At 65.5% G+C, this 57,671-nt stretch carries 46 protein-coding genes (2 of these 46 only partly in view); 17 read left to right on the forward strand and 29 right to left on the reverse strand.

The window, feature by feature from the left end:
- Window positions 1-105: the end of a WhiB family transcriptional regulator gene (locus ACU4IU_RS01800; RefSeq protein WP_009374875.1), read on the forward strand. Its footprint begins 144 nt before the window's first position; 105 of the gene's 249 nt are visible here — the last part of the coding sequence; the start codon falls outside the window, past its left edge; the stop codon is at window positions 103-105.
- Window positions 106-318: 213 nt separating this feature from the next.
- On the opposite strand, the gene ACU4IU_RS01805 is transcribed toward ACU4IU_RS01800, so the two are convergent.
- Both ACU4IU_RS01805 and ACU4IU_RS01810 read right to left on the reverse strand, forming a co-directional pair.
- A complete protein-coding gene (locus tag ACU4IU_RS01805) occupies window positions 319-1,836 on the reverse strand; it encodes a sensor histidine kinase (RefSeq protein ID WP_216656708.1) in 1,518 nt (505 codons plus the stop codon).
- 252 nt (window positions 1,837-2,088) lie between these two features.
- Window positions 2,089-6,969: an NAD-glutamate dehydrogenase gene (locus tag ACU4IU_RS01810; RefSeq protein ID WP_446655737.1), complete on the reverse strand. Its 4,881-nt coding sequence runs from the start codon at window positions 6,967-6,969 to the stop codon at window positions 2,089-2,091.
- Between the two features lie 141 nt (window positions 6,970-7,110).
- Between ACU4IU_RS01810 and ACU4IU_RS01815 the strand changes: the two genes are divergently transcribed.
- Window positions 7,111-7,575, forward strand: coding sequence for a DUF2505 domain-containing protein (locus ACU4IU_RS01815; protein WP_139466790.1), 465 nt, complete (start codon window positions 7,111-7,113; stop codon window positions 7,573-7,575).
- A 19-nt stretch (window positions 7,576-7,594) separates the two neighbouring features.
- Here ACU4IU_RS01815 and ACU4IU_RS01820 read toward each other — a convergent pair whose 3' ends face one another.
- From ACU4IU_RS01820 to ACU4IU_RS01830, 3 genes are read right to left on the reverse strand one after another with little or no spacing between them, the layout of a single operon-like run.
- Window positions 7,595-8,071 (reverse strand): DUF6912 family protein, encoded by a 477-nt coding sequence (locus ACU4IU_RS01820; RefSeq protein WP_446655738.1) that lies wholly within the window; start codon window positions 8,069-8,071, stop codon window positions 7,595-7,597.
- A gap of 10 nt (window positions 8,072-8,081) precedes the next feature.
- On the reverse strand, window positions 8,082-9,359 hold the full coding sequence (locus ACU4IU_RS01825; protein WP_446655739.1) for an AAA family ATPase: 1,278 nt from the start codon (window positions 9,357-9,359) through the stop codon (window positions 8,082-8,084).
- Window positions 9,359-10,006: a flagella basal body P-ring formation protein FlgA gene (locus ACU4IU_RS01830; RefSeq protein ID WP_139466784.1), complete on the reverse strand. Its 648-nt coding sequence runs from the start codon at window positions 10,004-10,006 to the stop codon at window positions 9,359-9,361. The genes ACU4IU_RS01825 and ACU4IU_RS01830 overlap by 1 nt, the downstream gene beginning before the upstream one ends.
- A 159-nt stretch (window positions 10,007-10,165) precedes the next feature.
- On the opposite strand from ACU4IU_RS01830, the gene ACU4IU_RS01835 reads away from it, so the two are divergent.
- Entirely contained in the window at window positions 10,166-10,387 is a 222-nt protein-coding gene (locus tag ACU4IU_RS01835) for a helix-turn-helix domain-containing protein (protein ID WP_025780784.1), read from the forward strand.
- Between the two features lie 37 nt (window positions 10,388-10,424).
- On the opposite strand, the gene ACU4IU_RS01840 is transcribed toward ACU4IU_RS01835, so the two are convergent.
- The gene (locus ACU4IU_RS01840; RefSeq protein ID WP_139907483.1) at window positions 10,425-10,940 is read right to left on the reverse strand and encodes a hypothetical protein; all 516 of its coding nucleotides are present in this window, start codon (window positions 10,938-10,940) and stop codon (window positions 10,425-10,427) included.
- A 149-nt stretch (window positions 10,941-11,089) separates the two neighbouring features.
- On the opposite strand from ACU4IU_RS01840, the gene ACU4IU_RS01845 reads away from it, so the two are divergent.
- Together ACU4IU_RS01845 and ACU4IU_RS01850 are read left to right on the forward strand one after the other, a co-directional pair.
- Entirely contained in the window at window positions 11,090-11,992 is a 903-nt protein-coding gene (locus ACU4IU_RS01845; protein WP_446655740.1) for a LysM peptidoglycan-binding domain-containing protein, read from the forward strand.
- On the forward strand, window positions 11,989-12,459 hold the full coding sequence (locus tag ACU4IU_RS01850; RefSeq protein ID WP_446655741.1) for an Rv3235 family protein: 471 nt from the start codon (window positions 11,989-11,991) through the stop codon (window positions 12,457-12,459). The genes ACU4IU_RS01845 and ACU4IU_RS01850 overlap by 4 nt, the downstream gene beginning before the upstream one ends.
- Before the next feature lie 18 nt (window positions 12,460-12,477).
- On the opposite strand, the gene secA is transcribed toward ACU4IU_RS01850, so the two are convergent.
- The 7 genes from secA to mtrA all read right to left on the reverse strand — a co-directional run bounded on the left by secA (window position 12,478) and on the right by mtrA (window position 22,487).
- Window positions 12,478-15,168, reverse strand: a complete 2,691-nt coding sequence (gene secA, locus ACU4IU_RS01855; protein ID WP_446655742.1) for a preprotein translocase subunit SecA — start codon at window positions 15,166-15,168, stop codon at window positions 12,478-12,480.
- Between the two features lie 54 nt (window positions 15,169-15,222).
- Complete coding sequence (locus tag ACU4IU_RS01860) at window positions 15,223-16,464, reverse strand: winged helix-turn-helix domain-containing protein (RefSeq protein ID WP_446655743.1); 1,242 nt, start codon at window positions 16,462-16,464, stop codon at window positions 15,223-15,225.
- 86 nt (window positions 16,465-16,550) lie between these two features.
- Window positions 16,551-17,213 (reverse strand): ribosome hibernation-promoting factor, HPF/YfiA family, encoded by a 663-nt coding sequence (hpf, locus tag ACU4IU_RS01865; protein ID WP_139470306.1) that lies wholly within the window; start codon window positions 17,211-17,213, stop codon window positions 16,551-16,553.
- A gap of 66 nt (window positions 17,214-17,279) precedes the next feature.
- Window positions 17,280-18,002 (reverse strand): ComF family protein, encoded by a 723-nt coding sequence (locus ACU4IU_RS01870; RefSeq protein ID WP_139470303.1) that lies wholly within the window; start codon window positions 18,000-18,002, stop codon window positions 17,280-17,282.
- A gap of 137 nt (window positions 18,003-18,139) precedes the next feature.
- Complete coding sequence (locus tag ACU4IU_RS01875; protein WP_446655744.1) at window positions 18,140-19,867, reverse strand: LpqB family beta-propeller domain-containing protein; 1,728 nt, start codon at window positions 19,865-19,867, stop codon at window positions 18,140-18,142.
- Window positions 19,867-21,810, reverse strand: a complete 1,944-nt coding sequence (mtrB, locus tag ACU4IU_RS01880) for an MtrAB system histidine kinase MtrB (RefSeq protein WP_446655745.1) — start codon at window positions 21,808-21,810, stop codon at window positions 19,867-19,869. Before mtrB ends, ACU4IU_RS01875 begins: the two co-directional genes overlap by 1 nt.
- Complete coding sequence (gene mtrA, locus ACU4IU_RS01885; protein WP_062861422.1) at window positions 21,807-22,487, reverse strand: MtrAB system response regulator MtrA; 681 nt, start codon at window positions 22,485-22,487, stop codon at window positions 21,807-21,809. The genes mtrB and mtrA overlap by 4 nt, the downstream gene beginning before the upstream one ends.
- Before the next feature lie 343 nt (window positions 22,488-22,830).
- On the opposite strand from mtrA, the gene ACU4IU_RS01890 reads away from it, so the two are divergent.
- From ACU4IU_RS01890 to ACU4IU_RS01910, 5 genes are read left to right on the forward strand one after another with little or no spacing between them, the layout of a single operon-like run.
- Window positions 22,831-23,880: a hypothetical protein gene (locus ACU4IU_RS01890; protein ID WP_446655746.1), complete on the forward strand. Its 1,050-nt coding sequence runs from the start codon at window positions 22,831-22,833 to the stop codon at window positions 23,878-23,880.
- Window positions 23,877-24,605 (forward strand): DUF4129 domain-containing protein, encoded by a 729-nt coding sequence (locus tag ACU4IU_RS01895; RefSeq protein ID WP_259356629.1) that lies wholly within the window; start codon window positions 23,877-23,879, stop codon window positions 24,603-24,605. Before ACU4IU_RS01890 ends, ACU4IU_RS01895 begins: the two co-directional genes overlap by 4 nt.
- Window positions 24,602-25,861, forward strand: coding sequence for a DUF4350 domain-containing protein (locus tag ACU4IU_RS01900; RefSeq protein WP_376906819.1), 1,260 nt, complete (start codon window positions 24,602-24,604; stop codon window positions 25,859-25,861). Before ACU4IU_RS01895 ends, ACU4IU_RS01900 begins: the two co-directional genes overlap by 4 nt.
- Window positions 25,858-26,943, forward strand: coding sequence for an AAA family ATPase (locus ACU4IU_RS01905; protein ID WP_139907474.1), 1,086 nt, complete (start codon window positions 25,858-25,860; stop codon window positions 26,941-26,943). The genes ACU4IU_RS01900 and ACU4IU_RS01905 overlap by 4 nt, the downstream gene beginning before the upstream one ends.
- Entirely contained in the window at window positions 26,944-28,230 is a 1,287-nt protein-coding gene (locus ACU4IU_RS01910) for a DUF58 domain-containing protein (RefSeq protein WP_446655747.1), read from the forward strand.
- Between the two features lie 41 nt (window positions 28,231-28,271).
- Here the strand turns inward: ACU4IU_RS01910 and ACU4IU_RS01915 are convergent, their stop codons facing one another.
- Window positions 28,272-29,270: a stage II sporulation protein M gene (locus ACU4IU_RS01915; protein ID WP_139907472.1), complete on the reverse strand. Its 999-nt coding sequence runs from the start codon at window positions 29,268-29,270 to the stop codon at window positions 28,272-28,274.
- A gap of 113 nt (window positions 29,271-29,383) precedes the next feature.
- Between ACU4IU_RS01915 and ACU4IU_RS01920 the strand changes: the two genes are divergently transcribed.
- Entirely contained in the window at window positions 29,384-30,208 is an 825-nt protein-coding gene (locus tag ACU4IU_RS01920) for an RDD family protein (RefSeq protein WP_446655748.1), read from the forward strand.
- A gap of 120 nt (window positions 30,209-30,328) precedes the next feature.
- On the opposite strand, the gene ahcY is transcribed toward ACU4IU_RS01920, so the two are convergent.
- The 3 genes from ahcY to ACU4IU_RS01935 form a co-directional block, all read right to left on the reverse strand.
- A complete protein-coding gene (gene ahcY, locus ACU4IU_RS01925; protein ID WP_446655749.1) occupies window positions 30,329-31,789 on the reverse strand; it encodes an adenosylhomocysteinase in 1,461 nt (486 codons plus the stop codon).
- A gap of 171 nt (window positions 31,790-31,960) precedes the next feature.
- The gene (gene manB / locus ACU4IU_RS01930) at window positions 31,961-33,445 is read right to left on the reverse strand and encodes a phosphomannomutase/phosphoglucomutase (RefSeq protein ID WP_446655750.1); all 1,485 of its coding nucleotides are present in this window, start codon (window positions 33,443-33,445) and stop codon (window positions 31,961-31,963) included.
- Window positions 33,442-33,798: a DUF3499 domain-containing protein gene (locus ACU4IU_RS01935; RefSeq protein ID WP_446657570.1), complete on the reverse strand. Its 357-nt coding sequence runs from the start codon at window positions 33,796-33,798 to the stop codon at window positions 33,442-33,444. Before ACU4IU_RS01935 ends, manB begins: the two co-directional genes overlap by 4 nt.
- Window positions 33,799-33,886: 88 nt before the next feature.
- On the opposite strand from ACU4IU_RS01935, the gene ACU4IU_RS01940 reads away from it, so the two are divergent.
- The gene (locus ACU4IU_RS01940; RefSeq protein WP_262777655.1) at window positions 33,887-34,249 is read left to right on the forward strand and encodes a metallopeptidase family protein; all 363 of its coding nucleotides are present in this window, start codon (window positions 33,887-33,889) and stop codon (window positions 34,247-34,249) included.
- 37 nt (window positions 34,250-34,286) lie between these two features.
- Here ACU4IU_RS01940 and ACU4IU_RS01945 read toward each other — a convergent pair whose 3' ends face one another.
- The 3 genes from ACU4IU_RS01945 to ACU4IU_RS01955 are packed head-to-tail and all read right to left on the reverse strand — an operon-like array spanning window position 34,287 to window position 39,279.
- Entirely contained in the window at window positions 34,287-35,744 is a 1,458-nt protein-coding gene (locus tag ACU4IU_RS01945) for a DUF5719 family protein (RefSeq protein ID WP_446655751.1), read from the reverse strand.
- A complete protein-coding gene (locus ACU4IU_RS01950; RefSeq protein ID WP_446655752.1) occupies window positions 35,741-38,842 on the reverse strand; it encodes a glycosyl transferase in 3,102 nt (1,033 codons plus the stop codon). The genes ACU4IU_RS01945 and ACU4IU_RS01950 overlap by 4 nt, the downstream gene beginning before the upstream one ends.
- Window positions 38,839-39,279, reverse strand: coding sequence for a WhiB family transcriptional regulator (locus tag ACU4IU_RS01955; RefSeq protein WP_276330045.1), 441 nt, complete (start codon window positions 39,277-39,279; stop codon window positions 38,839-38,841). Before ACU4IU_RS01955 ends, ACU4IU_RS01950 begins: the two co-directional genes overlap by 4 nt.
- Before the next feature lie 349 nt (window positions 39,280-39,628).
- Between ACU4IU_RS01955 and ACU4IU_RS01960 the strand changes: the two genes are divergently transcribed.
- From ACU4IU_RS01960 to ACU4IU_RS01975, 4 genes are read left to right on the forward strand one after another with little or no spacing between them, the layout of a single operon-like run.
- Window positions 39,629-40,756: a coenzyme F420-0:L-glutamate ligase gene (locus ACU4IU_RS01960; RefSeq protein ID WP_446655753.1), complete on the forward strand. Its 1,128-nt coding sequence runs from the start codon at window positions 39,629-39,631 to the stop codon at window positions 40,754-40,756.
- A gap of 44 nt (window positions 40,757-40,800) precedes the next feature.
- On the forward strand, window positions 40,801-41,493 hold the full coding sequence (locus ACU4IU_RS01965; protein WP_446655754.1) for a hypothetical protein: 693 nt from the start codon (window positions 40,801-40,803) through the stop codon (window positions 41,491-41,493).
- Entirely contained in the window at window positions 41,481-42,251 is a 771-nt protein-coding gene (locus ACU4IU_RS01970) for a CoA transferase subunit A (protein ID WP_139907463.1), read from the forward strand. Before ACU4IU_RS01965 ends, ACU4IU_RS01970 begins: the two co-directional genes overlap by 13 nt.
- A gap of 12 nt (window positions 42,252-42,263) precedes the next feature.
- Window positions 42,264-42,926 carry a 3-oxoacid CoA-transferase subunit B gene (locus ACU4IU_RS01975; RefSeq protein ID WP_446655755.1) on the forward strand — a complete coding sequence of 221 codons (663 nt, stop codon included), beginning with the start codon at window positions 42,264-42,266 and terminating at the stop codon, window positions 42,924-42,926.
- A gap of 408 nt (window positions 42,927-43,334) precedes the next feature.
- Here ACU4IU_RS01975 and manA read toward each other — a convergent pair whose 3' ends face one another.
- The 9 genes from manA to ACU4IU_RS02020 all read right to left on the reverse strand — a co-directional run bounded on the left by manA (window position 43,335) and on the right by ACU4IU_RS02020 (window position 55,945).
- Entirely contained in the window at window positions 43,335-44,654 is a 1,320-nt protein-coding gene (gene manA / locus ACU4IU_RS01980; protein WP_139907462.1) for a mannose-6-phosphate isomerase, class I, read from the reverse strand.
- A 290-nt stretch (window positions 44,655-44,944) separates the two neighbouring features.
- The gene (locus tag ACU4IU_RS01985; protein WP_446655756.1) at window positions 44,945-47,674 is read right to left on the reverse strand and encodes an NlpC/P60 family protein; all 2,730 of its coding nucleotides are present in this window, start codon (window positions 47,672-47,674) and stop codon (window positions 44,945-44,947) included.
- Between the two features lie 265 nt (window positions 47,675-47,939).
- On the reverse strand, window positions 47,940-49,460 hold the full coding sequence (locus tag ACU4IU_RS01990; protein WP_139907461.1) for an LCP family protein: 1,521 nt from the start codon (window positions 49,458-49,460) through the stop codon (window positions 47,940-47,942).
- 344 nt (window positions 49,461-49,804) lie between these two features.
- A complete protein-coding gene (locus tag ACU4IU_RS01995; protein WP_139470308.1) occupies window positions 49,805-50,953 on the reverse strand; it encodes an acyl-CoA dehydrogenase family protein in 1,149 nt (382 codons plus the stop codon).
- A 38-nt stretch (window positions 50,954-50,991) separates the two neighbouring features.
- Window positions 50,992-51,519, reverse strand: a complete 528-nt coding sequence (gene purE, locus ACU4IU_RS02000; protein ID WP_139470269.1) for a 5-(carboxyamino)imidazole ribonucleotide mutase — start codon at window positions 51,517-51,519, stop codon at window positions 50,992-50,994.
- Between the two features lie 78 nt (window positions 51,520-51,597).
- Window positions 51,598-52,800 (reverse strand): 5-(carboxyamino)imidazole ribonucleotide synthase, encoded by a 1,203-nt coding sequence (locus ACU4IU_RS02005; protein WP_446655757.1) that lies wholly within the window; start codon window positions 52,798-52,800, stop codon window positions 51,598-51,600.
- A gap of 66 nt (window positions 52,801-52,866) precedes the next feature.
- Window positions 52,867-54,114, reverse strand: a complete 1,248-nt coding sequence (locus ACU4IU_RS02010; RefSeq protein WP_446655758.1) for a methyltransferase — start codon at window positions 54,112-54,114, stop codon at window positions 52,867-52,869.
- Window positions 54,115-54,167: 53 nt separating this feature from the next.
- Window positions 54,168-55,277 (reverse strand): alkaline phosphatase family protein, encoded by a 1,110-nt coding sequence (locus ACU4IU_RS02015; RefSeq protein ID WP_229663886.1) that lies wholly within the window; start codon window positions 55,275-55,277, stop codon window positions 54,168-54,170.
- 80 nt (window positions 55,278-55,357) lie between these two features.
- Complete coding sequence (locus ACU4IU_RS02020; protein WP_139907459.1) at window positions 55,358-55,945, reverse strand: DUF5998 family protein; 588 nt, start codon at window positions 55,943-55,945, stop codon at window positions 55,358-55,360.
- 80 nt (window positions 55,946-56,025) lie between these two features.
- Between ACU4IU_RS02020 and ACU4IU_RS02025 the strand changes: the two genes are divergently transcribed.
- On the forward strand, window positions 56,026-57,671 hold the 5' portion of the coding sequence (locus ACU4IU_RS02025) for a bifunctional acetate--CoA ligase family protein/GNAT family N-acetyltransferase (protein ID WP_139907458.1). 1,027 nt of this gene lie beyond the right edge of the window; the window shows 1,646 of its 2,673 coding nt (coding positions 1-1,646); it begins with the start codon at window positions 56,026-56,028; its stop codon lies beyond the right edge, outside the window.

The following is a 57,671-nucleotide window of genomic DNA, read 5'->3' on the forward strand; positions in this document are numbered from 1 at the left end:
TGGGCCCTCGAATCCGGTCAGGATGCCGGAGTCTGGGGCGGTCTGAGCGAGGACGAGCGCCGCGCTCTCAAGCGTCGTGCCGCTCGCGCCCGCCGCGCCGGCTGAGTCGCCGGGCATTGAGAAGGCGGTTCCCCCGGACTGCCGAAACGATAACTGAATCACCAGCCACACCTGCACCGAAGACTGAGTCCCTTGTCCCGACGGCGAAAGATCGTCGTCGGAACAAGGGACTCAGTCGTGTGCGCGCACTTGCGTCCGGCCGAATGTCGACCGACACCGGAGCGTGGCAGCTCTGCGGGTCGGTCCGACGGGCCTCGCTCAGTCGTAGGAGTCCGGGCGCAGCGGAACGTCGAGGACGGCAACTGTTCCGCCGCCTTCGCGCGCCTGCCATTGGATCGAACCTGCCAGGTCGGCCGAGACCAGCGTGCGCACGATCTGCGTGCCCAGACCATTGCCCGGATTCTGCGTCTCTCCCAACCCGATGCCGTCATCGGCGATCGTCACGCTCAGGTGATCGCCGTTGCGTTCCGGGGTCACCCACACATGGCCGTTGAGCGTCTCCCCCGGTTCCAGGCTCTCGAGGTTCTCGGTGGGGAATCCGTGTTCGATCGCGTTCGTGATCAGCTCCGTGATGGCCAGGGCCAGAGAGGTGGCATCGGCGGAGGAGATGGTTCCGAAGCTTCCGCACCGTTTGAGTTCGATATGCACCAGCGGGCTGGTCAGCTCGGGAGTCAGACGCAGTCCCTTGTCGACGACTTCGTCGAAGTCCACTTCGGATTCGACGCCTTGACTGAGCACATCGTGGACCACGGCGATGATCGAGACCCGGCGCATCGCCTCGGTCAGCGCCCCCTTGGCCTCGGGGCTGTCGATGCGGCGGGTCTGCAGCCGCAGCAGAGCGGACACGGTCTGCAGATTGTTCTTCACCCTGTGGTGCATCTCCTTGATCATCGCGTCGCGGGAGAGCAGCTCGCGCTTGCGGCGGCGGATCTCGGAGACGTCACGGGCGAGGACGATCGCACCGACCCTCTCGCCCTCGTCCGTCAGCGGAATCGCGCGCAGTGACACACTCGTGCGCCCGACTTCGAGTTCGGTCCGCCACGGGGCACGCCCGGTGAGCACCAGCGGGAGGGTCTCATCGACCTGACGCAGCTCTGCACTGAGGTTCGAGACCACCTCGGAGAGATAGCTGCCTTCGATCTCTCCTCCGTAGCCGAGCCGGTGCATGAGCGATACGGCGTTCGGGGAGGCATACTGCACATGCGAATCGCGGTCGAGGATGAAGATGCCGTCGCCGACTCGCGGTTCGCCGTGCCGAGCCCCGGACGGGGCATCGCGATCGGGGAACGTTCCCTGCACGATCATCCGCATCAAAGCCATCGCCGTTTCCCGGTAGTACTTCTCCAGGCGAGACGAACCTCTGCGTCGGACCTCCTCCGAATACCGGACGACGAGCGCGATGGCCTCGCCGCTGCGGATGATCGGCACCGCCTCGGCGAGGATGTCGACGTCAGAGGATCCGGCGCTGATTCCCATCTCTCGGGCCGCGGCAACGTGGGAGACAGAGCTGCGGGTGCTGCTGGCCCGGTCAAGCAGCTCTTTCTCCAGACCGGTCGCACGCGCTCCGATCAGATCCCGGTTGAACAATGTCGCCCCGGTCGTCGATCGGGCATGAGCCAGGACCGTGTAGGCACCGTTGGGCGACGGCACCCACAGCACGAGATCGGCGAAGGAGAGATCGGCCAACAGCTGCCAGTCGCCGACGAGCAGATGGATGTGTTCGACGTCTGACTCATCCGTGATGCCCTCGGCCGCCAGCAGTTCGTTGAGCACCATTCGTTCCTCCAAGGTGAGATCAGCAGACCCGCGTTGCGCGGATCTGCTGAGATGTCGATGTTCAGACGCTACCACTTAATCGGTCGGTGTTCGGACCCACCGAGGCGACTGTGTCCGCACGATCCCAACTGACCTGCCGATCGTGGTCGCCCTGCCGGTCACCGCTGTCGAACCGATCAGGAGTGTCCGGCCGGTCGCGGACGCACTGCCGATCGCGGCCGACCATGGTGTCGACCGCGACCGCAATCGGCCTCAGCCGTTGTGTTCGCTCTCCCAGGCCGAGGAGCGGACCATCGACCGCAGTGAGCGCAGCAGCACAGACAGCGGCGCCTGGGTGACGGAATCGAGACCGAGGATCGTCTCCGTCGTCTCCAGCACCCGCCCCACGACAGTCTCGTTGCGTTCGAGCCATTCGGCCAGGCGCTGCTTCGCCCGTTCGTCCGGGGTTCCGGAGATCGGCGAATCCGTGGCGGCCAGAACCGTGCCGGTCACCGACAGGATCGCGGCGTAGTAGTCGTCACGCATGGATCCGCGGGCCAGCGCAGACCACCGGTCGCTGCGATCGAGCTCTCCGATGAGGGTGAGGATCTGCGAACCGGAGAAGCGTTCGTTCACGGCGTAGTAGACCTCTGCGACATCCTCGGCGGATTCGTTCGCCCGAGCTGCCAGCTGGGTGATGTCGAGCAGCACGAACTCGTCGAGCAGGGCGGCGGAGCGCCACGCGAGTTCGCTCGGCACGCCTTCGTCGATGTAGCTCTGCGCCTTCGCCTGCATGGTCTCGGCATCGTAGCCGTCGACGAGGTCCGGGACCCGGGAGCGCAGTGCTTCGACGACCTTGCCGTACATCTCGATGCCGGAATCGACGTCGAGGCTGTCCGGCGCCTGCTGCACGAGCCAGCGCGAGGAACGATCGAGGACACGCACATAGTCGTGCTGGAGTTTCACCTGCACCTCGGTCGGCACCTGGTTGTCGAGTGCGCACACTGCGTCGAAGAAGTCATCGAGTCCGAAGATCTCCGAGACCACGACGAACACGCGTGCGATCTGCGGCACCGACGCCGGCGTCTCTTCCAACATCCGGTAGATGTAGGTCAGTCCGCCGCGGTCGACGAGCCGGTTGACGAGCTTCGCCGTCGCGATCTCCCGGTGCAGCGGGTGTTCGGGGATGAGTTCGCCGTATTTCTCCTGCAGAGCATCCGGGAAGTAGGACACGAGTTCGCGCCGCATCCACGTCTCATCCGGCACGGTGCTGGCAAGGACCTCATCGGCGGCGTGCATCTTCACATAGGCCAGCAGCACGGCCAGTTCAGGCGACACGTAGTAGCTGAACTCGCGTTTGGCGAGCTCATCGGCGTTGGGCAGGAATTCGACCGCCCGGTCGAGATCGGCGTTCTTCTCCAGATAGCCCAGCAGCCGGCCATAGGTGCCCGACATCGATTCGGTCTGGGCCCGAGCCTCGCCGAGGACGACGTTCTGCGAGTAGTTGTTCGCCAGCACCCGGTCGGCGACCTGGTCGGTGAACGAGTGCAGGACCGCCTCCCGTTCTTCCGCGGCGAAGGCTCCCTTGTGCAAGAGCGTACGCAGGAGCAGCTTGATGTTGACCTCGTGGTCGGAGCTGTCGACGCCGGCCGAGTTGTCGACGGCGTCGGTGTTGACCTCGACGCCGCCCAGGGCGGCCTCGACACGTCCCAGCTGTGTCACACCGAGATTGCCGCCCTCGCCGATCACCCGCGCCCGCACATCGGCGCCGTCGATGCGGATGGCATCGTTGGACTTATCGCCGACGTCGGCGTGGCTCTCGCTCGAGGCCTTGATATAGGTGCCGATACCGCCGTTGTAGACGAGGTCGACCGGTGCCTTGAGGATCTCCGACATGAGGTCGGCGGGGCTGCGCTTTCCGGGTTCGACTCCGAGCACCGAGGCGGCTTCGGGGCTGAGGTCGATCGACTTCGCCGACCGGGAGAAGACTCCGCCTCCTGAGGAGATGAGGTCCCTGTCGTAGTCCTGCCAGCTCGAACGCGGCAGGTCGAAGAGGCGTTGGCGTTCGACGAAGCTGCGGGCGGCGTCGGGGTTCGGATCGAGGAAGATGTCCCGGTGGTCGAATGCCGCGACGAGGCGGATGTGCTCGCTGCGCAGCATGCCGTTGCCGAAGACGTCACCGCTCATATCGCCGATGCCCACGACGGTGAAGTCCTCGGCGGCGGTGTTGAGTCCGAGTTCGCGGAAGTGGCGTTCGACGGATTTCCACGCGCCCCGGGAGGTGATGGCCATCGCCTTGTGGTCGTAGCCGACCGATCCGCCGGATGCGAAGGCGTCGCCGAGCCAGAATCCGCGGCGTTCGGCGATCGCGTTGGCCACATCGGAGAACCGTGCCGTGCCCTTGTCGGCGGCGACGACGAGATAGTAGTCGTCTCCATCGTGGCGGACGACACGGTCGGGGTGGACGACGACGCTGGAGTCGTCGCTGCCGTAGGTGAGGTTGTCCGCAACCTCGAGCATGCTTTCGATGAACACCTCGTAGGCGGCCTGACCGGCGGCCGTCCACGCGTCCCGATCGCTCATCGGCGGCAGCTGCTTGGGGAAGAAGCCGCCCTTCGCCCCGGTGGGCACGATGAGCGCGTTCTTGACCATCTGGGCCTTGACGAGACCGAGGACCTCGGTGCGGAAGTCATCGCGACGATCCGACCACCGTAGCCCTCCGCGGGCGACGGTGCCGAAACGCAGGTGCACGCCCTCGACCTGCGGGGAATACACCCACATCTCCAGAGCCGGCTTCGGCTTCGGCACGAAGCTGAGCTCGTCGGGCCGGATCTTGAGCACCAGGGCGGTGGGCAGAGCACCGGATTCGTCGATGTAGTAGTTCGTGCGCAGGGTCGCCCGCAGCAGTTCCAGCGAGGAGCGCAGCACACGGTCGGCGTCGAGGCTGGCCACTTCGCTGAGGGCGGCTTCGATCGCGTCGTCGATCTCGGTCATCGTCGCTTCGCGTCCGGCGTCGTCGACGTCGGGATCGAACTTGGCGGAGAAGTAGTCGACGAGCAGCTTCGAGATCTGCGGGTTGTCGCTGTAGACCTCACCGACATAGGCGTCGGAATAGGTGAATCCCGCCTGGCGCAGGTACTTGCCCAGTGCGCGGATGATCGTCACATGCTGCCAGGAGAGTCCGGCGACGACGAGGCGGTCGAAGACCCCAGCTTCCTTCTTGCCGTCCCAGCCGGCCATGAAGGCCTCGGCGATGCGGTCGTAGTCATCATCGGCCAGCTCTTCGGAGAAGCTGAGTCCGAAGTCGTAGATGTAACGATGGGAACCGTCGGCGAGGTCGAGTTCGTGGGGTCGTTCGTCGACGACGTCGGCGCCGAAGGCCGTGAGGAAGGGCAGGACCTCGGACAGGCTGACCCGGTCACGACGATAGAGGACGAGGCGCACAGAGGCGTCGGTGTTCTGTTCGGGACGGTAGAGGCGCACCGCCGGACCGTGACCGGCGTCGAGGGCTTCGAACCGACCGACATCGGCGACCGCCTCGGCGGGGGTGTGGTGCTCGCCGTAGCTGGGAGGGAACGCCTTCGACCACAGGTCGGCCCGGGCATGCGAGGCGCCGGAGTCGCCGGTCTCGGCGGGGACGAGGAACGCGTGTACGTCTTCGGACCAGGAGCGAACGGCCCCGACGATGCGTGCCTCGACCTCGTCGGCGCCGATCTGCGGCAGTTCGCAGTCACGGGCGACGCGGGCCACGAAGTGGATGCGGGCCAGCGCGGATTCACTCAGCAGCACATCGAAGTCGACGCTGTCGGCGTTGTAGAACTTGCGCAGCACTTCCTGCACGCGCACTCGAGCGTCGGTGTTGTAGAGGTCGCGCGGGAGGTAGAGGATGACGGAGACGAAGCGCTGGTAGGGGTCGGTGCGGACGAACACGCGGGACTCACGACGCTCCTGCATGTCGACGATCTCCATGACGACGTCATAGATCTCCTCGGTGCCCTCGTGGAGCAGGTCCTCGCGGGGATAGTTCTCAAGGACGCCGAGAAGTTCATTGGCCGAGTGGGATCCGGTGGGGAATCCGCTGGCCGAGAGGATCTTCGCGACCTTCCTGTCGATGACCGGGATGTTGAGGACGCTGTCGTTGTAGAACTCGGGTTTGAACACTCCGACGAAGCGCCGCTCGCCGACGATCTCACCGTCGGCATCGAAGGTCTTCACGCCGATGTAGTCCATGAACGAGGATCGGATGACGCGGGAGCGGGAGTTCGCCTTCGTCAGGACCAGCACATGCGGCTCGAGCGCTTTGTCGGCGACCGCCCGGCTGAGCGGTGACTTCACGAGGGGGCGCAGGGCGGAGATGCCCATCGAGGTGTCCTCGATCGGTTCGAGGCTGCTGTGTTCGGCGTCGTGGGTGTAGTCGTATTCGCGGTAGCCGAGGAAGGTGAAGTGTCCGTCGAGCCAGGTGAGCAGGGCGGCGGCGGATTCGGCTTCTGAGGCCAGCTCCGGGCGCGGCGCGTGTGCGCTCAGCTCGGCGGCGATGTCTTTGGCCTTCGCGGCCATCGCCTGGGCATCGCGCGCTGCCGCGGCCACGTAGTCGAGGACCCCGCGCAGCCGCTCTTCGAGTGCATCGAAGTCGCTCTCGGAGATGCGGTCGATCTCGAGGCGGATCCAGGACTGCTGCTGTGGGGCGCCGTCTTCGCTGTCGGCAGGATCTTCGGAGACCGTCGGAATGCTCGCCGTGTCCGCACTGAGCGCGGGGGCCTCTGCCGGGGAGAGGATCTTCTCGTCCGGGCCGTTGCCGGTGACTGTGATGATCGGGTGGTGCACGCGGCGGATCGCCCTGCCGTTGGCAGCGAGGTCGCTGACGATCGAGGACACGAGATGGGGCATATCGGCGAGCACGATGGCGATGACCGTGTGGTTGTCGCTGAATTCCGGCGAGTCGACGCTCGGATTGTAGATCGCGATCGCCGGACGCTCACCGTCGTATTCGGTGCCGAGCGCGAAGTGACGGGCCGCCGCGGCCGCGTAGGCCTCGGGATCGGTCGCCCCTGTTTCGAACCGCGGATAGTACGCATCGAGGAAGTTGTCGGGAGCCGATTGCCCCCTCTGCTTTCTCCACTCTTCTGCAACGTTCGAAATTGAGACCTGAGTCACTGTTTCACCTCTATGATCAACGAGCATTCGTCACGCGATTCGACGCCGAATCGTCATTCCCCACACTATGCCCAAATATCGAGAAAGGCACGCCGAGCGGCCTACGGTGAAGTACCGTTCATTCGCTGGCAAACTGGAGCTATGCGATCTCTGACTCTCAATCATGAATATTCGGTTGATCTGTCGACATTCTTGGCCAAACTCGCCGACCCCGGCGTGTGGGAGAAGCTCGGTTCCGAGGCCAGTGCCGAATACATCGACCCCGACACGGAGATGACCGTGCGGACCCCGATGCCCAAGGCCGAGCTTCCATCGGCTCTGGCCTCTCGGCTTCCCGACAACACCGTGCTGGTCGAGGTGTACATGATTCCCGGGGATGTCCTCGGTGATGATGCCGAGATCCGCATGTCCGCACGCGCCGCAGGCGTCCCCGTCGAGATCGATGCGGTCCTCGAACTGCGCGAGGCCGAGTCAGTGACGAAGCTGGCCGCTCATGCCGAGATCAGCTCGTCGATCCCGATGTTCGGCGCAATGATCGAACAGGCTGTGGTCCCGATCCTGGAGAAGCGCCTGAGCGACCGGCTGCGCCGCTTCGAATCCGCCTGATCCCGGGGTCAGCGTCGGTTCAGGCCTGGTCGCCGAGCAGCTGCTCCAGTTCGGAAGAGTCGTACCACATCAGATCGGAAGCGCCGAGGTGGTCCTCGGCTGCACTGGAGTCCGCGTCCTCGGCCAGCTGCACCGCCTCATCCCAGACGGCGTCCTCGTCGAGGTGGAAGCTCGCAATCCGGACCATCTCGACATCGGCAAGGGTGATGAGCTCGAAGCCTTCGGTCAGCGGCGCGGCCGGGCTGGACTCTGGGGCGTCATAGGCCACGATGACACGCCGCTCGGGAGCCGCCTCGGTGCCGGTCTCGGCTTCAGCAGGAGCGAACACTGCGTTCGCGGCCAGTGCCGCGGCAATGCACATGGCGTCGAATTCAGCGGATTCGAACTCCTCACCGCGCAGACGGCGCCCCTGAGCGTCGGGGGCGACGGCGCGGACGTCGGTCAGCGTCGAACGCAACGCGGTCAGGGTGGTGGGAATGTAGCAGCGAATGGCCATGCCCCTCATCCTAGTCCTGTGGTCCGCTCCCCTGGCTCACCCTGACTTTCTGCGGGCGTCCCCGGCGGCCGGCGCCGCGACGGTCACGGCCTCCGACGGATCTGCGGGAACGGCGGCGACCCGGCAGCAGCTCGTCGATCATCGCCGCGAGGTCCCCGACGAGGACGGACCGGGGATTCTGCTCGTGCAGGGTGTGGCCGGCGAGCATCGCCGCATCGGCCGTGGGCCGGTCATCTCTGAGAATGAAGTCCGGAGTGATCCGGACGAATCGGTCGAGGACTTCACTGATCCGCGTCTCAGCGGGATGGCCGACCGCACTCGGGCGCACCTTCGTGATCACCAGCCGCATCTTCTCGCGCACCGCCTCGGCCCGTGGTGTGCCGAGGAGTTTGACCAGTCGCTGCAGGCCGATCGGCTCCCCTGCTGCGAGGACGAGCACGATATCGGCGGCCTCGAGCGCGGCACGGGTGGCGCAGTGTCGATCGTAGAAGGGGTCGGCGAGGTCGTCATCGGGATCGATGCGGTCGCTGACGTCGACGATGACGACATCGTAGACCTTGGCCAGGCGTTTGAGCACAGACTCGAGGACGGAGGCACGGATCTCCGGCCACCTCTCGGGCCGAGTCAGCCCGGTCACCGCATGGAAGCTCTCACGGATCGATGCATGCGGCACCGCATGCGCGCCGAAGCGCCCGACCGGGTCCGACTGCGACCGGCAGAGGCTGGCCAGATGCGAAGATTCCTCTGTCAGCCCGAGGGTGGACGCGACCATGCCGGAGACCGTGTCAGCGTCGACGACGACGCTGCGCTTGCCCTGACGAGAGGCCTGATCAGCGAGGTTGACGGCAGTGAGAGTGCGTCCGGGCGACGAACCGGTCCCCCAGACCGTGATGATCATTCCCGCTCCTCCGACCGGCCCCGGCGGCGATATCGGGCGCGGCGGGACCACAGTGGAGGCACGGAGGTCGTCGATCGCCGCGGCCATCGTCGTCGCGTCGGCGTCCGTTGCGACGACGGCGCTGATGCCGACTGCTTCGAGGGCGTGCGCGTCGTCGCCGAATCCGAGCACCTTCGCGCCGGCGGCCGTGATCGCGGCAACCACCTCCGCGTCGAGGCCGGGAAAGTAGCGGCCGATGATGACGACATCGGCTCCGCCGGTGCGGCAGTGCGCCAGCAGCTCCACCTCGTCGGCGGGGCGGGCGACGATCGTGACGTCGTCGATCTCGCTGAGCAGCTCGAAGAGGATGAGGTCGTGTTCGAAGTCGACCGCCAGCAGGACCTGTGTCATCACTGCTCGCTTTCATCGGCAGGAACGGACGGGGCACCGACCACGGAGAGCACACTGCGTCCGTCGAGTGCGGCAAGCACGCCGGGCAGGTCCACTGAGCCGACGAACACTTCGATGCGGGCGCCGTCACCTGCCCCGAAGCTGCCGACGTCTCGATTGATATGAGCGACCGGGGCCGAATCGACGATCTGCTCCGGCGGTGTGCCGTCATCGTCGAGCCCGTTCTGCTCCGGCTGGGCCCAGACGTCGACGAGGCTGCCCGAGTCGACGACGCTCGGGACCGAGCCGGCGATGTCGATGGCTACGACTCGCCCCTCGAGTTCTGACACTGGCGCCACCGCCGAGGCAGCCAGCAGTTCACCTGCCGCCACGACGCTGCGAACGCTCGTGTTCGTCGGCAGCTCGGAATCGGCAGAGAGATACTTCCTGCCGAGATCGGCGAGATTGACCTCGGCCACTGTGAGGTCGGCCGGTTCGAGGATCTCACCGGGGACGAGTGCGCGTGCGCTCGCCCAGACCCGGGTGGTCGAGTTCGCCGAGGTGACGAGCAGGTAGGTTCCGACGACCGCGAGGACGACGAGCATCGCACCGACGAGGAGGCGCGCATCGGTCCAGCGGGGTCGTCGGATTCTTTTCGAGAGCTCCATTGCATCTCCAGATTCGCAGAAGTTTCGCTGACAGAAACTGCTTCTCAGTGATAATATTGGGCATCAAATGATGCCAAAGCAAGGTTTTTGGCCAAATGCACCAACAAGCAGATGGACATCTGGTGGCAGATGGACATTTGGAATGGGAGAAGACACCTCATGGCCGTCGAAAGTCGCTTCCTGCCGCTGACCGATGTGGCCGAGCTGCTCAATGTCTCGATCGCACAGGCTCGGGCCCTGGTCCGCTCCGGCGATCTCCGCGCCATCAAGGTCGGAGGGCGCGGCCAGTGGCGGGTCGAGAAGTCCGAGATCGAAGCGTATATCCAGCGCATGTACGAGCGCACCGAGTACCAGATCAAGACCGGTTCTATCGAGGACTGACCCACTCGCTTCGGCTCTGATCTCCATCATGGACGAGTCATCCGAAGGGATTCGTCCGGGCGTGGACGGCGTTGATCGCCGCGAAGGGAATGATCCTGCCAGCGATTTCGACATAGTCGGAAGCAACGAGCGCGCATCGCCCCCGAATGCTGCCCGCACGGTCCGCGACATCGATCGACACCTCTTCATAGGCGGCTGACCAGCGGCGCAGCGCCGATCCCAGGCCCAATCTCTCCAGCCCGCCAGCGTCGAATCGATGCACTCTCGTGGTCAGCCTGAATCCGCGGACAGCCCTGATTGCAATGACGGAGACTTCGACTCCGGCGAGGACGATGATGTTCCGACCGAGGAAGCACGCCGTCCCCGTGATATCCCGATCCGGCATCGTCACCTGCACCGTCGATCCCAGCGCCCCGCGCATCCGTTCGAGCAGAGTCCTCTCGGCCGCCTGACCGGCCACCTCGTCACCGAATTCGCCTCTCCTGACGTGCGCCTGCGCCGCCGCGTCGGCGGCTTCGATATCCGCCAGGAGTGCATCGATCCGATCGTCCATAATCGCCAAGCCTGCCCCAGCTGTAGTCCACTTTCAAGACTTGAAATGAAGACGCACCGAACTACAGTCATGTAGTTAGAGCTGACCCATTGACACCAAATAACATCTAACGGCATCATTATGTTCAATATCCAATGGAGGATGTCTAGATGTATCTCTTGATCGCATGTGCGAGTTCGTGGCTGGTCCTGCTCGGTTCGTTCGCCGCTGCGTGGGAGCGGCTTCCTCAGCCGTGGACGACCAGCGACGTCGTCGTCATCGTCATCATCGGCACCGGATCGCTCTTGTTCGCACGGATCGGACTCATCTCTCTGCTGGCCCTGCTGCTGCAGGTCCTTCCCACCGGCCGTTTCCGGTCGGCGCTTGCCGGATTGGTCGTCAAGGCAATGCCCCGGATACTCGCGTCGAGTGTTCTTGCCATCGTCTCTGCTGGCCTCGTGGTCCACTCCGCTCAAGCAGCACCGCTCGCTGGTCCCGGCCCTGACCCCGCATCGTCCGCACAGGCTCCTTCCGTCGCTGCGCCGTCTGCGCATGCTCCGTCCGCCCCTGCCGATCCCGGCTGGCCGACGATCGACGATGATCAGAGCTCTGCGGACCCCACGAACGATGCGGGACGGTCTCAGGATGAGCAGCCGACAGACGGTTCCAAGCCGCGTAAGGAATCCGAGCCACCCGACCGAGTCCGCCCGCCCGATCCCGGGTGGCCCACAGATCCGCCCGCAGACAGAGCGCCTTCTGCACCACCGACCGACCGGCCGTCGGAGGGGCCGACGGAGGGGCCCGGCGAATCCGACCAGTCAGGCGAATCCGACCACAGCAGGGAGCCGAATGAGCCAGGCGACAGTGACTCTGCCGCCGAGCCCGCGGATCCTGGAACCGCCACACATGTTGTGGCTCAAGGGGAGAGCCTGTGGTCGATAGCTGCCGATCTGGCCGAGACCCCAGAAGAGATCCCCCAGCTCGTCGCGCACGTCTATGCCGCCAATGAGGACACCATCGGACCCGATCCGAGCCTCATCATCGCAGGTCAGAGATTGGAGATTCAGAAATGACCGCCCCACTCACCCTCACTCGGCCGCAGGCGTCGGCACCGCCTCGGCGAGAGGTCGCAGCGTCGTCCACGGAATCGCATAATCGCCGGGTCAGCGGGCAGGTCCGGGGCCTGGAAATCGCGGACGACCGGGCGCGGATCGCGGCCACGGCCACCTCGTTGGCGGTAGCCTGCCTCGAAGTCCTCTCCGGCGTCAGACGCAGCGAGACGATCGCCCGATGGGTCCAACCGGAGCTGCTGGCGAAGATCGACCACCGCTGTCAGCTGCGCGCCGAGGTGGCACCCCACAGGGCGACCGTGCCCGGAACACGGACGGTGAGGCCGGGAACCGCGCACGTCTGCCAGATCAGCCCCGAGATCGCCGAGGTCACAGTCATCGTCGCCGCCGCAAATCGCGTCCGGGCGGTGGCAGTCCGCTTGGAACTGCTCACTACCCGGTGGACGCTGACTGCGCTGCAGACGATGTGAGCCGCTGTCGGCTCGGAGTCAGCTCTTGGCCTTCTTCTTCGCGCGACGTTCGGCGCGATTGACCGGAGCCGGCTCGTCTTCGTCTTCGGATTCGGAAACCGAGGCGGAACCACCCTCGGACGGCGCCGACAGCTGCATCTTGGGAGTCTTGTGACGCAGCTCCTCAGCGTCGACCTCGACCTCGGGTTCGTCACCATCGGAACCGGCCGATGAGGTCACCTGAACCTGCAGAGTATTGGTCAGGCGAACGACGTCCTCCTTGATCCCGTCCTGCATGGTAGTGAACATCTCGAAGCCCTCACGCTGGTATTCCACCAGCGGATCACGCTGGGCCATCGCCCGCAGTCCGATGCCGTTCTTGAGGTAGTCCATCTCGTAGAGGTGCTCACGCCAGCGCTTGTCGATGACAGAGAGCACCACGCGGCGTTCGAGTTCGCGGGTGGCACCCTCTCCGAGTTCCTCTTCGCGCTGGGAGTAGAACAGTGCGATGTCGGACTGGATCTCCTGATTGAGGCGGTTCTTCGTCAGGTTGCCGAGGCCACCGAGTTCCTCGGCGAGGTCGTCGGGGGTGATCGACGGTGAGTAGATCTTTCCGAGAGCCTCGAAGAGCTCGTCGACCTGCCATTCCTCGACCGGTCCCGTCGTCGCCTGGGCGACATAGGCGTCGATGACCTCTTCACGGAAGTTCGCGACCTGATCTTCGAGGTCGGCGCCGTCGAGCACACGGCGGCGTTCATCGTAGATCACAGTGCGCTGACGGTTGAGCACATCATCGTATTTGAGCACGTTCTTGCGCTGCTCGGCATTGCGCTGCTCGATCTGCGACTGGGCCGAGAGGATGGCACGGGAGACCATCTTCGATTCCAGCGGCACATCATCGGGCACGTTCGCTGTGGCCATGATCCGTTCGGCAGCCCCCGAACCGAAGAGCCGCATGAGATCATCGGTCAAAGACAGGTAGAACCGGGATTCGCCGGGGTCTCCCTGGCGGCCGGAGCGTCCGCGCAGCTGATTGTCGATGCGACGGGATTCGTGGCGTTCGGTGCCGAGCACATAGAGTCCTCCGAGCTCGACGACCTCTTCGGCCTCTTCCTTGACCTTGTCTTCGGCGGCCTTGAGCACCTCCGGCCATTCGGACTCGTACTGATCCTCGTTCTCGGCAGGGTCGAGGCCTCGACGTTCCATTTCCGCGACCGCGAGAAACTCGGCGTTTCCGCCGAGCATGATGTCGGTACCGCGTCCGGCCATGTTCGTGGCCACAGTGACGGCGCTCTTGCGTCCGGCCATCGCCACGATCGACGCCTCACGGGCGTGGTTCTTCGCGTTGAGGACCTCATGCTTGACGCCGCGTTTGGCCAGATGCTTCGACAGGTATTCGCTCTTCTCGACGCTTGTCGTGCCGACGAGGACGGGCTGTCCGGTCTCGTGTCGTTCGACGATATCGTCGACGACGGCGTCGAACTTCGCGACCTCGTTCTTATAGACGAAGTCGGACTGGTCGACACGCTGCATCGGCTTGTTCGTCGGAATCGGGACGACACCGAGCTTGTAGGTCGACATGAATTCCGCGGCTTCGGTCTCGGCCGTACCGGTCATTCCCGAGAGCTTTTCGTAGAGGCGGAAGAAGTTCTGCAGAGTGATCGTCGCCAGGGTCTGGTTCTCTGCCTGAACCTTCACCCCTTCCTTCGCCTCGATGGCCTGGTGCAGGCCCTCGTTGTAGCGGCGGCCCTTGAGCACACGCCCCGTGTGCTCGTCGACGATGAGGACTTCGCCGTCGAGGACGACGTAGTCCTTGTCCTTCTTGAACAGCTCCTTGGCGCGGATGGCGTTGTTGAGGAAGCTGATGAGCGGGGTATTCTCCGCATCGTACAGGTTGCCGATGCCCAGGTAGTCCTCGACGCGTTCGATTCCGGGTTCGAGGACGCCGACGGTGCGCTTCTTCTCATCGACTTCGTAGTCGCGATCGGTCTTCAGGCGCTTGACGACCTTGGCGAATTCGCCGTACCAGCGGTTCGCATCGCCTTCGGCAGGACCCGAGATGATGAGCGGGGTGCGCGCCTCGTCGATGAGGATCGAGTCGACCTCGTCGACGATGGCGAAGGCATGACCGCGCTGGACGAGCTCGTCCGCGGACCAGGCCATGTTGTCGCGCAGGTAGTCGAAGCCGAACTCGTTGTTCGTGCCGTATGTGATGTCTGCGGCGTACTGCTTGCGGCGCAGGTCCGAGGGCATATTCGCCTGGATGCAGCCGGTCTCCATGCCGAGAAAGCGGAATACGCGGCCCATCAGTTCGGACTGGTAGGTAGCCAGGTAGTCGTTGACCGTGATGATGTGGACCGGATCGCCGGTGAGCGCGTTGAGGTAGGCCGGGGCCGTGGCGACGAGAGTCTTGCCCTCACCGGTCTTCATCTCGGCGATGTTGCCCAGATGCAGGGCGGCGCCGCCCATGAGCTGGACGTCGAAGTGCCGCAGACCCAGGGTCCGGCTCGATGCCTCGCGAACGGTGGCGAAGGCTTCGGGAAGCAGGGAGTCGAGGCTCTCGCCGTCCTTGTAGCGCTCCTTGAACCGGCCGGTTTCCTCCCGCAGTTCGGTGTCCGTCATCTCGCTGAACTCATCGGACAGCTGATTGATGGCATCCGTGTATCGGCGGAGCTTCTTCAGAGTTCTGCCTTCACCTGTGCGCAGAAGCTTCTCGAGGAAATTAGCCACTTTTCTCCTAATCGGCATGTCTGCCGGACAACGACTCGAACGACTGTATAGCCCCTAGCTTAATGGCAGGTGAGTACCTTCGAGGTCCACGGCGGTCAGGCCCAGCCACGCAGCCATCGTCATGAGCTCGTCCGTCAGCTCGGTGCTGTGCTCCTCCCCCGGCTCCCATGTCACCTGGTGAGCACGCAGGATGCCCGCCGCCCGATCCCTGTGCAGGTCGACTCGCCCGACGAGGCGATCACCGAGGAGGAACGGAGTGACGTAGTAGCCGTGCACACGCTTGGCCGCCGGGGTGTAGATCTCGATGCGGTAGTGGAAGTCGAAGAGCCATTCGATGCGCGGCCGGTAGAAGACCAAAGGGTCGAACGGCGCCAGCAGCGCTCGAGAGTTCACGGTGCGCGGGGTCCGAGCCTCATGCCATTTCAAGGCGGGTACACCTTCCACGTCGACTTCGCGCAGCTCGCCTGAGGCGATGAGTTCGGTGATGGCAGCGTCGGTCGGTGCCCGCCGCTGCCGAAAGTAGTCGGCGATGTCCTCGGGCCGGGAGATGCCCAGGGCACGTGCCGCGATCCGGGTGAGTTCGAAGACATTGTTCTCGACCCCGGATATTCCGCGTGGAAGCTCCGCATTCGGGTCCAGCCCCAGCCGAGGATCCTCCGGCGGCCCGTAATTCAGTGGCAGCTGCGGCAGCTCGGGTGAGACGTCACGGGCCAGGGCATAGATGCGTTCGAAGTGGTCGTTGCGCCCCGAGGCGCTGATGACTCCACCGGCGAACAGCGCTTCGAGGGCGACTTTCACCTGGCTGGGATTCCAGCCCCAATGTCCGCGGTGGATCTCCGGCAGATCGTGGTCGACCACCTCGGCGACTTCACGTGCCGTCATCGGCCGGGTGGTCAGGGCGGTGAGGACGCGAGTCTGGAGGTTTCGGAACTCCTCCCCGGTCTCCGGGTGGCGCTGTCCGAAGTCGTTGCGCCACCATTCGCTGTGGGCGCGGGCGAAGTGCTTCCATGTCTGCGGCGGCACGAAGGCCGCGGCGTGTGCCCAGTACTCGACGCCCATGCGCGGAGAAGAGTAGAAGAGGCGGTCGAGGGTCTCCCGCGGGTAGGGACCCAGACGAGAGTAGAAGGGCAGATAGTGGGATCGGACGACTCGGGCGACTGAGTCGATCTGGGTCAGTCCCAGGGTGGCGAAGACCTTCTTGAGGTGTCGGGCGGTGACCTTCACCGGTCGCGGTCGGTCCAGTCCCGTTGCCGCGATCGCCGTCCTGCGGGCCGCGGCACGTGTCATCCTCTGCATACCCCAACGCTATACCCCAATTGCTACCTGACGGCGGCCCAGCAACCTCGCGCGAGGTTGCTGGGCCGCCGTCAGGTAGTAATTGGTCAGTCGATGGCTTCTTCGAGGTCGTGGTCGAGGGCGATGACTCCGTAGCTCCAGCCCTTACGGCGATAGACGACGGACGGCTTGCTCGACTCTTCGTCGATGAACAGGTAGAAGTCGTGTCCGACGAGTTCCATTCTGTTCAACGCCTCTTCGATGCCGATGGGTGAGGCGGTGAAGGTCTTCTCTCGCAGAACCACCGGCGAATCGCCTTCGGCCTTGATGCGGCCGTTCGTCTGGTCGACGCTGTGGTCCGCTGCAGACTTCGCGTCGTCGGCGTTCGCATCGGGAACCATCGGTTCGGCCACCGGCATCTTCGCCAGCACCTCGGCGGTGGATTCCTTGCGGTGATGTCCCGACCGGGGCACCTTGTGCCGGTCTCTCGCTCGCCTCAGTCGTTCGACGAGCTTCGCCCATGCCAGATCGAGTGCCGCATATTTGTCGCTTGCCATGGCCTCTGCCCGAATTGCCGGTCCCTTCGCCACAACCGTGAGCTCGACCCGCTCACTCGTCTCGGGCTGGCGGGAGTTCTTCTCGTGAGTGACATGCACTTCGACACGCTGAGCGCGAGGGGCAAGCTGCTCGACCTTGGCGATCTTGTCCTCGATGTGGGCTCGAAAGCTGTCGGAGATGGTCAGTTGACGGCCGTTGACAACAATGTCCATGATGTGTCCTTAGCGACTCGCTCGTCGGATTCATCCGATCCCATGCCCTTGGATGGGTAAACACCGTTATACAGTAAAGGGAGAGACAAATCGAGTGCCCCCGCGACCGAGACCGAGAACAGCTCCTACAGCGGGCCTGATCTGCACCGATGCTAGCAGACGTGCGCTTTCTGCCAAGGTTGCGCCGGTGGTGGAGAAGTCATCGATGAGCAGGTCCGTCGGCGCGGATTCGGTGCCCGACACGGGACGGACTTCCGCGATCTCAGCGATTCTCCTCCGGTCGAGATATTGGGTCCGCTGAGCATTCTGAGCCCGCTCGATCGCCCCGAGTCCAACCTGGTCACGCGATCGTTTCGCCGCGAGCACATCGTGGACTTCCAGAGGCAGCTCCGGCGACAGCTCCTTCGCCCGATTCGCCAGGGCGGCCGTATGCGATCCGCCTCGACGACGTCTGGCCCGATCCGAACTGGGCGCCGGAAACAGTCGGATCGCCCCACCCGAGTAGCCGATGAGCTCGAGGGCCGCGACGATCGAACGGGTCAGAGCCAGGGCCAAGGGATCGAGGATGTCCCGGCGTCCGTCGTCCTTGAAGCCGACGACCATCTTCGAGATCTGCGAGTTGTATTCGCAGACCCCGACGACCGGAATCGTGCCGTAGCGCGGTTCCATCGCCCGCGGGATCCCACCGAGCAGCTGCAGGCAGCGGGTGCACAGGGACACGTTCTCCCGCCCGCAGCCGGCACACCGGCGAGGCAGGAGCAGTTCGCCGAACTCCCCGAGCAGCCCCATGGGAGAAATCTACTGCATGCCCGGATCGGGGGGTGGCGATGAGCCGCTTTCCAGAACAGCCGCGCACCGCCGCCCGACGGCCCAGCCGGGAAGGGAAAGGCGCCGTGGGTCAGCGGGGACAGGCAATGCTGTGCGGGTCAACCGGGATAGGAGGGATCCTTCGCTTCGACGTCGACGAGTTTCTGCCAGGCGTTCGAGTTGTAGCTGTACAGCGCGCCATCGGCACCGGTGACCAGGATCGAGCGTCCGTCCACTCCACCGGCGATGCGGCTTCCGTCCGAGACCTCACCGAGCTGTTCAGCAGGGCCGGTGACTCCGATGCGGAACGGCTGCGCTGATTCGCCTTCCTCTGCGGCCAGAGCCACGAGAGACGTCGCCCCTGCCCATGAGACATCCTTGATCTCGTGGAAGTTCGCACCCACTTCGATCGGCGTTTCAGAGACATGACCGGCCGGATTGCCCGCCTTGTCCCTGGGGATGCCGACCACATCGACGCGATCCGGTTCCCCTTTGTGGCGACTGAGCAGCGCGATACGAGTGCCGTCTCGGGAGACCTCGATATCGATGAGCTGTCGACCGTTGAGGAAGTCGGCGGCGACGGTGGAGGATTTGCCGTCACGACCGACGGCCTTGAGCTCGCCCTTGTTCTCAGCCTCACCCGTCCATGTCGTGTTGAAGCGATCGATGCTGGGGCGCACGAGCTTCTTACCCTTGAGGATCGGAGTAGCGTCGACGGCGTCGGACTTCAACCGCATGAGCTGCTTGCCGTCGTCGGCCAGATAGACGTAGAGAGAGTCGTCCAATGACACCGCGGGATCGCTCGCCTTCGCCTTCTTCAGATTCGGACTGTTCTCGACCTTGGCCACGGTGGTGCCCGAAACCCGAGAGAGGTGGTCGTCGGCGAGAACCACGGGTGGCCCGTCCACCTGGACCGACGTATCGGTCTTCGGCTGCAGACTGGCCGGAACCGTCTGCCCGCCGATGCTCAGATCGATTGCCGAGATCGAGGGAATGACCTGCAGGGTGGTGGCGATCTGCTGACGGATAAGTCCCTTTTCGCGGTCGGACGGGGCCGGGTTCTGCGGTCCCAGGGCCACATTGGCGACGCCGTTCTCGATCGTCACCACGTTCGAATCCGAATCGCTGAGCTTGGCACCATCGGGAATCGACGTGATCACCGCTCCCGAGAGGTAGGGAGCGGGTCCGCTGAGCAGCTCGTTCATCAGCACCGTCGGGGTCGAGGAAGACCGGAGGAACCAGCGGGAGTCAGGGACGAGATACGAATAGTCGGAGGTGAAGAACTGCAGCGAATAGTTGAGGAAGATCGTCTGGAAGTCGGTCTGGCTGATGAGAAGCCCGTCCGGCGCCGAGGAGATCCTCCACTCCCCGTTCTCCTGCCGCAGCGAGAATTCCATCGTGGACCGAGTGCCCGGTTCGGTGGAGTTGTACACTCCGGAGGAGTCGACGAGACCGACGACCGGGGGCGAGATGCTCATCGTCTTCTGGTCGGAGGTGGTTCCGACGTTCAAGGAGTCGAGATCTGTGCCGTTGGGCAGCACCGACACCGATTCCTGTGGGCTCCATTTCTGCGCCTCACCCTCGGTGAGGAATGACCGGGCCACGGAGAAGTTGTTGCCGGCGCCCGCTCCTGCACGGAGGAACCCGCGCACGATGTCCGATGGGCTGTCCCCGGGTTCGGGACCGTCGGGGATCCGCGCGTTGTTCGCACCTGCATCGCCCGAGTCGTCTTCGATATGGCCGACAGGCGATGACGTCGGGATCGACGAGCAGCCGACGAGGGTCAAGGCGGTGAACACGGAGACCAACACGGTCTTCACTCGCAGCCCTCTGGGCTTCGTGCGCATCATGACCGTCCTTCTTCTCCGTCGTCCATGCCGTCACCGTCCAGGTCCGGATCGCCGACGTCCGTGGACCGCGGCCCAGTCTCGGCGGTGCCTGTCTCAGAGCCGTCGGCAGCCGCGCTGTCCGACTCGTCGGCGGCGGCCCCATCGTCCGAGACCGCCTCAAAGGAAGTCGTGGTCGTCTCCGGCGATGATGACTGAGGGGCCGCCTCGGCGACGGGTTCGTGGTCATCTTCGAGCATCTCCGGCTCGGTTTCGACGACGATCGGGATCGATCCGGTCTGGATGCGGACTGAGCCGTCCGAGGACAGCGGTCCCGCCACGAGCGCGGAACCGCGGATCTGCGCATCGCGAGGCGGCAGAGGCAGAGGTGAGGAGGTGATCTCCTGATCGGGGCGCCGGGGAATCGTCAGCCGGAAGCAGGATCCTTCGCCGAGTTTGCCCCAGACCTGCAGCCAGCCGTTGTGCAGGTGCGCGTCCTCGAGCGAGATCGCCAAGCCCAGACCCGACCCGCCGAGGGTGCGCTTGCGTGCCGGATCGGCACGCCAGAACCGGTCGAAGACGTGCTCGACCTGCTCTTCGTTCATGCCCACTCCGTGGTCGCGCACGCTCACAGCCACCGCCTCGGCGTTGGAGGCGACATAGACGTCGACGGGGTTGTTCTCACCGTGTTCGATGGCGTTGACGACGAGGTTGCGCACGATCCGGGTGATCCGCACCCGGTCGACCTCCGCCATGACCGGTGAGGAAGGAGCGTGGACGACGATGGCGGTGTCCATCTGTTCGGCCACCATCGACACGGTCTCGATCACCGAGGTCACGATCGCGCCGATATCGACGGGCTTGGGCACCAGCGCCGCGGCACCGGCATCGTAGCGGGAGATCTCCAGCAGGTCGGAGAGCAGGTTGTCGAACCGTTCTGCCTGCGAGTTGAGCAGTTCCGCGCTGCGCGCGGTGACGGGGTCGAGGTCGTCACGGGAATCGTAGATGAGGTCCGCTGCGGCACGGATCGTCGTCAGGGGTGTCCGCAGTTCGTGGGAGACGTCGGAGACGAACTGCCTCTGCAGCACCGACAGCCGTTCCATCTGCTCGATCTGGTGCTGGAGGGTGTCGGCCATATCGTTGAAGCTCTCACCGAGGACGGCGATCTCATCGTTGCCGTGGACGGGCATGCGTTCGTCGAGGTCACCATCGGCGATGAGCCGGGCCACCTCGGCCCCGGTGCGTACCGGTGTGACGACGAGTCGGGTGACGATCCAGGCGACGGCACCGACGAGGACGACGAGGACGAGGGCGGCGACGAACATCGAACGCTGCACGAAGTTGAGCGTGTCCTGCTGTTCGCTGAGGTCGCCGAGGTAGTAGAGCTGGAACTGGCCGGCGCCCGGGATCTGCAGCTCCTGGGTGATGAGCAGACCCGGTCCGGTCCCGTCGGGCAAGCTCACCGACTGGTAGAGCTTGTCGTCGGTCGGGGCCTTGCGGATGGCCTCGCGGAGTTCATCGGAGACGGGCACCTGCGTGGCCTCACCGTCCTCATTCGACCCACCGGCGGTGATCGTCGAGAAGGAGGAGTTCGGGTCCTTCGGCTGCAGGGTCAGCGAGTACACCGACCCGGCCGAACGGTTGTAGATCGAGGACAGCTGCGAACTCAGCGTGTCCTGGGTGACCGCCTGCCCGTCGACGGGTGCCAGGGAGCGCAGCTCGGCCAGGATCGACCGAGTCTGAGAGGACAGGGAATCCAGGCGGGTGTCGAAGAGACCGCGGGCGATCTGCTGGGACATATAGGTTCCGACGCCGAAGATCGCCACCGAAGTGAGCACGATCGTGAGCACGACGATGCGGACCTGCAGGGAGTGGCTGAACGATCGGAGTATGAAGTTCCAGAACGTCTTCAGTGCCGAGGCCGCGGTGCGAACGGGTCCGTCCGCGGCTGACTCGGAAGTCACGCGGCTCGGCCGGCCTTATAGCCGACGCCGCGGACGGTGACGATGATGTCCGGCTTCTCCGGATCGCGTTCGATCTTCGACCGCAGACGCTGCACATGGACGTTGACCAGTCGGGTGTCGGCGGCATGACGGTAGCCCCACACCTCTTCGAGCAGGGTCTCGCGGGAGAACACCTGCCACGGTTTGCGAGCCAGGGCGACGAGGAGGTCGAATTCGAGAGGGGTCAGCGACACCGGTGATCCGCCCTTGGTCACCGTGTGGCCGGCGACGTCGACGACGACGTCGCCGACGGTCAGCAGCTCGGGAGCCTGCGGTTCGGAGATCCGCAGCCGAGCGCGGACACGGGCGATGAGCTCCTTGGGCTTGAATGGCTTCGGCACATAGTCGTCGGCACCGGATTCGAGGCCGAGGACGACATCGACGGTGTCGGACTTCGCCGTGAGCATGATGATCGGCACCGAGGAGATCTCACGGATCTCCCGGCAGACTTCGAGTCCGTCCTTGCCGGGCAGCATGAGGTCGAGGAGCACGAGGTCCGGATTGACCTTCTGGAATTCTTCGAAGGCCTGGTCTCCGGTGGCGCAGAAGAAGGGCTCGAAGCCTTCGCTTTTGAGCACAATTCCGATCATTTCGGCCAAAGCCGTGTCATCATCAACTACGAGGATTCGAGCGTTCATGCTCCCATTGTCCCTTATGTTCGCGTGTTCTTCGGTTCCCGACACTCCTAGCCTATCGGGCGTTGTCGACTGCCTCATGCACCGGATCCGCCGACAGCGGAGACCGACGGTTCAGCTGCCGCGCCGCACGGCCCCCTGCAGCGGGCCATTCACTCCCCGAAGCCGACCGTCGGAACGGCCGCCCGACCTCCCTCCCGATCGCCTTTCCCGATCGCCCCTCAGACCAACCCTGAACCGTCCCCGGGCCGTCCCCCGACGGCCGGGATCGACACGGCCGACGCGCACCGAATCCGACAGGGAGGCCTCTCGGCACTTGCCGGCGAATCATGGCAGGATTGGCGTGATGGGACAGACGAATGCATGGACCTCGGAGGTCGACTGGCACACCGGCCGCTGGCAGCGGCGTTCGCCGTCCCCGCCCTCGCGCGGATGGCAGCCGCCTCCCCCACGCGGGCTCCTGCCCAAACGTCCGCTGACTTTCATCGAGGCGCTGGATTCGGGATTCCGCCTGCTGCGTTTCGTCCCGACTCTGTCCATCGGCTCCTCTCTCATCGTCTTCTCCCTCTGGAGCCTGCTGCTCGCCGCGATCGGTGCCCTCATCGCAGTGCAGTTCCTGCCGTTCTTCAACGACCTCAGCGGCAATGAGGATGCCGCCTCCGGTTTCATCGCCCTGGCCCAGCTGGGTTCGGTGGCACTCAGCCTGCTCAGCCTCGGTTTGGCCCATCTGCTCTCCGGCATCATCGCCACCGGAACCCGCGCCTCCTTCGGCGCCCGCAGGACCACTCTGTCGATGGCGTGGAAGTCCCTGTCCGGTCGCCGCCTGCGCCTCATCCTGGCCACACTGCTGATGAGTGGAATCAACCTCGGCCTGCTGCTGGCCCTCACCGCCCCGACGCTGCTGTTCCTCGGCGCCGATTCGGCGATCCTCGCCTTCGTCTGGGCCGCATTGGCCGCCCTGCTGTGGTTCGTCGCGCTCATCTGGGTCAACCTGCGCCTGGCGTTCCTGGGTTCGGCGATCGCAATCGAGGACCTGAGCGTCCGTGCCGGAATCCGCCGGTCTTGGAAACTGACCGGGCGCGGCTTCTGGCGAATGCTCGGCCAGCTGGCGCTCGGTTATTTCCTGTCCAATCAGCTCGTCCAACTCATCATCACCCCGATCGTCTTCATCATCTCGGTTCTCCTGGGCGTCGGCATGACGACGACAACCGAGTCGACGACGGCGCAGGCGGCCATCGCCATCGTCTCCGTGGGTCTGCTGCTCGCACTCACGCTCATCTCCTCCGCCGTCCTCTTCGCCTATTTCGCCTGCCTGGTCACGGTCTGCTTCTTCGATCAGCAGATGCGCTCGGAGGGGCTCGACCTCGTCCTCATCCGCGCCGAGGAGGACCGATGATCCTCTCCCCCATCACCGAGGCGGCCCGCCACCTCCACACCGCCGCGTCCTCCCAGCCGGGCGCGGCACAGCTTCGCGCCGCCTCGGCGAATATCGACCGGGACACCGGCCGCGAATGGGTAGAGCACGAACTCTCGAAACCGGAATACGCCGCCAACGACCTCACTCCCTTGGAACGGATCGGCCGGTGGCTGTCTTCCCTGTGGGATTCGCTCGTCCATGCCGCCCTGGGCGCGAACTCCCCGTGGCTGCTCATCGTCGTCGTCCTCGGCCTCGCCGCGATCGTCGCCTTCATCGTCTGGCGCGTGCGTCGGGCCGGATTCCGCCGTGTCGGCGTCCCGCTGTCCGCATTCGATCCCGTGGTCTCCCAGCCCGAACCGGGCCCGTGGCGCGAGAGCGCGGCCCGGGCCGCGCAGGCCGGGGACTTCGAGACCGCGGTCATCGACGAATCCCGAGCGATCTTCGCGATCCTGTCCGTCAAGCAGATCGTCTCGCTCGAGTCCTCGGCCACAGCGAGTGAGATCGCCCGTTCCGCCGAGGTGGCCCTGCCCGAGCACGGATCCGCCGTCCACGGGGTGGCCGAGGTCTTCAACGACCTCCGCTACGGGGAGGCGACCGAGGCGAAGACACGTGCCGACCGCAGCCTCGGCGAGGTCTATGCGGATCTGTGCGCACTCGACCGGACGCTGAGCGCACTGCCGGTCCGCCGGGAGGCAGCTGTATGAGCGCACAGTTGGATGTCGCCGCCCGCGGCACCCGGTCGACCTCGCGGGTTCCGCTGCGCGCTCGGCTGCGGTCGGCTGCCGTGTGGATCGTCGCGGCCTTCGTCATCCTCGTCACCGTGATCGTGCTCGTGCTGCTGACCGGCGACGAGGAGTCCGCAGAGCCCCTGCACTATGACTCGACGGAGCGCACCGGCACGAAGGCCCTCGTCGAGACCCTGCGCGACCATGACGTCGATGTCACCACCACCGAGGAACAGGAGCAGGCCCGCTCGGCCGCCGCCCGACCCGACACCACCCTGCTCATTCCCGCGAACACCGCGGCTCTGTCCCCCGGGGACATCGCCGGCCTCGAGTACGCTCTGCGCACCCACGGCAACCGGCTCGTCCTCGTCGATCCCGGTCCGACGGTGTCGGAGTTCACCGACCGGATCACGGTCAACGACAACCTCGGCCCGTTGGCCGATCCGGAGGCCACGTCCGCACCGTCCTGCGATTCACCGATCGCCCGCAGTGCCGGTGCCGTGTCCACCGGCGAGGTCGAATACGCGGAGACGGAGAAGGGCACCGAGGGGATCACCGCCTGCTACCCGTTCACCGGCCCCGGGGTCGCCGAGATCGACGGCACCGAGGTGGCTCCAGGGTCTGCGCGCGGACAGTTCCTCACCGATTCGGGCGGTTCCATTCCGCTGACCGTGCTCGGCAGCCCCGACTGGGTGACCAATGAGAACATCGACGAAGAGGGCAATGCCTCTCTTGTGCTCTCGCAGCTGTCCCAGACGCAGAACCTCGTCGTCTACTATCCGACCTTCGACGGTTCGGGACAGGGGCAGTCGCCTCCGTCGACGATCGATTTCGTGCCCGGCTGGTTCCTCGCAGGAGTCCTGTGGCTGGTCCCCTGCCTCCTCGTCCTGCTGCTCGTCATCGGGCGCCGGTTCGGGCCGCTGGCTCTCGAACGTCTGCCGGTCATCGTGCCTGCCGTGGAGACCGTGCACGGTCGGGCAGCCCTGAGCTCGCGCAGCCACGATCGCGACGGGGCGCTGCACACGCTGCGGGCCGGAGCCCTGCTGCGCATCGCCAAACGACTTGGTCTCAGCCCCGATGCCCGCACACCCGACATCATCGCTCACATCGCGACCGTCACCGGGGCCGATCCGGGCCGTCTCCGCTATGTCTTCGTCTCCGCGTCGGCTCACACCGACGCCGAACTCACCGAACTCGTCCATCAGCTCACCCAGATCGAAAGTGAGATCCCATGACTCAGCCGCCCCAGGGCCCTACGAATTCTCAGGAACCGGTCGCCTCTCAGCCTCCGGCCGCACCTCGGCCCCAGGAGCCGGTCGCGCCGCAGACCCCTGCTGCGGACAGCGCGCAGGCTCCGCAGGCTGAGCCGGACCCGCTCAGGGAGGCGTTCACCGGTGTGCGCACCGAGATCGCCAAGGCCGTCGTCGGCCAGGACCAGGCAGTGACGGGAATGCTCATCGCACTGCTGTGCCAGGGGCACGTGCTTCTCGAAGGGGTTCCCGGAGTGGCGAAGACTCTGCTCGTGCGCAGCTTCGCCGCCGCGGTCAGCCTGGACAGCTCGCGTGTGCAGTTCACTCCCGACCTCATGCCCAGCGATGTCACCGGTTCGCTGGTCTACGACGCGTCCGCCTCGGACTTCTCATTCCGTCCCGGCCCGGTGTTCACGAACATCCTCATCGCCGATGAGATCAACCGCACCCCGCCGAAGACCCAGTCGGCCCTGCTCGAGGCGATGGAGGAGCATCAGGTGTCCGTCGGGGGACGCTCACGGAAGCTGCCCGAACCGTTCCTCGTCGCAGCCACACAGAACCCCGTCGAATACGAAGGCACCTATCCGCTCCCGGAGGCTCAGCTCGACCGGTTCCTCTTCAAGCTCGTCCTCAACCTGCCCGAACGGGATCACGAATTCGAGATTCTCGACCGTCACGCCCGAGGCTTCGACGCCGGATCCCTGGCCGCGGCAGGTCTGCGTCCGGTCGCCGATGCCGAACTCATCGGCCGGGCCCGCGAAGCCATCGCCAAGATCTACATCGCCCCGCAGATCATCACCTATATCGTCGACCTCGCCCGAGCCACCCGCCAGACCCCGTCCCTGGCCTTGGGCGTCTCACCTCGCGGAGCGACGAGGATGCTCGGAGCCGCCCGCGCTCATGCGTGGCTGAGCGGTCGGCACTATGTCACCCCCGATGACGTCAAGGCTCTGGCCCATATGTCGCTGTCGCACCGGGTCATCCTGCGCCCCGAGGCGCAGATGGACGGTCTGGACGTCGGTCAGGTCCTCGACTCGATCATCGCCACGACCGAAGTGCCCCGCTGAATGACCACCCGACTGTTCCTGCTCACTCTTCTCGGCCTCGTGCCCGTCATGCTGGTGCCCACATGGCCGACGGCCTTGATCGTGGCCGGTGTGATCGTCCTGGCAGCGGTCCTCGACTTCTTCTTCGTTCCCCGGATCCACGGTTTGGAAGTCCAGCGCACACCGGGACCGATGGTCCGCCTCGGCGACAGCACCCACAGCACGCTGACTCTCATCAATGGGACCAGCCGCCGGCTGCGCCTCCACGTCCGCGACGCCTGGGCACCGAGCGCCGGGCCGGTCGAGACCCGTTCTCGTCACGTGCTGGAACCGGGCGAGCAGACAGAGGTGATCACCGAGCTGGAGCCGACGCGACGCGGCGCGCTGCCCGGCGATCTGGTGACCGTGCGCAGTCGCAGCAGGCTCGGGCTGATCCAGCGGCAGAAGAGCATCGATGTTCCCGCCTCTGTGCGTGTTCTGCCACCTTTCGTGTCCCGGAGGGAGCTGCCGTCGAAGACGCAGAAGCTGCGGGAGCTCGAGGGGCGGTCCGCGGTGATGATCCGCGGAATGGGCACGGAATTCGATTCGCTGCGCGACTACGTCGACGGTGACGATGTCCGGTCGATCGACTGGCGAGCCAGCGCCCGCGCGCAGAATCTCGTGGTCAAAACCTGGCGACCGGAGAAGGATCGTCGCGTCGTCATCGTCGTCGATTCCTCCCGGTTCGCCGCCCGTCGCTGTGGTGAGGGAACGGTCTTCGACGCCGCGCTCGAGGCGTCGCTGCTGTTGACGGCTCTGGCCACGGGTGCCGGCGATCGGGTCGATGTCATCGTCGCCGATGCCCGGGTGCGGGCAGTCGCGTCGAGCCATCGGGCTCATGATCCGGTCCATGACCTGTCGGTGGCGCTGACGCCTGTGTACCCGGAGCTCTACGAGGCGAACTGGGAGTCGATCGCCGCTGCGGTTCTGCAGACCTCCCGGCAGCAGGCGCTCGTCGTCTTGGTCACTCAGCTCGATGAGGCGACCATCGCCGAGGACGTCCTGCCAGTGTTGCGGACTCTCACGGCACACCACCGGGTCGTCGTCGCCGGAGTCGAAGATCCCGCACTTGCGGACCTGGCTGCCCGGCGCGGCGACGCCGACGACGTATATACGGCGGCGGCCGCCGAGGCCGAGATGCTCGCGACGGCGTCGCTGCAGTCTCGGCTGCGCGGACTCGGCATCTCCTCCGTCCAGGCTCTGCCGGAGAAGCTTCCCGGAGCGTTGGCCGATCTCTACATCCGGCTCAAGGTCTCCGGCGGGCTGTGACCGCGACCTCGCTCAGCGGCGAACTGTCAGCGACAATCTGATCAGCGGTCGGTGGAGATGACCGAGTATCCGGCCTGATGCTCGTCGAGATCGGCGCTGAGTCCGGCTGCGGCGGCACGCTTGCCGAAGTACCACGCGTAGACGACGACAGCCGCGGTATACGCCACTCCGATGGCGATCTTGACCGCCGGCGGAATCGGGTTCGGGGTCACGAAGCCCTCGACGAGTCCCGAACCGAACAGCAGCAGCACGAGACCGCCGGCGACGACGAGCAGCGACCGAGCTTCGGAGGCGAGCTTGTCGCGGCGCAGCCTGGGACCCGGCACCACCCAGGCGAAGAAGAGACGCAGACCCGCGGCAGCGGCGAGGATGATGCAGCTGATCTCCGGGATCCCGTGGGGCAGGATGTAGAGGAAGAAGTCGGAGGCCCGGTCGAACTCGAACATCATCGCTCCGGAGAAGCCGACGTTGACGGCATTCGATAACAGTCCGACGATGACATAGCCGCCCGTGATGCCGAGGAGGACGAACTGAACGGCGATCCACGCGTTGTTCGTCCACACGCCGACGGCGAAGAAGCCGTTCGGGTTCTCTTTGTAGTAGTCGACGAAATCATGTTCGGCGAACTGCCGTCGGAACTCTCGATCCCCGAAGGTCTCGAGCACTTCCGGATGCGATCCCGCCCAGATGCCCGACAGGACGGCGACGGCGAGGAATCCGGCGGCCACGATGACGAAGTCCCATCGCAGCCGGTACAGCGACAACGGCAGACTGATGACGAAGAACCGTCCGAGCCCGGACAGTCCTCCGCTGGGCACGGACGAGAGATGATTGCGGGAGCGGTGGACGATCGCCGAGAGCCGAGCGGCCTCGAGAGAGTCGGGGGCCACCGTCGTGATCCGCGACAGATCCTTCGACGCGGTCCGGTAGAGCTCGAGGAAACGGGTCGTCTGTTCGGGTGTCAGCGTGTTCTTCTTCGCCAATGCCGAAAGCTCCAGCCAGTCATCGCCGTGCAGCTGGGCCAGCAGGTTCGGATCCATCCCTCCACCCTATCGGAGACGACGCCTCGGCACCTCCGACTCGGCGAGAGGCACACGACATGCTCTCGGCGAAACGACCACCTCGGATCGCGGCAATATGACACGATGGTCGGGTGAGTACTCTGATCACCGGTGAAGCCGTCGAACTCAATGTCCAACCGGCCGCTCTCGCGGCGCGGGCATTGAGCTGTCTCATCGACTACATCGTCTATTCGCTGGTGAATATCGGTCTGCTCATTGCCATGTTCTGGCTCATGCTCAAGGTGCTCGATCTCAACGGGCTGCTCCTCGGCTCACTCATGACCGTGATGACGATCTTCGTGTTCGTGCTGCTGCCGATGCTCGTCGAAGTGCTCAGTCACGGTCGTTCGCTGGGCAAGCTCATCCTCGGGCTGCGCGTTGTTCGCGACGACGGCGGTGCGGTGCGGCTGCGCCATTCCTTCATCCGCGCTCTGCTGTGGCCGTTCGAGATCGTGTCCAGCGGCGGCGGCATCGCGGCTCTGTCCGGTCTGCTCTCACCGCAGGCCAAACGCCTCGGCGACTATCTGGCCGGGACCATCGCCGTCAGCGAACGCAGCCGACCTCTGCCGCCCATGCACACCCATGTGGCCCCTCATCTGCACGAATGGCTGAAACGCACAGACGTGACAGCGATCCCCGATGGTCTGCATCGGCGCATCGTCGCGTTCCTCGCCATGGCGCCCCAGCTCGGTGCGGAGTCGAGGTGGCAGCGAGCGATCGAGCTCGCCACCGAGCTCAATCCCTATGTGGCTCCGGCCCCGCCGGAGGGAACGTTTCCCGAACAGTTCCTGTCCGCAGTCATCCATCGGCAGCGCATCGCCGAAGTCGAGAAACAGCGCCGTCGGAGCGACCGTGCGAACGCTTTCCGGTCCGGAGTCGACACGCTCCCCCACGGCCTCAGCCTCACCCGCCGCTGACGACGCAGTCTGACTGTCCGCCGCTGACACCGCGGTTCGACTGCTCTCGGTCGACGGAGCGGTCCCGGACTGCGACCGGGTTCGCCCGCTCCGCCGCCGGACCGAACCGGCAGTGCTCGATCAGTACCGGTAGTGCTCGGGTTTGAACGGTCCTGCCACGTCGACGCCGATGTACTCGGCCTGTTCCTTGCTCAGTTCGGACAGCTTCGCCCCGAGCGCCGGCAGATGGAGGCGCGCCACCTTCTCGTCGAGTTCCTTCGCCAGCCGATGCACCGAGTTGCCGTAGTCATCGTGGGCGTGCCACAGCTCGATCTGGGCGAGCACCTGATTGCTGAATGACGCACTCATCACGAACGACGGATGACCGGTGGCGTTGCCCAGGTTGAGCAGGCGCCCTTCGGAGAGGACGAGGAAGTCCGTGCGGTCGCGACCGAGTCCCGCCTCGGCGGGCACGGGCACGCTCCACTCGTGGACCTGCGGTTTGATCTCGATCTTCTCCACTCCGGGCAGGCGGGACAGCCCTGCCAGATCGATCTCCTCGTCGAAGTGACCGACGTTGCCGACGATTGCGCCGGGTTTGAGCGTCTGCAGCACGTCGACGTCGAGGACCCGGGTGTTTCCGGTCGTGGTGATGATGATGTCGGCCTGGGGAGCCACCTCGGCGAGGAGGTCGACCTGGTAGCCGTCCATCGTGGCCTGCAGCGCACAGATCGGATCGATCTCGGTCACTATGACGCGCGCACCCTGTCCGCGCAGCGCTTCGGCGGCACCCTTGCCGACGTCGCCGTAGCCGATGACGACGGCGATCTTTCCACCGATGAGGACATCGGTGGCGCGGTTGAGTCCGTCGGGCAGCGAATGGCGGATGCCGTAGCGATTGTCGAACTTCGACTTCGTCACCGAATCGTTGACGTTGATGGCAGGGAACGGCAGAGTCCCCTGTTCGGCGAGGCGGTAGAGGCGGTTGACTCCGGTCGTCGTCTCTTCGCTCACGCCCTTGATTCCGGCGGCCAGACGAGCGAAGCGTCCGGGGGCCGATTCGATGGAGGCGGCGATCTGCTTGAGCAGGACCTTGTACTCCTCCGAGTCCTCGGCGCCGGCGGTGGGCACTCCCCCGGCGGCTTCGAATTCGGTGCCCTTGAGCACGTACATGGTGGCGTCGCCGCCGTCGTCGAGGATGAGGTTCGGTCCGTCCGCGAAGTCGAAGATCTTGTCAGCGGCCCACCAGTACTCTTCGAGGGTCTCGCCCTTCCATGCGAAGACGGGGACGCCGGCCGGGGCTTCGGGAGTGCCGGAGCCGACGACGACGGCCGCTGCGGCCTCGTCCTGCGTGGAGAAGATATTGCAGCTGGCCCACCGGACGTCTGCACCGAGTGCGACGAGGGTCTCGATGAGGACAGCCGTCTGCACGGTCATGTGCAGGCTGCCGGCGATGCGGGCCCCGGCCAGCGGTGCCGTCGAGGCGTATTCCTCCCGCAGCGCCATGAGGCCAGGCATCTCCCTTTCGGCGAGGCGGATCTGGTGTCGGCCGGCCTCGGCCAAGCTGAGATCGGCGACCTTGAAGTCAGTGGAATCGAGCACGGTACCTCCATACGGCGGGCTGTCTGATCGGCTTCGAGTCTATTGCCGGGCAGGCGGCTTGTCGCGTCATGCTCGTTCTGCGGACAGCGAAGACCGTCAGCAAGCGGTCATATCCTGACTGCCCTAATTCCGAGAAACGGAAGCAGAGGACCGGTTGCCGTCGATCCGGCTTCAGGCGTGAGCGTTGACGAAGTCCGTGACTCGGCGGGTGAGCGCGTCCACCTGCGCCGAATCGGCGGCTTCGACGTTGAGTCGGACGAGGGGTTCGGTATTGGACTTGCGCAGGTTCACCCACCAGTCCGCACCCTGCAGGCCGATTCCGTCGAGGTCGTCGACGGTGTTCTCTGGGAAGTCTCCGGCATGTGCGGCGAAGTCGGCGAGCACAGCGTCGGGGTCGGCGACGGTGAAGTTGATCTCCCCCGACTGCACGAACCGGTCATAGTCGGCAACCAGACGGGAGGCGGGGGCGCGTGATTCGGCGAGGGCGGCGATGAGGTGACAGGCGGCGAGCATTCCCGAGTCCGCCCCGAAGAACTCGTCGAAGTAGAAGTGCGCGGAGTGTTCGCAGGCGAAGACGGCTCCGGTTTCGCGCATGAGCGTCTTGATTCCCGAATGGCCGACCTTCGACCGCAGTGCGTGTCCGCCGGCGGCGGTGATCGTCTCGGCTACGCTGCGGGAGGTGATGAGGTTGTGGATGACGGTGGGTCGGTCGTCGCCGAGTGCCCGGGCCCGTGCGATCTCGCGTTCGGCGACGAGTGCGCCGACGGCCGAGGCCGACATCGTCGCGCCTGTCTCGTCGATGAAGAAGCAGCGGTCGGCGTCCCCGTCGAAGACGAGCCCGAGATCGGCGCCGTTGTCGACGACAGCGCGTGCCGCGTCGACGAGGTTCTCGGGTTTGAGCGGGTTCGCCTCGTGGTTGGGGAACGTCCCATCGAGTTCGGTGAAGAGGCCGATGACGTCGAAGGGCACCGAGGCGGCTCCCGCATCCGTGCCGAAGACCTCCCCGAGGAGGCGCCCGGCCATGCCGTTTCCGGCGTCGAGCACGATCGACAGTCCCGTGACCTCATCGACGTGGGTGAGCGCGCGGATCCGTGCCGCGTACTGCTCCCGCATCCGGGATGCGGCAGTCTCATCTTCGGCGATGGTCCGACCGTCGGTCTGCGGTGCGGTGATCGCGAGTTCTCTGACTCGCGAGAGCCCGGAGGCCAGGCTGACTCCGGCGGCGCGAGGTCCGCAGATCTTGATCCCGTTGTAGTCGGCGGGATTGTGGCTGGCCGTGATCATGGCGCCGGGCAGTTCGAAGATGCCCGAGGCGAAATAGAGCTGATCGGTCGAGCACAGGCCGAGCAGGACGGCTGTCGAGCCGGCCGCGTCGACTCCCGCGGCGAAGGAGTGGGCGAAACCGGGAGAGCTCGGGCGCATATCGTGGCCGATGACCACCTCGGAGGCGGTGTGGATCTCTGCCATGGCTCGGGCCGTGGCCCAACCGAGGGCGAACAGGATGTCGTCGTCGAGCTGGTCGGGAATGCGACCGCGGATGTCGTAGGCTCCGACGGCGGCGTCGAGGGCAGCCGTCCGGACTCGTCCGAGTTCGGAGTCGGTCGGGATCTGCTGGGCGGGTTCGATTCGGGTCGAGTCCGGCTCGCGGTGGCTCATGAGTCGCCGATGATGCGCAGGTGACCGTGTCGACGTCCCGAAGCGGCCGGATCGTCGGCCGGTCCCGGTGCGTTCCGGGCCGGGGTCTGATCGGCGCGATCGGCGGCCTCGCGGACGGCGTCGGCGATCGCCAGCAGGTCGTCATGGCTGCGTTCGGGCGGGGCCGGCCCGGAGTCGATGCGGATGAGCTGCCAATCCACGGGCGGGGTCAGCTTCGCCGCATGTTCGGCGCACAGGTCATGAGCGCCCGGTTCGGCGCGCCTGCCCAGAGGTCCGATGACGACGGTCGCATCGGCGTGCACGTACGTCATGGTGGCGGCGGCGGGGCGCGAACAGCTGACTTTTGAACACATTCTCACGGCTGACACAGTCCCACACTCTACACGCCGCACCCCGCCGATTCGCTCAGGCACGGCGGCACCGCACGTAGAATGAAGTGCTATGAGACCAAGGCGACATCGCGACCGACATGGGCGGGGTCTGCGGTCTCCGCTGCACCGGGCCGAGGTGCCCGCGCGGCTGAGTAGGGCGGAGAGTTTTGCGAAGGTCGCGGCCGCCGAGTTCGCCCGCATGCGCAGGCACGAACCCGTCCTCCTCGCCGAGGTGGTGCTGGCCGTCGATTCAGTCCCACCGGCGAGTTCGACCGAACCGAGCTTCGGCCGTGTGTTCCCGGCGGCCGGGGACCGTCCCACCCATATCGTCCTCTATCGGCGGGTGATCGAAGATCATGCCGGCAGTGACGCCCGGGATGCGCTCATCGCCGAGGTGGTGGCGGACCAGGTCGATATCCTCCGTCGCACCTGAGATCCGCAGTCACCGCAGGAACCTGGTTCGTGAGACCTCAGCCGAGCCGGATATCCCGGTAGGCCACACCTGCCGGAGCAAGCGCCGGGACGACCGTGGAGATTCCGTCCTCGGTGGTCACGACGAGGGTCGCATGCACCCCATCGGCCTGTGAGCCCGAGGCTTGGGATCCTTTGAGGACGAGTGCGCGCACCGACTCCTCGGAGACGTCGCTCGGATTGAGCACGGTGGTTCCCGTCGGGTTGAGGTCGATCGATTGAGGATCGGTCAGCGTTCCGTCGTCGAGCATTCCCTGCACCTGCACATGTCCCTGACCGGGCGAGAGGTTCAGGGAGGACTCACCGGTGCGAGGAAGCGCCAGAATCTGGGTCTCGGCGAGGGAGTCGGTCGACGGGATGCTGCCGAAGTCGGCGGCACCCTTCTCACCGTCTTTGCCGATGAAGGCTCCGGCCTGGACGCGCTGAGAGGATTCGACGACGAGGCTCGTGGCGTCGAGATCCCCGAGATCGGCCTCGGCGACACCGCGGCCGACAACGGTCATCGAGGAACGGGGAATGTCGATCTCACCATCCGGCCCGTACGCCTTCAGGGATACCTCGGCGAGGTCACTGCTCGGGTTCGCGACCCGGACTCGCACATCCTTGCCGCTGAGCCCGGTGAGCACCTGCTGGCGATCGGCCCCTGCCCCACCGGCCGCGAGGTCGATGCCCTGCGGCTTGAGTCCGTCGAGGACGGTCTCCTGGACGGAACCGGCCAGGACTCCGCCGTCGACGGTGACGTCGACGGCAAGGGCCTCTGCCCCTCCAGCCAGCCCGCCCAGCGGGACGGCACGCTGCTGACCGGCCTTGATGCTGAGTTCGGTCGGTTCGGCGGATTCGCCGCCCGGGGTCATGAGCGCAACCTTCGCCTGGACGGGAACGTCTCCAGGATTGCTCAGCAGCAGCTGCGAGTTCGAGCCGGTGGCTCCGGATCCGGCGACGATCCGGAAGCTGCTCGATGCCTGGGCGCAGGTGAGGGTGGCGAGGCCCGTGAGGTCACCGGAGCTGCCTTCGACGGTTTCGAGGCCGGTTGTCAGGGCTGGAGCCCCGGGGCGGGCGAAACCGGTGACGAGCTTCGTCGAGTCGATGCTGTCGTCTCCGGAGACGAAGCCCTGGCCGGAGGGATTGTCGAAGTCGATCGAACCGCCGAGATCGGCGACCTGGAGACGGGCCGAGGAGGTCGATCCGTCTGCGGCTCCGATCGGTGCGGAGGCGGAGACGACACGGGTCGAGACCTTCGAGTCGTCGACGAATTCGGCATCGGTGCCTTCGGCTTCTCCGGCAGTGAGCAGGGGGCCGGGACAGACGACGCGGGTGTCCGCGGTGGGCATGCGCACCTGTTCCGGACTGCGGTCCAGCGTGCCGGGCGTCAGCGGGGTGAGGAACGAGGTCATGGCCACGAGCACCCCGGGCACGGCGATGGCCGTGAAGGTGACGATGCTGCGCTGGTGCTTCATGCCTGCTGCTCCTCACGACCGGTCTTCCGCGTCACGTTCCCCGCCCGGCCGAAGGGGATGGCGACGATGAGGCTGAGCAGTCCGAGCACCCATCCGACGATGACGCCGATCGGGTAGAGGGGTGAGTTCAGCGAGATCTCGACCGTTCCCCCGGCTGCGGGGAGGTCGAATTCGCTTGCCCACGCCTCTTCGCCGGGCTTCGGCTGCGGCAGCGGCTCACCGTCGATGCTCGCGGTGATGCCGTGCGCTGCATCGGCGATGGTCAAGGTGCGACCCTCCTGACCGGCCGGCACCGTCGCGGTGGTGCCTTTCATCGCCGCCGTTGACACCTTCCCTTCGGCGTCGCGAATGAGGAAACGGCCGCTGTAGGGTTTGTCGACGCGCCACAGCTGTCCGGACGAGGTGGGTCCGACCGGCAGGAGGCCCTCGGAGACGGATACCGAGTTGGTCAGGCTGCCGGCATCGGGGCCGACGAGGACGAAATCGACGCCGAGTTCGCCGAGGATGCTGCCGAGGTCTCCGGCGTCATCGGCCGAGAGCGCGGACGCGGCCTGAGCCACGAGCACCTGGTCGGAGGTGATCGGCAGCGGGCGGCGCTGCCACGGCCACCCTCCGACGGTTTCTGCCGAGGTCACCGTCGATGTGCCCAGCACCGTGCAGTCGGCGGAGGCGATGAGGGTGGCCAGAACCTCTCCGTCGACATTGTCCAGGCGGAGAGTGCGCGCTTGGGTCTCCCCCGCTGCGCGGTCAGCGGCCAGTGCGGGGACGTTGCTGTCGGAGGTCGCTGTGACCGCTTCGGGCGAGGACGTGGCCCGTCCTGCGCCGATGGCGATGAGCCCGATGGCCGCTACGGTCACGAGCCCGACAAGGCCGCGCATCGGCAGCCGGCCGGACGCCGCGGAGACTCCCTTGGCCGCACTCTTCGCAGAGGACGAACCGGTGTCTCGGCTGCGCCCGGGGCGGCGACCCACGGTGCGGTCGGCGCCGAGGGACAGCAGCAGGATCGACCCCAGGCTGACCAGGGTCAGTCCCGCTGCAGGGTATGAGGCGATGAGGTGGAACGGTCCCGTCTCCGCGGGCAGATGCACCTGGATCGCGGCGAGGATGAGACCGCCGACGTAGAGTCCGACCGCCCAGGTCAGGCGAGAGAGTTCGAGCCGGGCTTCGATGAGGGTGAAGAAGGCCAGGATGAGCATCGGCAGCATCAGGACCGGCGCCCAGAGTTCGAGGGCGCCGGCAGAGACCCCGCCGAAGCCGAGATCGGAGATCAGCTTCGTCAGCCAGGACATGTCGAGCGGAGCAGGGAACCCGACGGCAAGCAGATAAGTCGGCACGGACTCGGTGGCCGTGGTCTGTCCGGGCATCGTGAGAAGAGTTCCCGGCTCGCGGACGACGGCCCACAGCCACGGCCAGCCCAGGAACACGGTCGGGGCGAGCAGCCACAGATGGCGCAGGCCACGTCCTGCCACGAGAAGCACCGCGGTGCCGAGGACCGTGACCAATAGGAGCAGTGGAATGCCCGCGGTGATGACGAACAGCAGCAGGCCGCTGCCCGCTGCCGCGGCGATCGATCCGTCCCTCAGGCTGCGGCGCAGAGTCAGCACCGCCAGCGGGGCACAGATCCAGACGAGGATCACGCCGAGGCGACCGTCCGACAGTGCGGCCGTGAACAGCGGAGACGCGATCCACAGCATGGCGGCGAAGCCGCGCACCCATCGCCGTGCCAGTACGCTCCCCGCTCCCGCGTAGGCGGTGATGGCGGCCAGGATCGGCGCGGCCAACAGCAGGGAGCGGACCATGACATCGACATGGCCGAAGAAGAGGAGGGAGAGCACACCGAGGACAAGGTGGTAGGGGTCGGCCGGCACCGCCGCACCGGTCGAGACGTCGAGGTGACGTCCGAGGAGACGGTCGACGATCTCGCCGAAGCCGATGTCGGTCGAACCCAGGGCGCCGCCGTTGAGGTGGCCGGGACCGAAGAGTCGGAAGCTGATGACCCCGCTCATCACCACGGCGGCGAGGATCACATAGGTCAGGGGTGCACGCAGCAGACTGGAACCGCCGGAGATCTCCAGTCGGGAGAAGGAGTCGATGGCCTCTTCGGTGTCGCCGACCGGGTTGAGTTCGGCATCGGCGTCGGGGCCGCCGGTGGGAACCTCCGCCGGACGAGAGTCATCGCTCTCACCGCTCATCGTCCGGCGTTGAACGGCGAGTTCTTCGTCATCGGCGTAGAGCGCGGCGACATGTCCGGTGTTCGATCGTCTGGCCACACGGTTGCGACGGGCGTTGGCACGTCTCAGCGGGGCGGTGGTCGACACATCTGCGGGAAGGCCGATGAGCGCACCGAGGTGCCACCCGGCAGGACGGAAGTTATTCGACAGCAGCCCGCCGATGACTCGGCCGAGGTGGCCGAGAGCAAGGAGACAGAACAGCGAGACCAGCCCCTGACCGGCGAGGCTGAGACGGTAGCGCTGCTCCGTCCGGATCTGGGACTTCGACCTCGGCGGGTGGGGCGAGGAGCCGAGCCGGGCAGCGGACGCAGCGGAGATCTCCATCCGCGCTCGCGGGGCCAGCAGCACGCGGGCGCCGAGGTCGCGAAGACGACGGGAGTATTCGAGACCGGAATAGGCGGGACCGAGCACACGGGAGGGTGCCCCGATGCGCTCGAGTTCGGTGGTGGCCATGAGCAGGCCCGGCAGGTCGAGACCCAGAGTTTCGATCTGACTGTCGCGCTGGCCCTGGTCGATCTCCCCGGAGCCGACGGGGTTGAAACGCTCCCCCGCCGAGGTGGTGCTCACTCCGGCGGAGACGATGCGGCCGGAGCAGATGAGCTTCGGTCCGACGGCGGCGATGGATTCCGTCTCCCCGATGGCGTCGAGCAGCTCATCGAGGCAGTCTGGTTCGGGACGGGAGTCAGGGGTGAGGAACCACAGGAAATCCGACTCCGCGATCTCCGGCATCTCACCGGCTTCGCGGACCGTCCGCCCCCCGAGATCCACCACGGGGATCTCGGGGTAGTGCGGACGAAGAGCTGTTTCGAGCTCGACCTTGCTGGCATCGTCGCCGGAGACGACGACGATGGTGACGGCTTGACTCACACGACCTTTTTCTTGAGCCGGCGGCGTTCGCGTTCGGACATTCCGCCCCAGATGCCGAAGCGCTCATCGTTGGCGAGAGCATATTCGAGGCATTCGGAACGGACGTCGCAGGAGGCGCAGACCCGCTTGGCTTCACGAGTCGATCCGCCCTTCTCCGGGAAGAACGCCTCGGGGTCGGTCTGAGCGCAGAGGGCCTGGTCCTGCCAGGACAGTTCACCGTCGTCTGCGGCTCCCAGCAGCAGGGACAGCGGAGAGACGGCGGAATTGTCCGGCGGCAGCGGCGTCAGATCACTCGGATCGACGGCCAGCGGATCCGGCAGCGTCTCGGGTGTACGTGCTCCCGGTTCGATGAACCAGTCTTCGGCACGGCGGGAGGTGACTCCCGGTGCGGCGGTGAAGTCTTCTCTCTCCCGCCATTCTCTCTGTGCACTTTGCACGGTTTTCCCCTTTCTCACGCTCGAGCAGGTCCAGTACCGTGACTGAGGCGATCAGTCCGATGTACGGTCGAATCCTGAAGGATCCCTGCTCGGCGCGTTCCCCTTAGGTATAAATTACACGCGTGTCATTACCGCCCCGTCAAGCCCTTATGGAGTATCGAGACACCCCGTGAGACGCTATTCGAACATGCGTTCACATGCACACGCGCCCAGAACCCCATATATAGGTCACGGCCCGGTCATAGGGCACAACCTGTGGGATTCGCCTGAGCAAACCTGGAGAATTTAGAAAGTGGGCACCCACAATGGGATTATGGAGAGATGAGAGTGGAATCACCGGTGGCCTGGCATGAATGACCGTCTGCTCACCGTCTACGCGCCTCCCGTCGAGGAAGAGATCGCGTCGGGCTCCGACCTCTCCGCGATCCTCATCAACGCCCTCCGGCGCAACCGCATCGACCTCAAGGACGGCGATATCCTCGTCGTCGCCTCGAAAGTCGTCTCCAAGGCCGAGGGACGCCTGCGTACGGTCTCAGATCGTGCCGAGTTCGAAGAACTCGTCGCGGAGACGGGCACCCACTTGGTCGCTGAACGCTCCTATCGCTCCGGCACCACCGTGCAGATCGTGCGCACCCCGGCGGGCACCGTTCAGGCAGCAGCGGGTCTCGACCAGTCGAACTCCGGCGGTGCCGTCATCCTCCATCCACTCGACAGCGACCGGTCCGCCGACGGCCTGCGCCGACGGGTCGAGCAGGCCTTCGAGGTGCGTATCGGTCTGGTCATCTCGGATACGAGTTCACGGCCGTGGCGGGTCGGGGTCGGCGATATCGCCATCGGCCTGTCCGGCTTCTCCGGTCTCGACGACCAGCGCGGTCGCCCCGACGACGACGGGCGCGTCCAGACCGTGACGGTACGCGCGATCGCCGATGAGATCGCAGCGGCCGCCGACTTGGTCAAGGGCTCCTCCCGCGGACTGCCCATGGCGTTGGTCCGCGGAGCCGGCGGATACCTCGACAACGGCCGCGAAGGCGCCCGTGCACTCTCCCGCGACCTCGGCGAGGACTGGTTCCGACACGGCCATGTCGAAGCCATTCAGCGCGGCCTGGGAGTCACCGACCTGCCCGGCAGCGCCCCTGCCGGCGACAACAGCGACGACATCCTCGAAAGGGTGTCTCGAGCGATCCGCGTCGTCCGCGCCGGGCAGTCGCGGACTCCCGGCCATGCAGCCTGGCGGATGCGGATCGAGGGGTCGGGATCGCAGATCTCGCTCAGCCCCTCTGACTCACCGGCGACCGCCCAATCGGGCGGCCCACCCCTGCTCGAGGCGATGGTCGGGCTCGGATCTCTCGTCGAACGCCTCCATACAGCCCTCTTCGCCGAGGATCTCAGCGCCTCCACGCGCTATCACTGGGTCGATGGTGAGCTCGGGGCCTTCCCCCGCGGGGTGACGATCGACATCGGCCTCATCGTTCACTGACCCTCCCGACAGACTGCATTCGGAACACAATCATGGAAGCGGATATGGATCTCTCAGTCATCGCGCGCACCGGCGGGCCCGTCCTCATCTGGCGCGGGCCCGATTTCGATCGACTCGACCTCACCGGCCCGGTCGTCTCGAACTGGGTGAATAAGGGAGTCGGCCTCTTCGGCGACTACGACCTCGGACCGGACTTCACTCTCTTCGCTCCTCTGCCGGAGGGGCTGCACTGGCGCGAACTCGTCGCTGTCCTCAGTGTCCTGCTGGCAGGGGGCCGCGTCGTCATCGCGCACGAGGCACCGGACGAGGACTTCATGGCCTTCGTCCCCTTCGGCCACGAGGATGATGACCAGGTGGCCGACGCCGACGAGGTCTTCGTCTTCAATCCCCCGGCCCTGGCGCTGAGCACCCCGGTCGATACCGACTTCATCGACGTCAATTCCGCCATCCGCTCCTACCCCGATGTCACAGCGCGTCGCCTCGACGCTTCGGGAATCCTCGAAGTGGACGGTCAGATCATCGACTGGACGAGTTCCGAATCGACCGACGCTGCCCGCCCGCAGGGACTGCTCGCCTCGAACTCGACCCCGCTGCCGAGCGAGTGGCCGCGCTTTCTGCAGCACCTCCTCGGCGGTGGTGAGGTCCTGCTCACCAGCAGAGTCGACGATGCTCGCATCACGGACCTGGCCGCCGGGCTGGGAGTGGTACATGGCACACTGGGCACATGGACAAAGTAGTTGATACCCCCGCAGCAGCGGTGGCCGACATTGCAGATGGATCATCGATCGCCGTGGGCGGCTTCGGTGTCGTGGGCGTGCCCGAATTCCTCATTCGGGCCCTCCAGGACCAGGGAGCCAAAGACCTCGAGGTGATCTCCAACAACGCCGGCGTCGACGGCCGCGGACTGGGCATTCTGCTCGCCGACGGACGACTCCGCCGCATCATCGCCTCGTATGTCGGCGAGAACAAGGAATTCGCCCGTCAGTACCTCTCCGGTGAACTCGAGGTCGAACTCACCCCGCAGGGCACCCTGGCGGAGAAGCTGCGTGCAGGAGGAGCCGGCATCCCTGGTTTCTACACCATCACCGGCGCCGGGACGCAGGTCGCCGAGGGCGGCATGCCCTGGAAGTACGACGCGGACGGCAACGTCGTCAAGGAATCTCCGGCCAAGGAGACGAAGGTCTTCGACACCTTCGGAGAAGAGAAGGAATACGTCCTCGAGAAGTCCCTGGCTCCCGACTACGCACTTGTGCGTGCCGCGATCGGTGACCGGCACGGCAACCTCGTCTTCCACTCCTCGGCGCGGAACTTCAATCCCCCGGCCGCACAGTCGGCTCGCATCACCATCGCCGAGGTCGAAAAGCTCGTCGAACCCGGCGAGATCGATCCGGACATGGTCCACGTGCCTGGCGTCTTCGTCCACCGCGTGGTGCCGCTGACGCCCGAACAGGTGGCGGACAAGCCCATCGAGAAGCGCACCGTACGAGAAGCCTGAGGAGACACAGAAATGTCATTGACACGCAATCAGATGGCGGCCCGTGCCGCCCAGGAACTCGAAGACGGCAGCTACGTCAACCTCGGCATCGGCATGCCGACCCTGGTGCCCAATTTTCTGCCCGAGGGTGTCCACCTCGTGCTCCAGTCGGAGAACGGCCTGCTCGGCGTCGGCCCGTACCCGACCGAGGATGAGATCGACCCCGACCTCATCAACGCGGGCAAAGAGATCGTCACGATGAACCCGGGCGCCGCGTACTTCGACTCTGCGGCGAGCTTCGGGATGATCCGCGGCGGCAAGATCAACGCCGCGATCCTCGGCGCCATGCAGGTAGCCACGAACGGAGACATCGCGAACTGGATGATCCCGGGCAAGATGGTCAAGGGCATGGGCGGCGCGATGGACCTCGTGCACGGTGCCCAGCGCGTCATCGTCATCATGGACCACGTCGCCAAGGACGGTTCGCACAAGCTGTTGAAGTCGTGCGAGCTGCCGCTGACAGGAAAGGGCGTCGTCGAGCGCATCATCACGGATATCGCCGTACTCGACGTCAGCGGTGACACGTTCACCCTCGTCGAACTCGCCCCGGGCGTGACCGTCGACGAAGTCAAGGAGAAGACAGGCGCCGAGGTGATCGTCCCCGAGGACGTCCCCACCATCGAGGTCGCCGCCTGAGTTCCAGGTGACCGGCCCGGGCCTCACGCGTGCAGTGTCCGAACGAGGACACTTGGTGATCGAACAGTGGTCACGTTCGGATGCTCTCTCTGATCGCTCAGAAGCATCCGAACGTGACCACTGTTCTGTGTTCTGCTGCCAGCGCACCGCAGTCTTGACCACCCACGCGCTGGCGTCGACCGCCGCCGAACACCGGATTCGTCCGTCAGGACCGTCGGACGTTGCTCGACACCGTCGGAAACGCAGATTGTTGGGTCGATCCACGGTGGTTACGTTGAAGAAATCACCGCGGATCGACCCAACAATTCCGCAGGGGCCCTGCACACCGGTTCGCAGGGGTGAGTAAGCATTCGCTGGGGCGAGTTGAGCAGACGAGCTCAGCCGCCGGTGGTGGCGGACAGCGCGCGCTCAGCGGCCGGCAGCTCCGGAATTCAGTCCGGTGGTCGCTACGAACACATCGCCGTGGCCATCGGCCGTCACCGTCGGTTCGTTGGCCGCGATGAAGGCGCTCTGCCCACGTTCGAGGGTGAGCGTCGAGCCGAGCGAGCTGAGTGTGACAGTTCCCGCAGTGCACAGCACAATCGCCGCACCGCGCCGTTCCACCGTCGTCGTGCGCGGGCACCGCAGTGCCTGCAGAGCGAAGTCATCGGTGGGTCCCAGCAGCATTCCCGAGTGATCGGGTTCGACCATCCGGGGTGCACCGGCGTGGAAGTCCGTGATCTTCGACAGCTGTTCGATGTCGACGTGCTTCGAGGTCAGCCCGCCGCGCACGACGTTGTCGCTCGAGGCCATGATCTCTATGCCTGTGCCGAAGAGGTAGGCATGCAGCACTCCGGCGTCCATGGTCAGCGCTTCTCCCGGCTGCAGGTGAACTCGGTTGAGCATGAGTCCGACCAGCGCGCCGGGGTCATGGGGATAGTCGGTGACCAGCTCGCAGAATGTCTGCGCCGGGTCGACCGCGCTGCCTGACCGGCTGATGTGTCCGACCGGCAGTTCGTCGATCCCATGGGCGGCGACCTCGTCGACGAGCCCGGGCGTCCGCGGATCGCTGAGGATGATTTCAACGGCGCGTGACAGCGCCTTGGATTCGCTGAAAGACTTCAGCGCTGCGATGATCGCTCCGAGCACGTCCAAGGACGGCGGAGTCAGCGGCTGGGAGAGCATCCGTTCGAACGTGGCTCGCACGGCCTTGCGCGGGCGGAACCCCGTGAGCGCGTGGAAGTCGGTGAGCGCGTAGATGAGCTCCGGTTTCGCCGAGGCGTCCTTGAAGTTCCGGTCGGGAGCGTCCAGCGCCGGTCCGGCCGCTTCCTCGGCGGCGAATCCGGCCCGGGCCTGTTCGCGATTCGGGTGCACCTGGATCGACAGGGCCTTGCTCGCCGAGAGCACCTTGAGCAGGAACGGCAGTCGCGCTCCGAAGGACTCGAGGGAGTCGTGGCCGAGCAGACCTTCAGGGTCCCCCGCCAGGTACTCGATGAGGTTCGGTCCGAGCCGAGGCTCGGCCTCCGTCGCCACGCCGCCCGTCGGCTGCTGCCCGCCGAGGCGGTTCTGCCGTTCCAGCGGAGCCTGGGACGGCGTGTGCCCGACGTCGAGTCGAGAGGGGCTGACCGGGTGGGCTCCGAGCCAGAGTTCCGCGCAGGGGGTGCCGTCCGGGACTGTGCCGAGGATCGCGGGAATCGCGTCGGTGCTGCCCCATTCGAACTTCTTGACCGTATTGTGCAGACGATGCACTGCGGGCCCCCTTTTGACAGGATCGATTTGGATTCACATCCGGTGATTTCCGGTTGTGCTCAGTCCAGCCTAGCCCCGCTGTCGTGGCCGGGGTCGGCACTTCACTGACTGTTCAGCCGAAGTCACAATCTATTCACCGCTTGTCACCTGCGCAGATACATATCGACCGGTCACTGCCGCAACCGGAATCGTCCGGGAAACCAGACAGTGCCCCGAGGGAGATCCACAATGGGTTCGTCCTCGGGGCACTGGCCGGCAGGCGCTGTACGCCCTGTCCTCGATGCCTGGTGTCAGCCGACTACGCGGATGACCTTGGCTCCACGGTTCAGCATCCAGCTGTAGCTGCGCTTCGTGGTGTTCGTCCGCGTCGAGCCGGCATCGTACATCTGGCCCTTGGTCTCGGAGATGATTCCGATATGACCGGGGATCCAGATCAGGTCGCCGGCCTTGGCGTCCTTGAGCGAGATCTCCTTGCCGGCGTAACGCTGCTGACTGGTTGTGCGCGGCAGCTTGATGCCGTTCTTGCCATAGACGTACTGGGTGTAACCCGAGCAGTCCCAACCGGACTTCGGCGAGGTCCCGCCCCAGACGTACTTGACGCCGAGGTTGGCCTTCGCATCCTTGATGATGGACGCACGCTGGGCCGCGATCTTCTCGGCCTTGGACGGCTTGTCCTTCTTCTTGTCGTCGTCCTTCTTCTTGTCGTCCTTGGACTTGTCGTCCTTCTTCTTGTCGTCCTTGGACTTGTCGTCCTTCTTGGAATCATCCTTGGACTTATCGTCCTTCGAGTCCTTGTCGTCTGCAGAACCTTCCCCGGAGTCTGCAGGCGACTTGTCATCGGTGGAATCGTCTCCCGGCGGCGTCGCGCCGCCCGGAGCATTGTCGTCGCTGACTCCGCCGGCGATCGAACCCTTGGGAGAGAACTCGGTGGTTCCGTAGCCTTCGGCCCAGACCAGACGTGCGCCTTCGAAGAGCTGCTCACCGCGGCCCTTCTTGTAGACCACGTCCGACTTGGGGTAACCGAGGTGACCCTTGACGGTCCCCTTGTCACCCCAGTACTTCATGATGGTGCCGGAGGTGTAGTGGGCGCCGGTGTTCTTCGACCAGTAGAACGAGCCCTTTTCGAAGCGCTGTGCGACGCCCCCGCCCTTGAGGCCGCCCTTCTCCGCAGAGGTGGGCAGCCCCAAGTCGGTGACTGCATTGCCCTTGTACGCCGAAGCGATCGCTCCGGACAGGTGGTAGGCACCGGTCTTCTTGGACCAGTAGACAGTGCCCTTCTCGAACTTCTGTGCCTTGGCGCCAGAAACGCCCTTGACGTCGTATTCCTTGCCGAGAGCCTTGCCGAGCTTGTTCTTCTCGGCGTACTTCTCGATCGAGGTCTTCGCCTTCGGCTTCTCGGTCTTCTTGTCGTCGTCCTTGGACTTGTCGTCGTCCTTGCTGTCGCTGGGCTGTTCGCCGGTCTTCAGGATCGAATTGACCGTCGAACGCATCTCACCCAGCTTGGCGTAGAAGGCGTCACCCGGGCAGTCGGTCTGCCCCAGATCGCGGTGGCCGACCAGGTTCGACTTCGTCGCTTTGGAGATTCCGTTGATCGAGAACTTCCAGGCGATCGCCGAGGCGACGGCATCGCGTGTCTTCTTCGGCGGGGCCGCGCTGTTGTAGGTACCCAGCACGGAGATGCCGAAGGTTCCGGTGTTGTGTCCGGCGACGTGAGCGCCGATGACGGCCTTCGAGACGTCACCGCCGCGAGCGTGCCAGAGGCGGCCGTACTTGTCTGCGACGACGTTGTATCCGATGTCGTTCCAGCCGCGGCCCTGCTGGTGGTAGGCCTGGATACCGCGGATGATTCCGGGAACATCGGCAGCCGAGTAGCTGTTCGAACCGGAGGTGTGGTGAACGACGGCCTGCTTGATGCCGCTGGCGTAATCGGGGCTGCCGCGGTAGGCCTTGGCACCCCACGAGCTGCGCGAGCCGATCTTCGGCTTTGACACCTTCTTCGCCACGGTGTCCACCGTCGACGATCCGGGTACGTAGTTCTGGTTGGTCACCATCGCGCCGGCGGCCGCATCGACGTTCTCTGCTGATGCCGCCTCGGCGTCGGTCGAGTCCTCGGTCGACTGCTCCGGCGCGGTTTCAGCACCGGCAGAGTCGCCGCTGACCTGATCGTCGAGCTCGACGGGATCGTTCTCGGCGACGGCCTGAGCGTCGCCGGCGTCCCGCTTCGGATCGACGAGGACGAGTTCGGCCTCGCTCGGCGCGGAGTCACCGAGGATGCGCATCTGCACAGCGGAAGCGTTCGACACCGTCATCGGCTCCGAACCCTTGTTCTGGGCTTCTTCCTGCTGCTCTTCGTCCAGGGTGTCCCAATTGCCCCATTCCGAACCCTGCTTGGTGCGGACCTGGATGCGGATATTGGACTTCGACTCGGAGAAGGTGAAGCCGACAAGGCTCGGGTTGTTCGCGGGAACGTCGAGGACATCGGAGATGAGCGCGATGTTCACTCCGTCTTCGGTCTTCTGACGGACCGAACCGGAGATGTCGTCTTCGCCCTCGGCCTTCGACTCGTCGGACGAATCCTTCGCGTCCTCGTCCTCGGACTTCGGGGTCTCGGTCTCTGCGCCCTCGGCAGGAGCCTGCTCGGTCTCGGACGGCGCCGATCCCTCGGACGGCGCGGCGTCGTCGCCCCCGGAGGTCAGTCCGGCGGAGACGTTGTTGACCGAAGCCGCAGATGCCGACGCCGAAGCGTTGACGATATCGGGCACCTTGGCCGAGGCCAGTGCAGTCTGCGACTTGAAGATATTCGGCAGATTGCTCGTGGCGCTCTGGTTGGCGGCAGTGGCGGTGGAATCACTGGAATCGCGGGCACCGGGGACGTTGAGTCCCTCTTTGCTGACGTTCAGCGCCTCTTTGGACACATCAGGCGTCGTCGTGGCTGCGGAAGCCGACGGTGCCGTGACCGCTAAGGTGCCGACCAGCGCAATAGAAGCGCAGCCCGCAACAGTGGGCAATAGATATTTCATCGTTACAGCCTTTTCGAGGAAGACAGGGAAGTTCAGGCCTCGAGGTCCCCTTCACCGTTGGCAGAACGGTGGGCAACCCCAACATCTCAAAATTGTTACACATTTTCGGCGTGTCAGACTAGCCACAGAGCAGAATATTCTAATTACACGAGTGTGGTTCCCAGTATTGACAAGGGACACACCGAGCAAAAGATTTTCCCGGAATCGTCATGGGATCGACCGATTCGGTCATTGGTCTCATCACGACCGACCTCACAGCAGCGCCTCACGGCACGTAGCAGATCGCCTTTGCGTCGGCTTCTTCGCCGTTGTCAGCTGAGGTGTCGCCGGCACCCTGTGCCAGCAGCTGCGGCCCTGAACCGGAGTTCGGATCGAGTCCCGCATCGACTCCGGCAGCGGCTGACAGGTCGCTTCCGGGAACCGAGAACGCGCCTTTGTCCTCTTCGGAGGACTTCGACGACTCCTCGATCTTATCGGCTACCAGCTGATGTGCCACATCGAAGTCGGGCTGTGACGGAGTGATACGCGGCGGGGTGAGGTCGACGGATTCGATCTTCTGCGACTTCACCTTGAGCGCGAGGTCGACGAACGAGTCCACCTGAGACGAGGGGATATCCGTCGACACGGCCCCCGGAGTGGCTTTCGCAATCGACTGGTAGCGGGTGAGCACGGTGGCCGGGTCGAGCTGTTTGACCATCGCCGTCTGCACGCAGCGCTGGCGGACCATCCGCTCGTAGTCGCTGGAGAACTCTCGGGAGCGGGCGAACCACAGCGCATGGAAGCCGTCGAGCTTCTGTTTGCCCGGTTCGATCCATCCCTTGACCGGCCCATGCTCGCCCGTGGTCGGATCGACCTTCGACGAAATCGGCACTCGCTTGCCGGAGACGAGGGTGATTCCGCCGAGGGAGTCGATGAGGTTCTCGAATCCCTTGAGATTGATCATCGCGTAGTACTGGACCTCGAGTCCGGTGGCGCCCGAAACGGCGTCCATCGTCGCCTGCTCGCCGGCAGTCTTCGGGTCCTCGAACTCATCCTTGTGCTGTTCGCCCTGCTGGAAGACGGCATTGAGCAGACATTCGTCCCCGCAGTTGTATCCCTGCGGGTAGTGCTTGTGCAACGGCGAGTCGTCCGGGAACGGCACGTTCTCCATATTGCGAGGCAGGCCGATGATGACGGTTTTGCCGGTCTTCGCATCGATCGAGACCAGCGACAGCGAGTCCGGTCGGATTCCTGTCCGCCCTTTTCCGGCGTCCGAACCCAGCAGCAGGATGTTGTATCGGCCGTCGACGGGTTTGAGTGCCTTGCCCGAGGCGAACAGGTCGCTCATCAGTCCGCGCTGCGAGTTGAGAATCGTCGTCCCCCAAGCCAAGGGGCCCACGACGATGAGCAGGAGGGCACAGAAGGCCGCCACGAAGCGTTTGCGGGCCCTTCGGGAGATCGTGACGATCCGGATGCGCCGCAGGGTGTCGAACAGGCACACCGCCCAGTTGATCGCGATGACGGGCACCCAAATGGTCAGAAAGGTGAGGATGAAGGGGTTCGTGCCGATGGTGAAGAGGAACGTCCGGCTGATGAGGACGATCACACCGGCGATCAGAGCAAGGATCCAGCTGATGGCGGTGATCGACAGAGAGATCTTCGCCCAGCGGCGGTGGCCGAAGAGCAGCTGCACTCCCCCGGGCACGAGAGCCGTGACGAGCAGCAGAAGCCACGCCCGCACATCACGCGTCGGCTGCGAAGCATACGACGGGTGGCGGATCGGGTCCACATATCTCGTCTCAGCCACTGACTTCCCTTCGCTTCAGGCTCTGCTCACGGACTGCTTCCGGCATCGACATCCGCGGGTGGCCACACAGGCCGTATCGCCCCATCGGGTGTCCACAGCAGACAACTGTGCCAAAGACACTTCAGAGTCCACTGTGTTCACCTATTGTGTCGCGTGAGAACCATCGATTCCGGCACATCCGCGCCGCGCATGTCGGATTCGTCGCGTGTGCGATTCTTCACAGACAGAAGAACGGGCGCCGCAGACTCCCGTCTGGGGAATCCGCGGCGCCCGTTCGATACAGACCGGACGGCACCGTGCAGCCTTGACCAGGTGCGGCCTGCCGCAGAGCGTCCGAACCCGGTTCAGGCGAGGAGTTTGCGTCCCATCACCATCCGCTGGATCTGATTGGTGCCTTCGTAGATCTGCGTGATCTTCGCATCGCGCATCATCCGCTCGACCGGGTGGTCCACGACGTAGCCGGCACCGCCGAGCAGCTGCACGGCGTCAGTGGTGATCTCCATCGCAGCATCGGAGGCGAAGGCCTTCGCCGCGGCGCCGAAGTACGTGAGGTCCTCATCGCCGCGTTCGCTCTTGGCGGCAGCGGTGTAGGTCAGCTGGCGTGCCGCCTCGAGCTTCATGCCCATATCGGCGAGCATAAACTGGATCGCCTGATTATCGGCGATCGACTTGCCGAACTGCTGCCGATCCTTGACGTAGGCCAGGGCGTAGTCGAGCGCGCCCTGGGCGACGCCGACGGCCTGCGCGGCGATCGTGACTCGAGTGTGGTCGAGGGTGCGCAGGGCGATCTTCAGGCCTTCCCCGGGCTCACCGACGATGCGGTCGCCGGGCAGGCGGACATTGTCGAAGAGGAGCTCGCGGGTGGGCGAGCCCTTGATGCCGAGCTTGCGCTCCTTCTCACCGAAGGTGAAGCCCTCATCGGACTTCTCGACGACGAAGGCGGAGATGTTGCGTCCGCGGGCTCCGTCGGGGTCGGTCACGGCCATGACCGTGTAGTACTCGGATTCTCCGGCGTTGGTGATCCAGGTCTTGACACCATTGAGGATCCAGTCGTCGCCGTCGCGTTCGGCGCGGGTCTTCATCGATGCGGTGTCGGATCCGGCTTCGCGCTCGGACAGTCCGTAGGAGAATCCTGCTTCTCCGGCGGCCACGGACGGGAAGTACTTCTTCTTGATCTCTTCGCTGCCTCCGAGCTGGACGGGCATGCTGCCGAGCTTGTTCACAGCCGGAATGAGCGAGGACGAGACGCAGCCGCGTGCGACCTCTTCGATAATGATCGCCACGGCCAGCGCATCAGCGCCCATGCCCCCGTACTCTTCGGGGATGTGCGCGGCGAAGAAATCCGTCTCGACGAGGGCGTCGTGCGCCTCCTGCGGGTAGCGGGAGTCCGCATCGACCTCGGCCGCGAACGGCGCGATCTTCTTCTCGACGACATTGCGGACCGCGGCGCGAATCTCTTCGTGCTCTTCGCTGGGCTGGTACAGGTCGAACATCATTCTCCTCAGACTTATCAAACGTTCAGCAAGCCCTATTATTCCTGCAGCGCCCGGCCTTTGTCGAGAGCGACCTGCCGCAGCTGGCTCCGATAGTCGTCGAGACGCGTGCGCACAGCCTCAGCTTCGGCGCCCTGACCGGCCCCGAGGATGCGCGCCGCCAGCAGGCCGGCGTTCTTGGCGCCGCCGATCGAAACGGTGGCCACGGGAACTCCTCCGGGCATCTGCACGATGGACAGCAGCGAGTCCATTCCGTCGAGGTACTTCAGGGGCACGGGGACTCCGATGACCGGAAGCGAGGTCATCGACGCGATCATTCCGGGCAGATGGGCCGCTCCCCCGGCTCCGGCGATGATCACCCGGACGCCTCGCGCGGCCGCGGACTTCGCCCAGTCGACCATGTCCTCGGGCATGCGGTGGGCGGAGACCACCTCGGCGCTCGATTCGATGCCGAGTTCGTCGAGGGCGTCGGCGGCTGCTTTCATCGTCGGCCAGTCCGAGTCCGAGCCCATGACGATGCCGACCGGAGCCGCCGTGTCAGTGGAGTCTTCATTCGCTGTGGTCATCTGTGCTTCCTTCGTTGCAGGCGGCTGATATCCGCGTATCGGTGCCGGGTGGGTCCGGGGTCCAGTCGGCGCCGGGACTCAGCGTGCGCCGGGTTCGCTCTCGGCCCGGAGATTCTCCGGAGCGGGCATCTGAGGATGCGGATCGACGACGACGCCGGCGATGAAATCGGCGGCATGCCGCGCTCGAGCGAGCACGAGCTGCCGATCCTCGCCGTAGGCGTTCACGTGGCCGACCTTCCGACCCGGGCGCACCCCCTTGCCGTAGAGGTGAACCTTGACCGCCGGGTCGTGAGCCATGACGTGCAGGTACGGCTGATAGAGGTCCTCATGATCAGCGCCGAGGATGTTTACCATCACGGACACGTCCTCCCGTGCCGCGGGGCTGCCGAGCGGAAGGTCGAGGACCGCGCGGAGGTGCTGCTCGAATTGACTCGTCACCGCTCCGTCCTGGGTCCAGTGACCGGTATTGTGCGGACGCATCGCGAATTCGTTGATGAGGAAGCCCTCGGCGGTCTCGAACATCTCCATCGCCATGACGCCGGTGACTTCGAGGGTGCCGGCGACAGTGAGGATCGCTTCGGTGATGGCCCGCGCCTTCTCATCACGCAGATCGGGAGCCGGGGCGATGGCCTCCTTGCACACGCCGTTCTGCTGCCAGGTCTCGACGACCGGCCACACCGCGGTCTGCCCCATCGGCGACCTTCCGACCATGACTGCGAGCTCCCGGGTGAAGTCGACCTTCTCCTCGGCGAGCAGCTGGGGCACCTCGTTCAGCCACTCGACGGCCTCGTCGAGGCTGTCGATGACGCGCACGCCCTTGCCGTCATAGCCTCCGCGGGGCGTCTTGAGGATGAATGGGTATCCGACGCGAGCGGCGAACGCTTCGACATCGGCGGCCGAGGTGATCTCCGCCCATGCGGGGTTGGGCAGACCGAGTTCGTCCATCTTCGTACGCATCCGGATCTTGTCCTGGGCGAAGATAAGGGCATCGGGTCCGGGGCGCACTGCATGTCCGGCCTCGACGAGAGCCTGCAGATGCTCCGGTGGGACGTGTTCGTGGTCGAAGGTGATGACGTCGACGGTCTCGGCGAAAGCCTTGAGCGTCGGGTAGTCCGTATAGTCACCGACGGTCACCTCGTTGATGACCTGTGTGGCGGGGGCGTCGGCGGTCTCCGCGAGAACGGAGAAGCGGACGCCGAGGGCTTCTGCGGCGGGAGCGAGCATGCGTGCCAGTTGACCGCCGCCAATGACACCGATTCGAGGAAAAGTCACGTGTTCCATCCTATCTTCCGCGCCCGTCGCGGATCGACTGCGGTCAAATCGTGGATCGGCCGAGCGGTCGGCAGCTCATCTCAGTCCCAGTCGCCACAGTGAGGTAACTTCGGCGCTGCGGGCAGCGTGGAGCGCGTCGGCGGTATCAGCGGCGCGGGGATGGCGGGGCACCGTATCGATGCGATCGAGCACGCGCAGTCCTGCCGCCTCGATGCGTTCGCGGAGCTCACCTGATGGCCTGAGGCCCAATCGTTCGGCGAGGTCGGAGATGATCAGCCACCCCTCCCCCGCCGGGGTGAGGTGGTCGGTCAGCCTCTCGACGAAGCGATGGAGGACAGCGGAGTTCGGATCGTAGATGCCGATCTCGAGTGCCGAGGTCGGCTGGGCCGGCAGCCACGGCGGATTGCACACGATGAGGTCGGCACGACCAGGCGGAAACAGGTCGGCCTCGATCACACTCACATCGGCACCAGGACAGAGACGGTCGAGGTTCTCACTGGCGCAGGCGACGGCGCGCGGGTTGATGTCGGTGGCCACCACTGTCCCAGCGCCGCGCCGCAGCAGGATCGCGGCGAGGACTCCGGTCCCCGTTCCGAGGTCGAATGCAGTGCCGGTCGAAACCGGACCGACGTTCCTTCCCCACGGCAGGGGCGTCTGCGCGACGAGATCGAGGTACTCTCCCCGCACAGGCGAGAAGACGCCGTAGCGCGGATGGACGGAATCGCCCAGAGCCGGGATCTCGACTCCTCGCAGCTGCCATTCATAAGCGCTGAGCACTCCGCCGAGTTCGGTGAGCGACACGCAGACCGGTCCGTCGGCCGGGCCGTAGGCGGCGCGGCAGGCGGCGGCGACGTCGGGGGCACGGCGCAGGGCGAGGTCGAAGTCCGGGCCGAGCTCGACGACGACTCTGCCGAGCAGCCGGGCCCGCTGCTCGATGGCGTCACGTTCCGCGAAGAATGACAGCGCGGGATCGAGAGCAGGGCCATCGCTGTCCCCGGGTCCCACGAATCGGTCTCTGCCCCGTCTGTCGCGGGATCGACCCCTGCCGCCGCGACGGCCGCCGGAACGTCGACCCCCTGTGCCTTCACGGTTTCCGCCGCGGTCGCCTCTGAGCCGACGGCTCATCGCCTGGACGAGTTGACGGCCGTTGTGGAAGTCTCCGCGCCACAGCAGTCCCACTCCGGCGCGTGTCAATCGGCAGGCTTCGTCGGCGGTTGTCTCGTCTCCGATGATCTCCACAGTCGCGGGAGGCGGCGCCCCGTTCTCAGAATGCCAGTCGGCTGTGCGGCCGATGCCGTCCTCGGTCCAGCGGATCGTCGTCAACGGGTGCTCCCAGAAAGTCGGTGGTGAGTCATCTCGGCTGCAGTCGGCACCGCTCACACGACGAGCAGCGGGATCTCCAGCTCCTGCTCCGTGGTGGAACCATGGTGACCGATGAGGGCCAGCGCCGAGGCGGATTCCACTTCCGAATCGACCACGGCGAAGCCATCGGTGCAGATGACGAGGAAATCCCCGATCCGCGGATAGACGTGCGGGGCGACAGGACCGAAATAGCCGCGGTCGATCGCCGAGGCCTTCGGCAGGATGAGCCCGCGGTCGTCGAGCGTCTCCTGCCAGACCGAGAGCACGTCCGCCTCCGCGCCCTCAGCAGCGTAGAGATGCAGTGCGCGCGGCTCTCCGCCGACGTGGCGCAGGCCGGCCTTGAGCTCAGGGAGTTCAGCGAGGTCGAAACGACGTTCGTGGTCGACGTCGACCATGCCGTGGTCGGCGGTGATGAGCATGGTCGCGTCGTGCGGCAGGTCGGAGGCGAGTCGGGACAGGGCGAGATCGACGCGTTCGAGTTCTTCTGTCCAAGCGGCAGAGTCCGCACCGTGCACATGACCGGTCTTGTCGAGATTGCCCCAATAGAGGTAGACGAGGCGGCGACCCGGAGCCCTCGCCTCGGCGAGAGCCTGGGCACAGCGCTCCTCCAGGCTCTTCGAGTCCCGGAATCTGCCTCCGCGCAGCGAGGCCCGGTTGAGGCCGCGTCCGGCGAACTTCTTCTCTCCGAGGCTGACCACATCGATTCCGGCATCGGTGAGGCGTTCGAAGAGGGTCGCATCGGGGACCCAGGCGACGGGGTCGACGTCGAGGTTCCACGTCAGCTGGTTGAACACCGCGTCCTTCTCCGGGTCGAGGACGCGGTAGCCGACCACGCCGTGGGCGCCGGGCAGGCGGCCCGTGGCCAACGACGACAGAGAGTTCGCCGTCGTCGACGGGAATCCGGCGGACAGGGTACGGCGTGTTCCGGCCTGCGACCGGAAGAAGGGAGTGTATCCGCTGTAGCGGCGCAGCTGCTGCTCCCCGAGACCGTCGATGAGCACAACGATCGTCGCCCGGGACTCCCGGTCGAGTCCGAGCGTTCGTGCACGATCGGACATCGGCGCATCGAGGGCGTCGGCCGCACCGAGGCTCAGCGCCGCGGCGGGAACGACATCGGAGAGCATGGGACCCGCATAGTCCGGGGGCCCCAGGTGCTCAGCACCGGATGGGTCCTGCTGCCTTTGACTCGTCGAGTCCTCGCTCATCAGCGGCGCGACCGCAGCCGGGCTTGGAAGACTGCGGCGCGCAGCTTCCCGGCGAAGTCGGCCATTCGGTCGACGGCGGCCTGCCCTTCGGCCTCGGCCGAGACCCGGAGCATGACATCCTCGGCGAAGATCGATCCGCCGTATCCGTGATCGCCCATGCAGTTGGGATCTCCGCAGGTCTCGGGGAAGGCCTCGATGCGCTTCGACGCACCCCAGGACATGGTCAGCGAAACCTCGACGGGCTTGTCACCGGGCTTGTAGGCGGCCGGATCGGCGAAGGTGCGGCCGACCATCACGGTGCCCAGGCGATCGAGTTCGATGTCCTCGCTGCTCGTGACGGCGCGGGGTTTGGCGCCGGGTTCCGCGTTCGGATCGTCATCGACGTGAGCCAGTAGGAGGCGGGTCTCGGTGAGGACGAAGGCTGTGACATGCCGGTGGATGGATTCGATGTCGACATGTGTGTCGATGTGGACGAAGTGGGCCAAGACCGGTTCGTCGTAGAGCGAGTCGGCGAGGATGCCCTGAGTGAGCTGGGGATAGTAGCCGGCCGACTGCAGATCGTGAACGAGAACTTCGGGTAATGCCATGCCCACTATTGTGCCCCACTCCTCTGACTTGTCCCAGCGAGGTCGGCCATATCAGGACGCCCGACGCATATGCTGGGACCATGGAAGACTATCCTGCCGGGTGGGAAGCCGATGTCGTCCTCCGCGACGGCGGCACCGCCCACCTTCGCCCGATCACCCCTGATGATTCCGCTGCTCTGGCCCGCATGCACGAGGCCCAATCGCCGGAGTCCGTCTATCTGCGCTTCTTCGCTCCGCTGCCCCGACTTCCCAAACGCGACCTCGACCGCTTCGTCAACGTCGACCACCACGACCGAGTGGCGCTGATCATGCTCATCGGCGACGACATCATCGGCGTCGGCCGCTTCGATCGGATCACCGACACCGACGCCGAGGTGGCGTTCAACATCGCCGACGCCCACCAGGGTCGCGGGGTCGGTTCGATCCTGCTGGAGCATCTGGCCGCGGCCGCGCGCGAATCGGGGATCCAGCGATTCACCGCCGAGGTGCTTCCCCAGAACCGGTCGATGCTGCAGGTCTTCCAGGCCGCCGGCTACGAGGTCTCCCGCGGTTTCGATGACGGTGTCGTGGCCGTGAAGTTCGACATCGATCCCACGGCACGGTCCATCGAAGTGCAGGCCTCCAGGGAACACAGGGCCGAGGCCCTGAGCGTGCGCACGGTCCTCCACCCCGCCTCGGTGGCGGTGATCGGCGCCAGCCGCAAACGCAACTCCACCGGACATCTGCTCATCCGCAACATCACGGCCGCGAAGTTCACCGGCGACCTGTGGGTCGTCCACCCCGAAGCCGATCAGATCGCCGGCGTCCAGGCCTATCCGAGCCTCGCCGATCTGCCGGGCAAGGCCGACCTCGCGGTCATCGCCGTGCCCGCCGAGTCCGTCACCGAGGTGGTCAAGGACTGTGCCGTGCACGGGGTCAAAGCCGTGCTCGTCATCTCCTCCGGATTCGCCGAGACCGGTCCCGAGGGGGCCGAACTCCAGCGCCGCATGGTCGCAACCTCCCGCGCCTACGGAATGCGCGTGGTCGGGCCGAACTCCTTCGGATTGGTCAACGAGGCCGCCGACATCTCGCTCAACGCCTCTCTGGCCCCGTTCCTCCCGGCTTCCGGAACGCTCGGGCTCTTCAGTCAGTCCGGGGCGCTGGGCACCGCCCTGCTCGCGGCGGCGAAGACCCGCGGACTGGGCATCTCCACCTTCGTCTCCGCAGGCAACCGCGCCGATCTCTCCGGCAATGACCTCCTCCAGTATTGGGAGGAGGATCCGGCCACGCAGACCGTCGGTCTCTACCTCGAATCCATCGGCAACCCGCGCAAGTTCTCGCGCATCGCCCGTCGAGTCTCGCGCGTCAAACCCGTCGTCGTCATCAAGTCCGACCTCACGGGCCGGGAGCTGCCGCCCGGGCATATCGTGCGTACCTCTTCCCTGGCGCCGAACACCCTCGACCAGGTGCTCGAGCAGGCGGGAGTGATCCGCGCGGATACGATCCACCAGCTCTTCGACCTCACCCAGGTGTTCTCGACCCAGAAGCTGCCGGCGGGCCGCCGGGTCGGGGTCATCGGCAACTCCGCGGCGATGAGCACCCTGATCATGCAGCGCGCCCGTTCCGAAGGTCTGCGCGTCGACACCGAGCCCGTGTCCCTGCACCCCGAGGTCGATGCGGAGACCTTCCGGACCGAACTCGATGCGATGTATGCCCGCGACGACGTCGACTCGGTCATCGTCACCTT

It is taken from the genome of Brevibacterium sp. CSND-B09, assembly GCF_052906525.1.

Excerpts from the sequence above, each read along its gene's own strand:
- ACU4IU_RS01805 (WP_216656708.1), bottom strand. The coding sequence starts at position 1,836 with ATGGTGCTCAACGAACTGCTGGCGGCCGAGGGCATCACGGATGAGTCA.
- ACU4IU_RS01815 (WP_139466790.1), top strand. The coding sequence starts at position 7,111 with ATGCGATCTCTGACTCTCAATCATGAATATTCGGTTGATCTGTCGACA.
- ACU4IU_RS01820 (WP_446655738.1), bottom strand. The coding sequence starts at position 8,071 with ATGGCCATTCGCTGCTACATTCCCACCACCCTGACCGCGTTGCGTTCG.
- ACU4IU_RS01825 (WP_446655739.1), bottom strand. The coding sequence starts at position 9,359 with ATGACACAGGTCCTGCTGGCGGTCGACTTCGAACACGACCTCATCCTC.
- ACU4IU_RS01830 (WP_139466784.1), bottom strand. The coding sequence starts at position 10,006 with ATGGAGCTCTCGAAAAGAATCCGACGACCCCGCTGGACCGATGCGCGC.
- ACU4IU_RS01835 (WP_025780784.1), top strand. The coding sequence starts at position 10,166 with ATGGCCGTCGAAAGTCGCTTCCTGCCGCTGACCGATGTGGCCGAGCTG.
- ACU4IU_RS01840 (WP_139907483.1), bottom strand. The coding sequence starts at position 10,940 with ATGGACGATCGGATCGATGCACTCCTGGCGGATATCGAAGCCGCCGAC.
- ACU4IU_RS01845 (WP_446655740.1), top strand. The coding sequence starts at position 11,090 with ATGTATCTCTTGATCGCATGTGCGAGTTCGTGGCTGGTCCTGCTCGGT.
- ACU4IU_RS01850 (WP_446655741.1), top strand. The coding sequence starts at position 11,989 with ATGACCGCCCCACTCACCCTCACTCGGCCGCAGGCGTCGGCACCGCCT.
- ACU4IU_RS01860 (WP_446655743.1), bottom strand. The coding sequence starts at position 16,464 with ATGCAGAGGATGACACGTGCCGCGGCCCGCAGGACGGCGATCGCGGCA.
- hpf (WP_139470306.1), bottom strand. The coding sequence starts at position 17,213 with ATGGACATTGTTGTCAACGGCCGTCAACTGACCATCTCCGACAGCTTT.
- ACU4IU_RS01870 (WP_139470303.1), bottom strand. The coding sequence starts at position 18,002 with ATGGGGCTGCTCGGGGAGTTCGGCGAACTGCTCCTGCCTCGCCGGTGT.
- ACU4IU_RS01875 (WP_446655744.1), bottom strand. The coding sequence starts at position 19,867 with ATGCGCACGAAGCCCAGAGGGCTGCGAGTGAAGACCGTGTTGGTCTCC.
- mtrA (WP_062861422.1), bottom strand. The coding sequence starts at position 22,487 with ATGAACGCTCGAATCCTCGTAGTTGATGATGACACGGCTTTGGCCGAA.
- ACU4IU_RS01890 (WP_446655746.1), top strand. The coding sequence starts at position 22,831 with ATGGGACAGACGAATGCATGGACCTCGGAGGTCGACTGGCACACCGGC.
- ACU4IU_RS01895 (WP_259356629.1), top strand. The coding sequence starts at position 23,877 with ATGATCCTCTCCCCCATCACCGAGGCGGCCCGCCACCTCCACACCGCC.
- ACU4IU_RS01900 (WP_376906819.1), top strand. The coding sequence starts at position 24,602 with ATGAGCGCACAGTTGGATGTCGCCGCCCGCGGCACCCGGTCGACCTCG.
- ACU4IU_RS01905 (WP_139907474.1), top strand. The coding sequence starts at position 25,858 with ATGACTCAGCCGCCCCAGGGCCCTACGAATTCTCAGGAACCGGTCGCC.
- ACU4IU_RS01910 (WP_446655747.1), top strand. The coding sequence starts at position 26,944 with ATGACCACCCGACTGTTCCTGCTCACTCTTCTCGGCCTCGTGCCCGTC.
- ACU4IU_RS01915 (WP_139907472.1), bottom strand. The coding sequence starts at position 29,270 with ATGGATCCGAACCTGCTGGCCCAGCTGCACGGCGATGACTGGCTGGAG.
- manB (WP_446655750.1), bottom strand. The coding sequence starts at position 33,445 with ATGAGCCACCGCGAGCCGGACTCGACCCGAATCGAACCCGCCCAGCAG.
- ACU4IU_RS01935 (WP_446657570.1), bottom strand. The coding sequence starts at position 33,798 with ATGTGTTCAAAAGTCAGCTGTTCGCGCCCCGCCGCCGCCACCATGACG.
- ACU4IU_RS01940 (WP_262777655.1), top strand. The coding sequence starts at position 33,887 with ATGAGACCAAGGCGACATCGCGACCGACATGGGCGGGGTCTGCGGTCT.
- ACU4IU_RS01945 (WP_446655751.1), bottom strand. The coding sequence starts at position 35,744 with ATGAAGCACCAGCGCAGCATCGTCACCTTCACGGCCATCGCCGTGCCC.
- ACU4IU_RS01960 (WP_446655753.1), top strand. The coding sequence starts at position 39,629 with ATGAATGACCGTCTGCTCACCGTCTACGCGCCTCCCGTCGAGGAAGAG.
- ACU4IU_RS01965 (WP_446655754.1), top strand. The coding sequence starts at position 40,801 with ATGGATCTCTCAGTCATCGCGCGCACCGGCGGGCCCGTCCTCATCTGG.
- ACU4IU_RS01970 (WP_139907463.1), top strand. The coding sequence starts at position 41,481 with ATGGACAAAGTAGTTGATACCCCCGCAGCAGCGGTGGCCGACATTGCA.
- ACU4IU_RS01975 (WP_446655755.1), top strand. The coding sequence starts at position 42,264 with ATGTCATTGACACGCAATCAGATGGCGGCCCGTGCCGCCCAGGAACTC.
- ACU4IU_RS01985 (WP_446655756.1), bottom strand. The coding sequence starts at position 47,674 with ATGAAATATCTATTGCCCACTGTTGCGGGCTGCGCTTCTATTGCGCTG.
- ACU4IU_RS01995 (WP_139470308.1), bottom strand. The coding sequence starts at position 50,953 with ATGTTCGACCTGTACCAGCCCAGCGAAGAGCACGAAGAGATTCGCGCC.
- purE (WP_139470269.1), bottom strand. The coding sequence starts at position 51,519 with ATGACCACAGCGAATGAAGACTCCACTGACACGGCGGCTCCGGTCGGC.
- ACU4IU_RS02005 (WP_446655757.1), bottom strand. The coding sequence starts at position 52,800 with ATGGAACACGTGACTTTTCCTCGAATCGGTGTCATTGGCGGCGGTCAA.
- ACU4IU_RS02015 (WP_229663886.1), bottom strand. The coding sequence starts at position 55,277 with ATGCTCTCCGATGTCGTTCCCGCCGCGGCGCTGAGCCTCGGTGCGGCC.
- ACU4IU_RS02020 (WP_139907459.1), bottom strand. The coding sequence starts at position 55,945 with ATGGCATTACCCGAAGTTCTCGTTCACGATCTGCAGTCGGCCGGCTAC.